Source organism: Collinsella sp. UBA1693, from assembly GCF_002320115.1.
Lineage (GTDB): Bacteria > Actinomycetota > Coriobacteriia > Coriobacteriales > Coriobacteriaceae > Collinsella > Collinsella tanakaei.
On sequence record NZ_DCJT01000010.1, the window covers coordinates 461,973 to 519,395 of the forward strand.

Here is a 57,423-nt window from a genome sequence, read left to right on the forward strand (position 1 = left end):
CGGTGAGTCTCCTTTGTGTCCCCTGTCATAGAGATGAAATTCCCGCTCACGATATCGCCGCGGCGTTGGCGACCCGTTTTAGGGTTCCCTGCGCTGCGAGCGTGGGGCTGCATGTTGAGCGCGCAACGGAAAAAGACCTGCGTTTCATGATGGGGTCTGTGCGAACTCTTATTGACCGCTTGGTTGACTGTGGGGAGCGGGCGTTTAGGGAGATGGGGCAGCGGTGACGGAGCGTGCGCACCTTCTGCCTTATTTGGAAAAACTACCTTGACTGTATAGTCGCTACACGGTCCAAGCTTGGGATAACGAGCTGCCAGATCCTTGCGTAGGTGATGCGCAACGTATTGCAGGGTTTGTCTGCATGGTCGGGTAGCATGAGGCCGAGTTGGAGGAACAATGGCGAATAAGGTCAACGATCTGCGTAGCGCTCTTGAGCTGCTCAAGGGCATTGACGGTCAGCTTATCGAAACCGATGTTGAAGTGGATCCTATGGCGGAGCTTTCCGGTGTATACCGCCATATCGGCGCCGGTGGTACGGTATCTCGTCCCACTAAAGAGGGGCCCGCGATGGTATTCAACAACGTGAAGGGCCATCCAGGCGCACGCGTGGCGATCGGCTTGCTCGCCAGTCGTCGCCGCGTGGGTTACCTGCTCGATTGCGACCCTAAGCGATTGGGCTTCATGCTCAATGACTCCGTTGCGAACCCCATCGCTCCGCAGGTTATCGCTGAGGGAGAGGTGGCGGCCTGCCAGGAAGTTGTATACATGGCGGACGATCCGGGCTTCGACGTGCGCAAGCTGGTGCCCGCTCCCACCAATACCGAGGAGGACGCCGGCCCCTACATCACGATGGGCATGTGCTACGCCCATGACGTCGAGACCGGTGAACACGACGTAACTATTCACCGCCTGTGCCTGCAAGGCCCGGATACCATCTCCATGTTCTTCACCCCGGGCGCCCGTCACCTGGGTGCCTTCCGCGAGAAGGCCGAGGCGCTGGGCAAGCCGCTCCCCATCTCGATTTCTATTGGCGTGGACCCGGCTATCGAGATCGGTGCATGTTTTGAGCCGCCCACCACGCCTATTGGCTACGATGAGCTCTCCGTTGCGGGCGCAATCCGTAAGGAGCCGGTCAAGCTGGCCCGATGCAAGACAATCGACGAGTATTGCATCGCCAACGCCGAGTACGTTATCGAGGGCGAGCTGTTGCCCAACACCTATGTTGAGGAGGATCAAAACTCCGGTACCGGCAAGGCAATGCCCGAGTTCCCTGGCTATACCGGCGTTGCGCCCAAGCAGGTTCCGGTCATAAAGGTTAAGTGCGTCACAACCCGCACCAATCCCATCATGCAGACGGTAATCGGTCCATCCGAGGAACACGTGTCCATGGCGGGTATTCCCACCGAGGCGTCGATTCTATCCATGGTTGACCGCGCCATGCCTGGTCGCGTGCAAAACGTTTACGCGGCTACCCCTGGTGGCGGCAAGTTCATGGCGGTTATTCAGTTCAAGAAGACGGTTCCCTCCGATGAGGGCCGTCAGCGTCAGGCGGCGCTCCTTGCGTTCTCGGCATTCCCTGAGCTCAAGCACGTGTTCTTGGTTGATGAGGACGTTGATCCCTTTGATATGAACGATGTCATCTGGGCAATGAACACCCGTTTTCAGGGCGATGTGGACTGCATCACCATTCCTGGGGTGCGCTGCCATCCGCTTGACCCGTCAAATGATCCCACGTGCGACCCGTCAATTCGTGACCACGGCATTGCGTGCAAGACCATTTTTGACTGTACCGTACCCTACGATCAAAAGCACCGCTTCCAGCGTTCTAAGTTCAAAGACGTTGACCCCTCCCATTGGGTGCCCGGGTTTATCGACTAGCAGTATTACGTTGTAAGGGCGTGGGCGCGCAATCGCAGTACCTTGCATCCGCGGTGCCCACGCCTTTTTATTCTCGAACAGAATGGAATTGCTATGCCAGCTTACTTCCCTTCGGGCATTATCATCAACGTTTCCGCCGTTATTCTCGGCGGCATCGCGGGCGCCTTGCTTGGGCCCAAGCTGCCCAAGGATCTGCGCACCACCCTTAATCTCATCTTCGGTGCCTGCTCCATGACCATGGGCATTTCTTATATCGTTAAGCTGCAGACGCTGCCGGCGCTCATGCTCGCGATTATCGTGGGGACCGCCGTGGGCCATCTGGTCCACCTCGAAAGCGGCATCTCGGGCGTTGCCGCCAAGCTGCAGGGCCCTGTGTCCGCTTTGGTTAGAAGCGAGCCCTCGGGTGACATGAGCGAGGACGAGTGGATGAGCCGCTACATCGCCGCGGTGGTTTTGTTCTGCGCTTCGGGTACCGGCATCTTTGGCGCGCTGCAGTCCGGCCTTAACGGGGACCAGTCGATTCTTATTTCCAAGGCGATCCTTGACTTCTTCACCGCCGCCATCTTCGCTGCGGATCTGGGCTTCATGACCCCGCTGATCGGTATTCCCCAGGCGGTTATCATGGCGGTGCTATTTGTGCTTGCCGGCGTCATCATGCCGCTCACCAATGAGGTCATGATGGGGGACTTCCGCGCGTGCGGCGGTGTTCTCATGCTTTGCACCGGCTTTAGAATTTGCGGGATCAAGTGTTTTCCCATTGCGAACATGCTGCCCGCCATGGTGCTTATCATGCCCTTTAGCTGGATGTTTGCAGATCTTATTTTGCCGCTGATCGGATAAGGGGCAACTTTGGACGCGGGGTGTACTCGGGAGTATTGGGTAAGGTCCCGCTCGGTGTCACGCCTTGCTAATTGTCCCAGCTTGTTTTGCGAAGGGCATGGTTGCCAATCTGATTTGGCGCGATGGCTTAGAGGCGGGAGGCATAGATGGATAATTCAGGGTCGAGGCGCATCGTCGTTGGCGTCTCTGGGGCAAGCGGTGCGGCATTGGGCCTTGCGGTTCTTGATGGATTGCGGGCGGCGGGGGTTGAGAGCCATCTAGTGCTCACCCGCGGCGCGGAGCTGACCATCGAGCAAGAGCTGTCTATTGGCGTCGATGGGTTTTGCTCGCATGCGGACGTGGTTTACAACAACCGTAACATCGGAGCCGCGATTGCAAGCGGAACCTTCAAAACCGCTGGCATGATTGTTTCTCCGTGCTCCATGAAAACGCTGGCGGGAGTTGCAAGCGGGTATTCGGAAAACCTGCTGCTTCGTGCGGCAGATGTAACCATGAAAGAGCGCCGTCCGTTGGTGCTTATGGTGCGCGAAACGCCGTTCAATTCCATCCACGTCGATAATATGCAGCGCCTTGTCCGCATTCCCGGGGTGGTGCTTTTACCGCCGTTGCTCACGTTCTACAACGGCGCGCAGACTGTGGACCAGATGGTGCATCATGTCGCGTGCAAGGCATTGGACGCTTTCGGTATTGAGCCCGAGGGTTTTCAGCGTTGGAGTTAACGGTGGCCGGTACCGGTATTCGCTGGAAGAGGCAGATGTTTGGCGCTGCCGGGTATCGGGGTCGATGCCGCGTGTCATGTCGGCAGCCCATATAGCCTTTTGCACGTGGCTGAGCATGCTGCAAAACGCGTTTGCCGCGTCTCCACGTCCTTGTCTACAATAGAGTCCCTGGTGTACGCCGGGGGCTCTGCGCGGTTTTAAGGGGTGACCACGTGAAGGGAAATGCGTATTCCATAAGCGAGATGGCGGCGATGTTCGGTCTTACTCGTCAAACGCTTATCTATTATGACCGCATTGGCCTATTTGCCCCGGCACATGTAAATGAAGAGGGATATCGTCTGTACGAGCCGACGCAGATTCCGTTTTTGCGCCTCATATGCCTTATGAGAGATTTGGGCCTAGAGCTCAAGGAGATTAAAGAGGTACTAAGGCGACCGGACCCGGGTAGCCTGGTAAGCTGCCTCGCCCATCAAGTCGAACGCCTTGATGGGGAAATCGATCGTCTCCGGGCAAAGCGCGACGGCGCGCACGAGCGGCTGTGTTTCTACGAAGAGGTGCTCTATTGGAAAGAGCGCTTGGGCGTGCCGCATCTTCGTCATTATCCCGACCGTTATGTTGTGTTTGAGCAGTTTGACGATGGCGCCATCGATAGACGCGTGCTCCATACCACGCTTATGAGGCTGCTTGCGCGCATGCGCGACGAGGGCGGCGCGTCTCCGTTTAGGGGATGGGGGCCATGCTGCGTTACGATGAGCTTGAAGGCGATGACCCCCTTGCGGGGGCGGGGACCGTCGCCATTCTTCCCGCTGGCGTTGATCCATAGGCGTTTAGCGGTGTTCGTCTGCTGCCAGAAGGGATTTATCTATGCTGCAGCAGGTGGGGTATGCCCTATGATCCGCAAGGCGCCAGGGAGTTTATTGGGCACGCCAAGAGCCATGGGCTTCGCGTGCTGGACGACGTATGCGACCTTTGCCTCATGGATACCGTCAGTTATAACGAGGAGCATCGCGTGGATTTCTGCTGCTTGCAGGCCCCCGTGGCGTTGTAGAGCGCTGAAGGTAATGTCACATCCCTGTTAAGAGCGGGTGGATGCGCCGGTTCTTTTGGCCGCCGCGCCGCACATCCGTTATCCTATTGACCTGCCGCACGCGACCGGTCGGTCCGAGTCGTTTGCGAGCAGCCTCGTTGCGCGGTCTACGCAGGCGGGGCCATCTGTACAGCAAGCCGCCCGTAACGACACGGGGTGGCACGGATGAGGAGGTTCTTATGACCCAAATCCATTCTATGCACACGCATACGTGCAACGAGCTTCGTCTCGAGCACATTGGCCAGGAGGTGACCCTCACCGGTTGGGTGTGGCGTCGCCGCGACCACGGCGGCCTGATCTTCGTCGACCTGCGCGACCGCGAGGGCGTTACGCAGATCTCCTTCGACCCCGAGCATTCCGGCGGCACCGCGTTCCACGCCGCTGAGACCATCCGTTCCGAGTGGCCCATCAAGGTTACCGGCGTGGTGCGCGAGCGCCCCGAGGGCCAGTCCAACGCTAAGCTCGCTACGGGCGAGATCGAGGTGCTGGTCTCTCATATCGAGGTGCTCAACACTTCCAAGACCCCGCCCTTCCAGATCGAGGATCACATCGAGGCTGGTGAGGACATCCGCCTGCGCTATCGCTACCTGGATATCCGTCGCCCCAAGATGATGGCCAACCTCCAGATGCGCTCCGACTTCACCTTCGCCATCCGCGAGGCCCTGCACAAGCGCGCCTTCATGGAGGTCGAGACCCCGTCGCTGTTCAAGTCCACGCCCGAGGGCGCTCGCGACTTCCTGGTCCCCAGCCGCATCCAGCCCGGCCACTTCTACGCGCTGCCCCAGAGCCCGCAGCTGCTCAAGCAGCTTCTTATGATCGGCGGCGTGGAGCGCTACTACCAGGTTGCCAAGTGCTTCCGTGACGAGGATCTGCGCGCCGACCGCCAGCCCGAGTTCACCCAGGTGGACATCGAGATGAGCTTTGTCGAGCAGGACGATGTCATGAGCGCTCTAGAGGATGTGCTCCGCGACGCCTTCGCCAAGATGGGCGTCGAGCTGCCCTGCCCGCTGCGTCGCATGCAGTACTGGGACGCCATGGACACCTATGGCACCGACAAACCCGATACCCGCTACGGCATGGAACTCCATGACGTGACGGACATCTTTACCAATTCTTCCTTCAAGCTCTTCGCCGGCGCTGCCAATACCGATGGCCAGTACGTCAAGGCGCTCAACGCCAAGGGTGCCGGCACCTGGCCGCGCGCCAAGATCGACAAGCTCGCCGGCGTCGCCGCCGAGTTTGGCGCCAAGGGCCTGGCTTGGATCGCCTTCCGCGAGGACGGCTCCATCAACAGCCCCATCGTGAAGTTCTTTACGGACGAGGAGATGGCCGCCCTGCGCGCCGAGATGGACGCTCAGCCCGGCGACCTGGTCATGTTCGCCGTCGCCGATCGCCTTGGCGCCGACGAGATCCTGGGCGGCATGCGCTGCCACATGGCCGACGCCCTGGATGTTCCCCGCGAGGGCCACGACTTTTTGTGGGTGGTCAACTTCCCACTGTTCCATTGGGACGAGGACCGCAAGGCGTACGCCGCCGAGCATCAGCCCTTCACCCTGCCTGATACGGATGACCTCGAGGCCATCAAGGCGAACCCGCTGGCCGCGGGCTCTTGCACCTACGACTTTGTCATGGACGGCTACGAGGCCGGTGGCGGCGGCATGCGTATCCACAACGCGCAGATGCAGCTCGCTATGCTCGAGATGCTTGGCTTCACCGAGGAGGGCGCTCGCGAGCAGTTTGGCTTCCTGATGGACGCCCTCGAGTTCGGTGCGCCCCCCATGGGCGGTTTCGCGCTCGGCCTCGACCGCGTTTGCATGCTGCTTGCCGGCTGCGACTCCATCCGCGAGGTCATGGCGTTCCCCAAGACCAGCTCCGGCTCCGACCTCATGTCCGACGCTCCCAGCGCCGTCTCCGCGCGCCAGCTGAAGGAAGTCGGCCTCCGCATGGAGTAGTCAGCTTCGCGAGGTGCCCGACCTTGCCGCTCAAGTCTGCGGGCATGGCCCTAAGGCCTATGCCCTGCCTTTCGTGGCAATCTCGGGTACCTCGCAAAGCCTTGTCTCGCTTTCTCAGGCATCCCGCGTTCCTTGCCTTGAGCTTGGAATCGACGAGACCTAACAAAAGGCCCAGAATGGTTTGCAAGATGGCAGCCGTTCTGGGCCTTTTTGCTGCTTTCATCGAATGAAGGGCGGGCGCCCGTTGGCGTCTTAGGGGATGCGGTGGAAATCCTGGTGTTCGGAGCTGAGGGGCGACCGGGACCGGGAGGCGAGTGCCAAACCTTCGCACTAACGTGTTTTTTGACACCTATTTTTTCTCAATCGCTGACGGATTTACACGAATAGGGCCGACGGTTTTGCACAAAGAAGACTGACGGAATTGCATGATAATAACTGATGGATTTGCAATGTGTGCGTTGACGGATTTGCATACCCCGCCGTGTCTCTACACGCCTTGGCGTACCGCGGTGCTGCGGAAGCAGAAGTGGTCCAGGCGATGGCGCGACTGCGTGTACTCGATCATGGTTCCCTGTGCGTCAAAGGTCTGGCTTTTGACCACGGCGAGGTAGTCGACATCGTCCAGATCAAGGAGCTCGCGGTCTCGATCGGTCGCGCGTTCACCGGTGATTTCGCGCTTGCTCATGGCGATGGTGATGCCCAGCGTGTTTTCTAGATAGTTGTAGATAGAGGCTTCCGCTATTTGCGGCGTGAGGCCCTCCGCCGCGCTGGCAAGGAAGAAGTTGCGGTCCAAAATGAGCGCCTCGCCATCGATGATGCGGACGCGTTCGATGGCGAAGAGTTCGTCGCCGGGGGCGAAGCCTGTTTGGTCCGCGATGGCTTGGGTTGCTTGCATGTGCTCGAAAGCCACCACGCGCGTGGTGCTCGAAAAGCCGCTGCGACGACGGGCCTCGTCAAAAGACTCGATGCCGCCCACGGAGAATGATTCGCGCTCCGGCTCGCGATAGGTTACGCGCACGCCCTTGCCGTGGACCGGCTGGACGTAGCCGTTGTCGCGCAGCACGGCGATAGCGCGGCGCACGGTGGAGTGGGAGCAGGCGTACATGCCGGTGAGGATCGCTTCGGAGGGGAGGAAGGACTGGTAGACGTAGGTCCCCGCCTCTATGTTGCGTCGTATGTCATGGTAAATCTCGTCATAGCGCGCTTTCACGATGCCTCCGCCTTTGGTCGCTGGTCGTTTTATCCATCTTATACGAATAAGATTTGTGCGCACTACCGTTTGCGTGCGATTTCCTACCGTATACCGTCTTATCTAACTCATTCGCATGAGTTGTGCAAAACTACAATCAACTTATTCGAATAAGATAGCGCTTCGAGAGAATAAGGGGAGGACGACGGTATGGGCAAGTACATGCAAGATGCTCAGGCGCTGCTGCCGCTGGTGGCGTTTCCAAGGAGGCGGCTAAGCAGGCGGCGGGTAGCAACCAGAATCCGCTGCAGCGCGCCATGGGCGTCCTGGGCGAGATCTTCGCCCCGCTTATCCCCGCGCTGATTTCCGGCGGTCTTATCCTGGGTTTCCGCAACATCATTGGTGAGGTCAACTTCTTTGATGCGACGGGTGCCTTCAACCTTGAGGGCGGCGTGATGTCCATCGCGGATATCTCGACGTTCTGGATGGGCGTCTACAATTTCTTGTGGCTCATCGGCGAGGCGGTGTTCCACATGCTGCCGGTGGGCATCTGCTGGTCGGTGACCAAGAAGATGGGAACCACGCAGATCCTGGGCATCGTTCTTGGACTTACGCTGGTATCCGGCCAGCTTCTCAACGGCTTTGCGGTAGCGGGCACGCCCGCGGCGGATATTCCCGTGTGGGACTTCGGGTTCGCCCAGGTTCAGATGATTGGCTACCAGGGTCAGGTCATCGCTGCGTTGCTGGCAGCTTTTGTGTTGGTGGGGCTTGAGAAGTTCTTCACCAAGGTCACGCCCGAGGTTGTAAGCATGATCGTGGTGCCGTTCTGCTCGCTGGTGCCCTCGGTCATCATCGCCCACACGCTGGTGGGACCCATTGGCTGGACCATTGGCAACGCCATCGCCGAGGCCGTGAACTGGGGTCTTACCTCTGAAGTCCGCATCCTGTTCGCCGCGGTCTTTGGCGCCCTGTATGCACCCGTTGTCATGACCGGCCTGCATCACATGACCAACGCCATCGACACCCAGATGGTGAACGTGATGGGTTATACCATCTTGTGGCCCATGATCGCCTTGTCAAACATCGCCCAGGGCTCCGCCGTGCTCGCCATGTCCGTGCTGCAGAAGAAAAACGAACGCGCCCAGCAGGTCAACGTGCCCGCATGCATCTCCTGCTATCTGGGCGTTACCGAACCCGCGCTCTTTGGCGTCAACCTTAAGTACCGCTTCCCGCTGGTTTGCGGCATGATCGGTTCCGCGTGCGCCGCCATGCTCTGCACCGGTCTGGGCGTCCAGGCGCTGTCCATTGGCGTTGGCGGTCTGCCCGGTATCCTGTCCATCAAGTTCGAGTGCCGGATCGCGTTCGCGCTCTGCATGGTCGTCGCCATCGTGGTGCCCTTTGCCTTGACCTTTGTTGCGGGTAAAAAGAAGCTCACCAAGGTCGAGTTGGTTGGCCGCGACGCTGCTGCCGCCGCACCCGCCGACGCTGCACCCGTTGCCGCTGCCGCCGACGCTTTCTCCTCGTCCGCATCACCTGTACCCGCTGCCCACCCCAACGCCGCCGTCGCCACCGAGGCGTACGACTTGCTCGCCCCGCTCTCCGGCACGGTCAAACCCATCGAACAGATGCCCGACCCCGTCTTCTCTAGCAAATGTATGGGCGACGGCGTCATGATCGAGCCCACCGGCACCTGCGTGGTGGCTCCTGCGGACGCTACCGTAAGCGTCACCATGCCCGCATCCAACCATGCCGTGGGGCTGACGCTCGCAAACGGCATGGAGCTGCTCATCCATGTGGGCGTCGACACAGTCGATATGAAGGGCGATGGCTTTACCTGCCACGTCTCCCAGGGCGATCATGTCAAGGTGGGCGATGTTCTGCTCGCCTTCGACCCCGAAAAGATCGCCGCCGCGGGTCATCCCGCTGCGACCGCGGTGGTGGTGAGCGCCATGGGCAGCGCGAAGGACCTGCGACTCATGACCGGCCAGGACGCAGTGGCGGGCGAGACCGCGATCGCGCGCTGCGAGTAGCCGAGCCGCTATGCCGGATCTGCTTGCTTCACCTTGCTGCTCATAAGGACAAAGACATGGACGAGAAAGTGAATACGATGACCGCTCAGTCGAATAATAAGAATAGCGTTGTGTACGAGATCTACGTGAAGAGCTTCTGCGATAGCGATGGCGATGGCCTGGGCGATCTGCCCGGCATCACCTCCAAGCTCGACTATCTGGCAAACCTTGGCGTCGACTATTTGTGGCTCACGCCGTTCTACCCCTCGCCACAGCGCGACAACGGCTATGACGTGTCGGACTATTGCTCCGTCGATTCACGGTACGGAACCATGGAGGATTTTGACGAGCTTGTTGCTGCTGCCCGCGAGCGCGGCATGGGCATCATGCTTGATATGGTGTTGTGCCACACCTCCAATCAACATGAATGGTTCCAGCGTGCGCTGGCGGGGGAAGAGCGCTATCAGCGCTACTACATACTGCGCGATGGAAAGGGCTCCATGGGGCCGGGGGACCCCGGCGAGCCGCCCACCAACTGGCAGTGCGTCTTTGGAGGCAGCGCTTGGGAGTGGGAGCCGCGCCTGGGCAAGTGGTATCTGCATATGCATGACTCTTCTCAGCCCGATGTTGACTGGACCAACCCCGACGTTCGCGACGAGATGGCGGGCGTGGTGCGCTTCTGGAAGGAGCGCGGCGTAACCGGTTTTCGCTTCGATGTGATCAACCTAATTTCAAAGCCCGAGGTTATCGAGGACGTCCCCGGTGATGGTAGCGCCTGCCGCGCCTTGGTGGCGGATGGCCCGCATGTGCACGAGTACCTTAAAGAGCTGGTTGAGCGCTCCGGGATCGATGGTATGGTCACCGTGGGCGAGATGGCTTCGACCGGTCTTGAAAACTGCATCCGCTATACCAACCCGGATGAGCACGAGCTGGGCATGTCCTTCAGTTTCCATCATCTTAAGGTGGACTATAAGGATGGTAGTAAATGGAAGCTCATGGACCCCGACATCGTCCAGCTACGCCGCGTGCTGAGCGAGTGGCAGGAGGGCATGCAGGCAGGCGGCGGCTGCAACGCCTTGTTCTGGTGCAACCACGACCAGCCGCGCGCCATCACCCGCTTTGGCGGCACCGGCCTTGAGGGGGAGCGCGGGGGATCGTGGGAGCACGTGGGCAAGATGCTCGCCATTTGCTCGTTCGCCATGCGGGGTGCGCCCTATATTTTCCAAGGCGAAGAGCTGGGCATGACTAATGCGGATTACACCTCGATCGAGCAATTCGATGACGTGGAGAGCCACAACAACTACCGTATTTTGCTGGAGGGCGGATCGTCCCAAGAGGAGGCGCTGCGTGCGATCCAGGTGCGCTCGCGCGATAACGGCCGCACGCCCATGCAATGGACCGCAGGTGAGAACGCGGGCTTCACCTGCGGGACCCCGTGGCTGGCCGTGCCCGCGAACCATGTGCGCATCAATGCTGAGGACGAGGTGGGCGCCAAGGGCTCTATGTACGAGTTCTATCGCGAGCTTATCGCCCTGCGCAAGGGTTCGCGGGTTCTCGCGGACGGCACGGTGCACTTTTTGGACACCGGCTCCGAGGCGCCTAAGGTTATCGCGTTCGAGCGCGTGCTTGGTAGCGAGCGCGTGGTGGCGATTTGCTCGTTTGATAGCGAAGGTTGCACGGTCGATGCGGACAGTTTGGGTATCGCCGCATGCGGCGACGTCCTGCTGAGTACGCATGGCGGCGTAGGCAAGCTGGCGGACGGCGCGCTTGCTCTTCGTCCCTATGAGGCGTTACTTATCGCGTGCTAGCGAGGCGGCATCTGCGGACTTGGCGTTTGGCGCTTGCCGATGTTGCTTGAAGCGCTTGATATGGGGAAGCTTTGAAAAAGCGGGCCTCGCTTTGCGCGGGGTCCGCTTTGCTGGTTTTAGTTGACGCGGTACCGAGTGGCTTGGCACTCGCCGAATGCGCGGCGATTTGCTACAAGAGGGACCCCAGGGTATCGATGTCTTGCTGCGGCAGCTCAAAGTCGAGCGTGAGATCCATGGCGGGGATATGCATAGTGATGTAGTCGGTATCGCCGTATAGCGTGATGTCGAGCGATTCGGTGTCTTGGCTGGTGCTGGATCCAAGCAAGGTCTCGGTGGGATTGGTGTAGAAGCGCAGCGAGCGGTCCGCCACGCAGTCATCTGGCACCGACGAGATGAGCTTCCAGGACGCAACATCCAGTCCGGCGAGGGAGTCGCCAAGCTTCGCGAGTTCGGTGGCGCTGTCGATGGACGAGACGACCTCTTGGGTCTGGGTATCGACAAGCTCCAGACGAGAAGAGCTGTTCATGAGCTCGTGATCGTTGAAGAGCGATGAGAGAAGCCCGGGTACGTCGGATATGTTGCGTAGCGTGTCGGCGAGTTCCCCTAGGCTTTCGTCCAAATCGCCCGCGGCGGCCAAGAGCGCTTGGTTTGCCTGATCAAGGGCGGAGCTGGCGGAATCCAGGGCGTCTTGCACGGAGTTGCCGGCGAGACCGCTTATGGTGGGACTGATGTCGGAGAGGCCGCAGCCGGAAAGCGCGAGGGCTGCGACAAGGCCGGCGGTTGCAGTGAGTGCGGCACGCGTGCGTTTCATGGGGCTCCTCCTTCTTTAGCGGGGTTCGCCCTCATTGTATGTGGGGAATCGCGTGCATGCGCTACCTTTAAGCGAACATTAAGAGGGGCAAGATCAAGATGGCGATGCCCTCTTTTGCGGCTATTGGTCGGGTGCCGCGAGGAAGGGCGCATGAAGATTGTCGCCGGGCGGTACATGTCTGGGGCCTCTGTGGCGTGCGCTGGTGCAAGCGCTGATGCATCGCTTACTTTTGCCTGATAATCGAGTGCCATTCTAAAGATGGTGGCAAAGCTCGGTGGGTGCCGGGCCCGTAGACGGGAGGTTGCGATGACTACTGCGATTACGCTCTACCTGCTTCTTCTCTGCGTTCTCACGGCGGTTGCTCTTGGCGTGGGAACGGCCATTCATCGCGGGTTGATTCGCTGGTTTTAACCGTGACCGATTGGGATGGCAATTGAAACGTTTCAGGCGGGATTTTTTCTCTATGCATAGCGGTTGAGCAGGGTTTGCGTCGATGCGCGGCCTGCGTGCCTGATTCTTACGCTTCTGCGAATGGTGACAGAATCAATAGAACCGTTTGATAAGTTACATCTATTGAGCGGTTCTTTTATCCGGTAGCGCTCTGTCACAGCTTTGCGGAGGGTCCGCTTGTGCGTATCGAGCTTTTTTAGGCGAGCCCGTACCCGCCTCGTGGCACTCAGTGACCATACCGATTCGAGACGACTTGGCTGGTTTGCATTGATTGCATAAAACGTGAATAGAGTAATAAGAAATCCTGCGAAAACTTTACGCCTCATGCACGCACTAAGATGCTTGGCCTTGTGCCGCTTCATGCCATCTTCCTGAGGCGCGGTGTCGACGTTGCTTCTACGACCTTTCGCGCAATACGAGCGGCGGTGCGAGTGCTATACTCGACCGCGTACATGGGGAGCTGGGACGATGGCCCGGCTGAGAGGAGCATGCCCGCGATGCTCGACCCGCAACCTGATCCGGATAATGCCGGCGTAGGGAACCAACAGCCTTGCTTTTGCAACTGCAAGGCCCCTACGGAAAACGAGGGGCCTTTTTCTTGGCCCGGAAGGGAGGAGCAGTGGAGGCAAGCGTTGCCATTCAGGTACTGCCCCAATTCGTGGAGAGCACCGAAGAGGTCGTCCGCATCGTCGATGAAGCGATCGCCTACATCCAGTCGGAGTTCCCAGATGCCTACGTGGGTCCGTTCGAGACCACTATCCAGGGCGAGTACGACCATTGCATGAAGGTGGTAGCCGGGGTCAATCGCATTGTGGTCGCAGCCGGCGCGCCCGAAGTAGCGACCTATGTCAAGATCTTCTTTGCCCCCGAGAAGGGCGTCCTCACCACTGAGGAGAAGATTACCAAGTATCATTTGGACGAGAACTAGCATGTCATGCTCGTCCAAGACGGCCGAATCAGCTCGCAGGAACCCTGCTTCGCGTAGCCGCTGGCTATCTGCCGCTGCACCCGTGACGCTGGTCGCTTTGTTGGCCGCCTGGCAGGCGGTGTGCTCGGCCGGTATCATGCCTCCCTATCTGCTGCCCAGCCCCGTTGCCGTGCTGCGCGCACTGGTGGGGGATTGGCCCTTACTGGCGGGCCATGCCGTGACCACGTTGGCGGAGGCGGGTATCGGTCTTGCCGCGGGTATTGCGCTGGGCGCTGCGGCGGCGGTCGCCATGGACCGTTTCGAGGTGCTCTACCGTGCGTTCTACCCGTTGGTGGTGCTTACGCAGACCATTCCTACGGTCGCCATCGCTCCGCTGCTGGTGCTTTGGTTTGGCTATGGCATGCTGCCCAAGGTGGTGCTCATTGTGGTGGCCACCTTCTTTCCCATCACGGTGGGGCTTCTGGGCGGATTCAAATCGGTTGATCCGGACGAGATAGACCTTATGCGCTCCATGGGGGCGTCGCGCTGGCAGATCATGCGCCATGTAAAGATTCCGGCTGCCCTGCCGCAGTTCTTCAGTGGTCTCAAGATCTCCGCCGCCTATGCCATCGTGGGCGCGGTCATTGCCGAATGGCTGGGAGGTTTTTCCGGCTTGGGCGTGTACATGACCCGCGTCCGCAAGGCGTATTCGTTCGACAAGATGTTCGCGGTGATCTTCCTCATCTCGGCCTTGAGCTTGGTGCTCATGTGGGCCGTCGAGGTCGTCCGCCGCATCGCAATGCCCTGGGAGCGCGTCAAGGATAACCAGGGAGAATAGGATTCATCATGCGTTCCAACAACATGTTCAATATGCAGACCGCCATCAGCCGTCGCGGCCTTGTGCGCACGGGCCTGGCGGGGCTGGGCCTCGCCGGCGCTGCGGCCCTGACGGGTTGCGCGGGTGGCAACGCTAGCGCTCCGGAGGGTTCCGCGGGCTCTGGCAAAACCCAAGGCGGCCTCACCAAGGTGACCTTTGCGTTGGACTGGACGCCCAATACCAATCATACCGGCCTGTACGTCGCTCAAGAGAAGGGCTACTACAAGGATGCCGGGCTTGAGGTCGAGATCCTTCAGGCGCCGGAAAACGGTGCGGATCCGCTGGTGGCGGCCGGCGACGCGCAGTTTGGCGTGAGCTTCCAGGACACCATGGCCTCCTACGTGTCCGGCGACGCCGCCATGCCGGTCACCGCGATCGCCGCTATCATCCAACACAACACCTCGGGCATCATCAGCATGAAGGACAAGGGCATCACCAGCCCTGCCAAGATGATGGACCATACCTACGCTACCTGGGAGATGCCTATCGAGCAGGGCGTCATCCAGCGTTGCGTCGAGGCGGACGGAGGCGACTATAGCCGCGTGCAGATGGTCCCCTCGACCGTGACCGACGAGGTGACCGCGCTTTCCACCAACCAGGTCGACAGCATCTGGATCTACTGGGCGTGGGCGGGCGAGAAGTGCAAGCTCGCGGGTTTGGACACCAATTACTTCGCGTTCGCAGACATCGACCCCGTCTTCGATTTCTACACGCCGGTCATCATCGCCAACAACGATCTCATAAAGAGCGACCCCGACACGGTTAAGGCGTTTATGGATGCCACGCGCGCCGGCTACGAGGACTGCATCAAGGACCCCGACGGCGCCGCCGAGATCCTGCTCAAGGCTGCTCCCGAGCTTGAGAGCGAGCTGGTCCACGCATCGCAGAATTACCTGGCGGATCAGTATCAAGCAGACGCTTCCATGTGGGGCCAGATGGACCAGCAGCGCTGGGACGATTTCTTCTCCTGGGTCTCTGACCAGGGTTTTGCGTCCGCAATCGAGCCGGGCGCTGGCATGACCACGGACTTTATCAGCGCTTAGCGCCTATTGCGGCTCGTCCGCGGTGACTGGCGCCCGCGACAAGCGGGGCGTGCGGCACGCGATGCCTGCGGCACGCGGTGCGTCGTCGGCAGTCCGTGGCTGGCGGTTATCGGGTGCCGTCGTTTTTCTCAGACGGCACCTATTATTTTGGACGAGAAGGGGCGGGGGAGTAACGCATGGCGAGTCTGGATATCGAGGACGTTTCCCAGGGCTTTGGTGACATCAAGGTTTTGGACGCCATCAACTTGCATGTGGAATCCGGCCAGGTTGCCTGCCTGCTGGGGCCGTCCGGTTGCGGCAAGACCACGCTGTTCCATGTAATCGCTGGTCTCTCCCGCCCCTGGGCCGGTCGCGTGCTTCTGGACGGGCATGACATCACTGGGCAGTCCGGGCGTCTTGCTTACATGCTGCAAAAAGATCTGTTGCTGCCCCATAAAACGATTCTGGACAACGTCTCGCTTCCCCTGGTGCTCAAAGGCGAGCCGCGTGATTCCGCCCGCGATAAAGCGCGCGAGCTGCTTGGTCTATTTGGCCTGGAGGGCACCCAGGATCGCTGGCCCGCCGAGCTTTCCGGCGGCATGCGCCAGCGCGCCGCGCTGCTTCGCAGCTACCTGTTCTCGCGCGAATTCATGCTCCTGGACGAGCCCTTCTCCGCGCTCGATGCGTTCACCAAGGCGGACATGCACGAGTGGTTCCTCGACGTGGCCGATACCTGCGGCACCACGGCGCTGGTGGTGACCCATGACATAGACGAGGCAGTCAAGCTCGCCGACGTCATCTACGTCATGCGCGGCGCCCCGCAACGCGGCGAGCCCGCCCGTATCGCAGGCTGCGAGCCCATCGCGTGCGAGCGTTCGCAGCGCGCCTCGTTCTTGCTCACGCCCGCCTTCCTCGACCACAAGCGCCGCGTCCTCGACCTGCTGGGGTAATAGAAGCCTCGCCTTGATTTTATCTGCTATGCGTGCTATACACTAATAATAGCAAGCTAGCTATGAAGTGAGGAGGATTGCAATGGCGACGGCCAAGGCGACGGCATCTTCGCAGCTTAATGTAAGGATTGATTCTGATTTAAAGCGAGCGGGTGATGCTGTATTCACTAGCATAGGGTTGTCACCTTCGCAGGCGGTTAGGGCTTTGTGGGAACTTGCGGCAAATCATAAGGACGAGCCCGAGCGGCTGCGCGCTGCTTTGTTCCCTCACGAGGAGGAAGTCTCCGTAGCTGCTCATGATAAAGAAAAGGCAAGGAAGCTGAAGCTGGCGGCGCAAGGTCCTCATATCATGGAGGATGTTATACGCGCCTCCGGGTTGAATCCCATCGACTCTTCTGTTCCAGAGCTGTCATTTGATGATCTCAAAGAGCTAGCTTATCAAGAGAAGTACGGTGACGGGGCTATGTTCTTTAAAGCGATGGTGTAACCATGTCTCATCAGATTTCTCTTCTAATAGATACTAATGTCTGGATGGATTATTATGACGCGAGCCGAACCGGCTCAAAGGCGGCGTTCGAGCTGATTAATAATGCTCTTGAGCATGGAGCTGAGCTGGTGTATACCGTACCTAGCAGCAAGGATGTGTTTTATCTTATTGGAAGGGCGTACAAGGGGGTGCTCCGCACTGTTAATCAAGAACGCTCATCCGAGGATTTGGCAGCCGTAGCTCGCGAGATGGCATGGGGCTGTGTTCGCAACATGTCGGAGATTGCGACTGCGGTTGGATGCGATGGAAGAGATGTCTGGATTGCCGAGAAACAGAAGCGTCTGCATCCAGATTACGAGGACAATTTGATTATTGCTGCATCTATTCGGCTGGGAGCGACGTTGCTTGTAACAAATGATGAGGGCTTGCTTCGTCATGCCCCCGTAAGCGCGCTTTCCGTAGAAGACGCATTGAAGTATCTCGATACGCTGGAATAGGGTTGCTCGCTAGCGGGGCGTCCACGTTCCGACTTGTCTTCGTTCGCCGATAGCGAAGGCTTTCTTTTTGCCTTCCTCGTTATACTGTGGGGCGAAAGTGACAGATGCACCTCGGGCCTCGCTGCGCCCGGGAGCGCGAGATGTGCGGGGCTAAGGATATGTGGCAGTCAACTTCGGATAACGGACGCCGCGTGACGATCGATGAACGTCGCGCGATGATTGTGGAGGAAGTGAATAGGCGCTCTTCCATCCAGGTGGCGGACATCTGCGAGCGATTCGGGGTATCCGAGGTTACGGCCCGCAACGACTTGGACAAATTAGAGAAGGGCGGAAAGCTCAGGCGCACCCATGGCGGGGCGGTCTCTATTTCGCGCACCATCACCGTCTCCTATCCCGACCAGCGCATGAACGTCAACGTGGAGGCGAAGCGAATCGTTGCCGAGAAGGCGGCGGAGTTTGTATCCAACGGCGACTCCCTTCTCATCGATACGGGGACAACGACCTTCGAATTTGTCAACGCGTTGTACGAGAAACGAAACATCACGATCGTAACCAGCGACCTATCCATCGCGACGTTCGCCGATTCGAACCTGCCCCATGCAGACGTGTTGCTGTTGGGGGGCGCGCTGCGTAAAAACCATCGCTATATGACCGGTTCCATTACCAATGAGATTCTCGGGCGCCTGCACCTGGATAAGGCGTTTGTCGCGACCGATTCATTTCATGAAGAGTACGGCTTTACCACGGAGTTCACGGGCAACGCAGACGTCAAGCGTCTGATAATTCGCCGTGCGAAAGAGCGATTCATGATCATGGATGCATCGAAGGTGCGGCCGCCCAGCTTTATCCAGTTCGCGACGGTCAACGATTTCGATACCATCATCACGGATTACGATCCCGATGGGGTGCTGGCGAGGGCGATAGCCGATAACGGCGCGCATGCCCGCCTTATCGAGGCAAAGCCGGAGAGGTCCGCCCGCGAGTCCGTAAGGACGGATTCGAGCGAATCGTTTGCCATAGGGCGACAGGTCGACGGGCATGTCGGCAGGGTCATGTAGCCCCTTTGGCGAGTGGACGATATAAAGCGCCATTCCCGGAAGCGATAGGGGCGACGTCGCGCTTTGGGTGGGTGGCGTGGTAGTTTTAGCGGAGCCAAAATAAAAGGGCGCATCGGTGCGCGGGATTGCTCACCGATGCGCCCTGTTTGTTGGGTTGTGGGCCTATTTGGGCTGGCGTCCCAGGTAGGCGACGATGCCGCCGTCGACGTAGAGGATGTGGCCGTTCACAAAGTCGGACGCGGAGCTGGCGAGGAAGAGGGTGGGTCCCATGAGATCCTCGGGAGTGCCCCAGCGGTCTGCTGGCGTCTTGGACATGATGAACTGGTCAAAGGGGTTCCTGGAGCCGTCCGGAAGGCGCTCGATGAGCGGGGCGGTTTGGGCGGTTGCGATATAGCCCGGCCCGATGCCGTTGCACTGGATGTTGTACTGGCCGTATTCGGATGCAATGTTGCGCGTCAGCATCTTGATGCCGCCCTTTGCGGAGGCGTATGCGGACACGGTCTCGCGACCGAACTCGCTCATCATGGAGCAAAGGTTGATGATCTTGCCGGAACGTTGCTCCATCATGTGGGGGAGCACCGCCTTGGAGACGATGAACGCCGACGTGAGGTCCGTATCGATGATCTTGCGGAAATCGGCCGCGTCCATCTCGTGCATGGGAACGCGCTTGATGACGGCGGCGTTGTTGACCAGGATGTCGACGCCTCCAAGGTCGTTCTCGATGGCAGAGATCATGGTGGAGACCTGGTCCTCATCGGTTACATCGCATACGTAGCCTTTTACATCGAGGCCGCACTCTTTATATTGGGCGACCGCGGCGTCGCGCCTTTCTTCCGTTCTGCAGCAGAAGGCGACGCTTGCGCCGGCTTCGCCCAGGGCCCTTGCCATGGCAAAGCCGATGCCATGGGAAGCGCCGGTGACAAGGGCGACTTTGCCTTCGAGATCATACTGAACCATCATGAAAACCTCTCTCTTTCTGTCCCACATTCCTATCCGTAAGAAATCGAAAACAAAATATGTAGTAATAATCGAATCTTGCGGAAACTTCACTAATAACGAAAGAAATCAGAAGAGCTAATTACCTTCGCTATAGTGGCACAAACGACATAAAATATGCCATCTACCTGCAAAAACAATAGTACACGCTTACTTGGTCAAGGTCGATAGATTGCTCCAAATTGACAACTGAATACCGTTTACGTACGAAACCGATACGTTCGCCGAGGGTGAACGTTTTTTGCGATATCCCTGTTGTACAAATAGGGCTGTCAAGACGAACAAGGGGCCTTGCAACCCCAATCCAGAAGAGGAGCGTTCAATGGATTTGCGCGAGATTCTGAGTGAGGACATCATCGACCTCGACCTCAAAGGCACCACCAAGGACGAGATTCTTCACGAGCTCTCTCAGCATCTGTTCGACGCGGGCTACATCACCGATATCGATCAGTTCGTGAAGGATATCTATGTCCGTGAGGCTGCTGGCATTACCGGAGCGGGCAACCACATCGCTATTCCCCATGGCAAGAGCAGCGCGGTCAAGAAGATCACCATCGCCGTCGGTCGTTCCGAGCACTACGTGGAGTGGGAGAGCTACGACGAGCAGCCGGTGAACCTGTTCTTCCTGTTCTGCGTGTCCGATGACGAGGGCTTTGCCCAGAACCACATGCGCCTGCTGGCTGAGCTTGCCGGCAAGATCGGCAAGGACAGCCTTGTCGAGGCCCTGCAGGCAGCAAAGACCCCTGCTGAGGTTATCGAGATTCTTACGGCGTAAAGAGGCGCCGAGGAATGCGCAGAGATGCGCGTTGGAAATCGGGGGGACGCGTCGCGTCCATAAGGAGAGCAACTAGAAGGAGGAAGTAATGAAGATCGTTGGAGTTACCGCTTGCACTGCAGGAATCGCGCACACCTACATCGTAGCCCAGAAGATTCAGGACGCCGCTGAGGCCGCTGGTCACGAGTGCAAAATCGAGACCCAGGGCACCATCGGTGCGGACAATATCCTCACCGATGAGGAGATTGCAGCTGCCGACGTCGTGATCATCGCCCACGACATCGCCGTTGACCAGGCTCGTTTCAAGGACAAGAAGGTTGTTGATATCCCCATCAGCACCGCTATGAAGAATCCCAAGAGCCTGATCGCCACCATCGAGAAGAAGCTCGGCAAGTAAACGGCTCTCTCAGGTATTCCGTGTTGAATTGCCATATGGCTAAGTAAGAAAGGAGGGAGTTCCATGTCTCAGATCAAGAAGGTCGGCGTGATGAAGACCATCATGACGGGTATCTCCTACATGATCCCCATGGTCGTTGCCGGCGGTATCCTCGGAGCTCTCGCAAAGGGTTTTGGCGGCTGGGAGATCGGCAACTATTATGCCGAGGTTGCCGGTAGCTGGCCCACGCCCTTTACCGGTATGGAGCCCTTCACCTGGGGCGGCTTCTGGTGGGGCGTCAACATGCTCAGCTCCTACGCGATGAACTTCGCGGTTGCGATCCTGTGCGCCTTCATGGCCTACTCCATCGCCGAGCGCCCCGGCATCGTTCCCGGCTTCATCGTCGGCTACGTCTGCACCATGTCCAAGGCCGGCTTCCTGGGCGGCCTGCTCATGGGCTTCGTCATCGGCTACTTCATTCTCTGGATGAAGACCTGGAAGCTTCCCAAGTGGGGCGCTGGTCTGATGCCCGTATTGATCATCCCGGTCCTCGCTACCTTTGTTTGCGGCATGCTCTTCCTGTGCGTGTTCGCTCAGCCCCTCGCTTGGATCATGGACGTGTTCCAGCAGTGGATCGCATCCCTCAACGGCGGTTCCAAGGCCGTCATCGGCGCCGTCATCGGTGCCTGCATGGGCTTCGATATGGGCGGCCCGGTCAACAAGACCGCTTCCATGGCTGCTAACGGCCTCGGTGCCGACGGTATCTACGGTCCTATGTCCGCTAAGATCATCGGCGGCATGACCCCTCCCATCGGTGCTTTCGTTGCCTCCCTTATCGCTCGCGATAAGTTCACCCAGACCGAGCGCGACACCGCTATCACCGCGTTCCCGATGGGCCTGTGCTTCATCACCGAAGGCGTTCTGCCCTTCGCAGCTGGCGACCCCGTTCGCTTCATTCCCGCTTCCATGCTCGGCTCCGCCGTCGCCGGCGCCATCGCAGTCGGCATGGGCGTCGAGTCCATGGCTGGCCACGGCGGCATCTTCGTCTTCCCGGCTATGGTCAATCCCATGTGGGCGGTTGTTGCCCTCGTCGCTGGCTCCCTGGTGACCGGTGTTATCTACGCCGTCATCAAGAAGAAGCCCGAAGAGGCCGAAGAGGTCGAAGAGGAGATCGTCGAGCTCGACATCGACCTCTAAGCAAGATTCCCTCAGGAGCCGGCGACCGACATCGTCGGCTCCATTACTGAACATCAAGAAATCGAGGTAGAAACAATGCTCGTTTCCATGAAGGCCATCCTCGATGACGCTAATGAGAATTACTACGGCGTCATGGCGATGAACTCGATCAACATCGAGATGGTTCGCGCCGGTATCGAGGCGGCAACCGAAGAGTGCTCTCCCATCATCATCCAGATGGGCCCCGGTCAGATCGCGAAGCACGCGCATCTGGACGAGATGCTCCCCGTCGTCAAGGAGCTCGCCGAGAAAGCTCCCGTGCCCGTCGCCCTCAACCTCGACCACGGATCGAAGCTTGAGGACGAGGTCCGCGCCATTCAGGCCGGCTTCACCAACGTCATGATCGACGCCTCCGCCCTTCCCTATGAGGAGAACATCCAGAAGACCAAGACCATCGTCTCGCTGGCTCATCCCATGGGCGTTTCCGTCGAGGCCGAGCTCGGCCACGTTGGCCAGGCAGCCGACGGCGACGGTCGCACGGACGACATGTACACCAACGTCGAGCAGGCCAAGGACTTTGTCGAGCGCACCGGCTGCGATGCGCTGGCGGTCGCTATCGGCACCGCTCACGGCAAGTATCCCGAGGGTTATGTTCCGCAGCTCGACTTCGATCGCCTGAAGGAGCTCAAGGACGCTCTTAAGATGCCCCTGGTCCTGCATGGCGGTTCCGGCTCCGGCGAGGAGAACCTCAAGAAAGCCGTTGCCGGCGGTATCAACAAGATCAACGTCTGCACCGACGCGTTCCAGGCAGGCAAGGAGGGCATGCTCGCCCTTTTGGAGGAGAATCCCAAGGCGGATTTCCTCGCCCTGCAGATGGCAGCCGAGGCTTCCATCAAGAAGTTCGTTAAGGATTACATGCACATCATCGGCTCGAACGGTCGCTATACCTACGCCGAGTACGAGTCCGGTTCCAAGGAGTAGAGAATAATGAAGATCGCACTCATCCAGGAGTTCTCCCAGGCTTCCAAGAACGATGTCATCCTGGGCCAGCTGAAGAAGGTTGTCGAGCCCATGGGCCACACCGTCTTCAACACCGGTATGCAGCAGGTCGAGAACCCCAATGACCGCCCCGAGGACTACACCGAGGAGAACCCTCGCCTCACCTACCTGCACATCGGCATCCAGGCAGCCCTGCTGCTCAACTCCGGCGCCGTCGACTTCGTCGTCACCGGCTGCGGCACCGGCCAGGGCGCCCTCATGAGCTGCAACATGTATCCCGGCGTGGTCTGCGGCTACTGCATCGAGCCCACCGACGCTTACCTCTTCCTGCAGATCAACGATGGTAACGCCCTCTCCCTGCCGTACGCCAAGGGCTTTGGCTGGGGCGCCGAGCTCAACCTCGAGACCATCTTCACCCGCGCCTTCGGCTCTCCCAAGGGCCAGGGTTACCCGGCGGACCGCAAGGAGTCCCAGAACAAGAACGTCCGTCTGCTGGACGATGTCAAGAAGCGCGTCGCCAAGCCGCTTCCCGAGATCCTTCGCGCCCTTGATCCCGAGATGGTCAAGACCGCGCTGACCAAGGCATTCCTGGATTGCTTCTACGCCAATTGCCAGGATGCCGAGCTCGAGGCCCTCGTTCGCGAGCTGGCAGAGTAGCCTTTCGCAACCATGGTTCGCGAGTAACTAGGTTTCCCCTTTTTCTCACGCGGGAGGGGGCGTTCTAACCCCCTTGGACGCCTCCTCCCGCCTTTTATTATTTTGAGGAGCTGAGGCATATGTCCAACTGCACTACCCAATATCTGCCGAGCTACACGGTCGGCGTCGATGCGTACCGCGCGGTTCCGCAGGTAGTGGGTGCTGCGCGCGTTGCTGTGATCGGAGGCCGTAAGGCGCTTGCCGCCGCGAGCGACCGTCTTACCGCCGCTCTCGAGGGAAGTGATGTCAGCGTCACCGGAACGTTTTGGTACGGAGGCAAGGCAGCATATTCTTGCGTGGAGGAGCTCTGTTCGCGTCCCGAGGTTGCAGAGGCGGATGCCATCTTTGTAGTGGGAGGCGGCAAAGCGGTCGACACCTGTAAGATCGTCGCCCATAGGCTGGCAAAGCCCCTCTATACGTTCCCGACTATCGCGTCCAACTGCTCGCCCGTCTCCTGCATATCCATCATGTATAACGAAGATGGAAGCTTTAAAGAGATCGTCCAGCTGCACGAGCCGCCGGCGCATTGTTTCATCGACACCCAGGTTATCGCCGAGGCTCCCGAGATGTATTTGTGGGCGGGCATAGGAGATACCATCGCCAAGTATTACGAAGTGGTCTTCTCCATGCGCGGTGATTCCCCCTCGTACGGTCCCGTGCTGGGGCAGGCGATTTCATGCATGTGCAACCGCCCCCTCATCGGCTGCGCTCTTGAGGCGTATGAGGACTGCAAGAACAATCGCGTTTCGGACGCCCTTACGCACGCCGCACTCAACATCGTGGTAAGTACGGGTCTGGTTTCCGGTCTCGTCGGGGTTGATTACAATTCGGCGCTCGCCCATGCGTTGTTCTACGGCCTCACCACCATTCCCTCCATCGAGCGCGACCATTGCCATGGCGAGGTAGTTTCCTATGGCGTCCTGGTCCAGCTCGTGATGGATAAGGATTCCGAGCAGCTTGATTTCCTCATGCCGCTCTATCGCAAGCTCGGCCTTCCCACCTGCCTGGCTGATTTGGGCCTTACGGTCGAGGACGATTTCGACGAGGCGCTCGCCGCCACCGAGGTCAACCAGGAGCTCCGCCATGTGCCCTATCCAGTCACCAGAGATCTTATCTGGCAGGCGATCCTTGGTCTGGAAGACGCTTCGAAAGCATGCGACGTCCCCGCATCTCCCGCTCCCGTTCTTCCGGAGGAATAGCCATGCAGCTGTCCGAGTATATCCAGATTGCATGCGCCATCGTGGGGCTGGCCGGCATAACCCTCGCCCGTGTCAGGTTCACGCGTCGCCAGCAGGCGAACCCCGGCGTAACGGCGTATTCCGACGGGGAGCGCAAGATTTACTACGCGTCTTGGGCGGTCATCGCTGCCGCGCTCGTCCTCGTCTTCATTCCCTTCTAATCGTGAGCGCGGCGGCTTATTGAATCGCCCTGCTCAGGAGAACCCATTCACTCGATAGCACAGGAGTTATCCCATCATGGTATACATCGACCTTGACCAGACCCGTCCCCTCGACATCGTCCTGCTCGGTCGCATCGCAATCGACTTCAACCCCGCCTACTCGGAAGACGTGAAGGAGGACTTCAAGCCGTTGAAGGACGTGCACTACTTCGAGAAATACGTTGGGGGTTCCCCGGCGAACATCGCCGTGGGCGTGACGCACCACGGCCTCAAGGCGGGGTTCATCGGGCGTGTCTCCGACGATCAGTTTGGCGATTTTGTTATCGAGTACTTTGATAAAGAGGGTATCGATACCAGCCATGTTACCCGCTGCACCGGCGGCGAGAAGCTGGGCCTGACGTTTACCGAGATGCTGAGCCCTTCGGAGAGCTCGATTTTGATGTACCGCAACTGCATCGCCGACCTGCAGCTTTCCGTGGACGATATCGATCCTGAGTACATCGCCAGCGCCAAGGTCCTTTTGATTTCCGGCACCGCGCTGGCAGAGAGCCCCAGTCGCGAGGCTGCCCTGAAGGCGGCCATGGTCGCCCGCCGGGTGGGGACGCCCGTCATCTTCGACATCGACTACCGGGCCTATAACTGGAGGAACGCCGACGAGATTTCCATCTACTGCTCGGCGGTCGCTTGCCAGGCAGATGTCATCATGGGCTCTCGCGAGGAATTCGACCTGACCGAGGCGCTGATTGCACCCGGCATGACGGATGTGGAGAGCGCCGAGTACTGGCACGGCCAGGCGGCCAAGATCGTTGTGATCAAGCACGGCATGGAGGGTTCCACGGCCTACCTCCAAAGCGGCGAGCGCTTCTCCATCAAGCCGTTCCCCGTTATCGCGCGCAAGGGTTTCGGCGGGGGAGACGGCTACGGCTCTGGCTTTATCTACGGTCTGTTCCAGGGATGGGATATGCAGCGTTGCCTGGAGTTTGGCTCCGCCGAAGCCTCGATGATGGTTCGCGCCAACAACTGCTCCGATGCCCTGCCCTCTCCGGACGAGGTTCAGGCCTTCATAGACGAGGAGAAGGCGATGTACGGGGAGATGGTGGCGCAGGCATGAGGCCGCTACTTGTCCTGGACGGATCGAGGGTAGATTGGCGCAGGACCTCGCTGCGCATGGCGATGTATTTCTTTGGCGTGGTGGTGCTGGCGCTTGGAATCGTCATCCAGACCGAATCCGGCTTGGGGGTGGCATCGCTGACGTGCTTTGCTGACGCTCTCTCACGGATATCGGGGGTTGCGTTGGGGACGATGGTCTCGGCGACCTATATAGCCTACGTGTTCGTCCAGCTGGTTCTGCTGGGGCGCGAGTTTCAGCCGCGCATTCTTCTCGAAATCGGCTTCTCGGTCATGATTGGCATGTTCACCGACGTCTTCTCCGCCGTGATTCCCATTCATCCGGCTGCTCTCCCCGAACGGGTCGCCACCATGCTGCTCTCGTTGTGCCTTACCTCGTTTGGAGTGAGCTTGGTGGTGAACATGGGCGTCGTGCCAAATGCTCCCGACGGTCTGGTGCAGGTTATCGCAGAGAAGATGCGAAAGCGTTTTGGAGACGTCAAGGTTGTGTTCGATTCGATTCATGTTGCCGTCGCGCTGGCGCTGACGCTTGCGGTTCTTGGCACCGTTGGGGGCTTTGGACCCACGACCGTGATATCCGCATTGTTCTTGGGCCGCATGATCAACGTGATGAACCGCCTGTTCGCGGCTAGGTTCACAAGGGCGGCGTTTGGAGACGTGCTCCCGCTGGCAAGCGGTGTGGCGAAAGCAGAGGGGGAATAGCTATGGGAGAGCTGGTAGCGGCGATCTGCGTGGTGTTCATAGGAATCATGGGCTTTAAGGCGTACCAGGCCTACCCCTCGTATAAGGGAAGCCTGTACCAGGAGCTGTTTGGCAGCTACGCCGAGTACTTCTGGCGCTTCACCATGAAGCAGGACCTTTCAGAATCTAGTTACCTCAACGAGAAGATCGGCCCCCATCGCCTGGGATACAACGCGTATTTCGACGCTATGGGCAAGCAGGCCGCGGCGTTCGTCACCGTATTCTCGACGCGCGGGGTGACAAGCGTCTGCATGATGGGCGGCGCGGGGGCGTTTCGCGGAGGCGACACCGGTTCCTGGTCCGTAGAGCGCGACGGCAAGGTGGTCGCCTGTGCCTCTCCCGTCGTCTACCTCCGCCGTCAAAAGAAACTTCTCGACGGCATCGTCAAGGGCGAGCGCGTGCGCTACATAGCCGCGTTTGCCGACGCCGCCGATATAACCGGAGTTCGCTCGGCGTATCCCATGATGCGCGCAGCAGAAGTGCTTTCTTATTTGGAGGGGCAGGATGCCGTCATCGACGAGGCATCGATGCTCGAGTCATTCGAAACGTTTAAGGGGATGGCAAGGAATGGATAATAACGCATCCGTCCACGGCGTGGCGTCGCCACAGGCAAGGTTCCTGCCGGCGGTTTGCCTCGCAGGTAAGAACGACCGCTACATCTTGTCCAACGGCGTCGAGATACCGTGCCTTGGATACGGTACCTACATGGTCCCTAATAACAAGGTGGGCGAGGACGCTCTTCACGGCGCCATCCAGATGGGCTTTCGCCATATCGATACCGCCACCAGCTACCACAACGAGGATATGGTGGGCAGGGCGATCGCGGAGTCCGGCATACCCCGTGGCGAGTTCTTCATCACCAGCAAGCTCAACAACCCCGACCAGGGATATGAGAGCACGCTCGAGGCCTTCGAGCGTTCCTTGGCATGGCTTGGAACCGACTACCTCGATCTCTACCTCATCCACTGGCCGCGCGTCGCGGGAACGGAGGATATATGGGAGGAGCGCGTCGCGGAAACCTGGCGCGCGTTCGAGGAGCTGTACCGCGCGGGAAGGATTCGTGCGATTGGCGTGTCCAACTTCCTCGTCCATCACCTCGAGGGCCTTGCCCGCCACGCGAGCATAGCGCCCATGGTCAACCAAATTGAGCACAACCCCACCTACCAGCAACGCGAAACGGTTGCGTATTGCGAGGAGCATGGAATCCAGCTGGAGGCATGGGCACCCCTTGGCAGGGGGCACCTGTTCGATAATCCGGACGTGGTCGCCTTAGCGGAACGCAAGGGTAAGGATGTTGGACAGATTTGCGTGCGCTACGCGCTGCAGAAGGGCTTTGTCACCATGCCCAAATCCAATAGGCCGGAGCGCATCCGCTCGAACAGCGAGGTCTTTGATTTCGCGTTGGACAAGGATGACATGGCCCTTCTTGATTCGCTTAATACCGACGATTGCTACACCTTCCATCCCGACCGTCTGGACGAGTGGGCCGAGCGCGTTGCTCGTGCCCATGCGGAGTCAGGGGTCGCATGAGCCATGGGCCCATTGATGTCCGTCCGTTGCCGCGGACGGCTGGGCATGAGGAGAGGAACGCTTCATGGAAAAGAGATTCGATGAATCCGTGCCGTCGCTAAGGCTTGCGGGCGGGGTCGATATTCCTCAAATAGGATTCGGCACGTTCAAGATCCCCGCTTGCGATACGCAGCGCGCGGTAGAGGAGGCTTTGGCTCTTGGATACCGCCATGTCGATACCGCGGCCGCCTATAACAACGAGGAGGGCGTTGGTGCCGCGCTAAAGGCACTTGGCAAGGAGGACGAGGTATTCGTTACCACCAAACTGCGAAACGCGGATCAAGGCTACGAATCCGCGATGCGTGCCTTCGAGGAGTCTCGAGCCAAGTTGGGTGTCGATATCGTGGACCTCTATCTCATTCACTGGCCGGCGCCTTCGCAAGATCGCTATGTCGATGCCTGGCGCGCGCTCATCGAGCTTCGTGATCAAGGTGCGGTTCGGGCGATCGGTGTGAGCAACTTTATGCGAGAGCATCTTGAACGAATCGAGCTCGAGTCCGGTCAGTTGCCCTGCATCAACCAGATCGAATCGCATCCCGGTTACTGGCAACCTGACCTAGAGGAATATTGCGTTTCGAAGGGCATTGCGATCGAAGCGTACTCACCGCTGGGCCACGGCGGGGATATGGCCTCGGCTCCGGCGGTTCACGCTGCCGAGCGGCTTGGCGTGACCCCTGCACAGGTCGTTCTGAGATGGCACCTCCAAAAAGGCCATGTCTTTATTCCCAAGTCTACCCACGTCGACCGCATGCGGGCGAACCTGGATGTGTTGGGTTTCGAGCTCGGTGTTGATGACATCGCCGCACTGGACGGACTTGACGCGGATGAGAACAGGTGCGGTAACGACCCGTATACCTTCGACCGGCCTCAAACGCTCGAGGACATGCTCTCGAGAGGGAACTTGTAGCTGTTGGGACTGCGAGCGCAACCGGTCGCTCGCGAAGCATTGCTGATGAGATTGGCTAAAAGGCCAAGACAAGGAGAGATTGATATGGCTTCTATCGAGGCTCGCTCTTTTTTGATGCCGGGCAAGATTGTCTACGGAGAGGGGGCGCTTGCTCAGGCTGCCCCGTCTATGGCGCAGATGGGAGAGAAGGCCCTGATCGTGACCGACGCGATGATGGTGAAGCTGGGAAACCTGGCTCGCGTCACGCAGGCGCTTGAGGGCGAGGGCATCGGGTTCAGCGTGTACGATGGCATCAACTCCGAACCCGTCGACAAGATGGTCGAGGAGGGCGTACGCCGATTCAAAGAGGATGGTTGCGACTTTATGGTGGCCCTGGGAGGAGGTAGTCCCATCGACACCATGAAGGCAATCGCCATGTGCGCCGCAAGCGGGGAAAGAGTCGCCGCCTTCATGGGCGGGCCTTACTGCGGTCCTGTCTGCCCCATGGTCGCCATTCCCACAACTGCGGGAACGGGGTCCGAGGCTACGCAGTTCACCATTATCACCGATACCGAAAACGACGTTAAGATGCTCATCTCCGGGGCTCCGCTGATTCCCGCGCTGGCTATCGTCGATCCGGTATTTACGGTGACGGCGCCTGCCAGCGTGACCGCCGCGACCGGCGTGGATGCTCTTTGCCATGCTATTGAGGCGTACACCTCTCGTAAGGCGCAGCCTCTGTCGCAGGTTTTCGCCCTTTCGGCCGCTAAGAGGATTTTCACCAGCCTCGTCGCTTGCGTGGAGGAACCCGACAACATCGAGGCCAGGACCCAGATGTCGCTCGCTGCCACTGAAGCGGGCATTGCGTTTAATAACGCCAGCGTCACGCTCATTCATGGTATGAGCCGCCCCATCGGAGCTCTGTTCCATGTTCCCCACGGTCTTTCGAACGCCATGCTGATGAAGGCCTGCTTCGACTTTGCCCTGGACGGCGCTTACGACCGCTTTGCGGAGGTCGCCAGGGCCTGCGGGCTGTCCGCTTCCGATGATGACGCTGCTGCCGCGCGTGACCTTATGGAGGGGATTGATGATCTTCTGGCCAGGATCAAGATTCCAACGCTTGCCGAGTTTGGTGTCGATGCCGATGCTTTTACCGGGGCTATCGATAAGATGGCGGCGGATGCGGAGGCCAGCGGAAGCCCGGCAAATACCATCAAATCGGTATCCCAGGAGGATATGCGCGCGATTTACCGGAGCCTTATCTAGGTGTCGCATGGCTTGAGACGGCTTGCTCGGGAAGGGCGGACGCGATGGGGTATCGCGTCCGCCCTTTTTCACGCATTCGCCCTCGTGTTCTCGCTTGATGAATCAATATGGCAATGAACGAACAATTTAATTTTTCAGGTAAATCGTCTTTCTGGGTTTTCAATTCAATTCAGTGGTGGTAGTTTACCAAGGTGAACATAGCCAAGGCTAACTTCCCTTGAGCAGGGCACCATTGCTGCCGTAGCGAAAGGGAAGTTTTCCTGCATTTGCACCGTATTCGCACCGTGCTCGTCGTCACGGCGCGCAAGAGTGCGAAGCGGTGTGAAAGCGAAAGCGCGGTAAAGCGGCTATGCGATGTGTTGGGACGAGGAGAGACGGTGGTTGAGGATGCCTCAGGGTCCGCAGATGCCGGCGATGCCGCTTTCGATGGCACATGCTGGTGACACGGTGACGGTTTCGCGCGTGAAGGGCGCGGCTGACGTCAAGCGACACCTGGAGACGCTCGGGTTTGTCGAGGGCTCGCAGGTGCATGTGGTCACGTCTGGCGGCGGCAACATCATCGTTCTCGTCAAGGGCGCTCGCTTTGGCCTTGATGCCAAGGTAGCCAAGAACGTAATGGTCGCTTAAGGGCGGTTGCTGACCGCGCTGGGCGATGCAGGCCAAACCGAGAGGGGGAAGCATGAAGACATTGGGAGATGTGGCGGTGGGGGATAGCTCCGTTATCGTCAAGCTGCACGGAACGGGTGCGCTGCGCCGTCACCTTATGGACATGGGGCTTATCAAGGGCACCGCGTTTAAGGTGGTGAAGGTGGCTCCGCTGGGCGATCCCGTGCAGATTACCGTGCGCGGCTACGAGCTGTCTATCCGCAAGGAAGAAGCGGCGATCGTAGAGGTCGAGTAGGCCTGAAGCGTTTCTTTTTACAGGTAGAGTTAGCCTATTCTAACAACAATGGCCAACTCAGGAATTGCTTGAATCTCAAAGCCTTAATGTGAAAGAAGGAATGATGGCTGAATCCCAGATTCATATCGCGTTGGCGGGTAATCCCAACTGCGGTAAAACCACGCTGTTCAATTTGATTACGGGCCAAAACGGCTACGTGGGCAACTGGCCGGGCGTTACGGTCGAGAAAAAGCAGGCGCCCCTGTCGGCTGATAAAAGCGTTATCATCACGGACCTCCCGGGCATCTATTCGCTGTCTCCGTATAGCCCGGAAGAGCAGGTGTCGCGCGACTACCTCATGAGCGGCGAGGCGGATGTTGTGGTGCAGGTAGTTGACGCCACCAATCTGGAGCGCAACCTGTACCTGGCGCTTCAAGTGATCGAGACGGGTCTGCCCGTGGTGGTCGCCCTCAACATGGCAGACCTGGTGAAAAAGAACGGCGACACCATCGACGTCGCCCGCCTGGAGAAGGCGTTGGGCTGCCCGGTCGTCATGGTCTCCGCTTTGAAGAACAATGGCGTCGACGCCCTTATCGATAAGGCAAAAACCACCGCCGCTACCAAGGGCTCTGGCCAACGCCATGCGTTTGATTCCGCGATCGAGGACGTGCTGCAGCACATCGAATCGCACCTGCCCGCATCCGTCGCTGCAAATCGCCGTCGTTACTATGCCGTCAAGATGTTCGAGCGCGACTCGGATGCTGCATCAGCAATCAAGTTGACGGACACTGCCGCGCAGAAGATCGAAGCCCTCATCGCCCAGTGCGAAGCCGACTGCGACGATGACGCGGAATCCATCATTACCGGTGAGCGCTATGCCGTCATCGCCCATATCATCGATGAGTGCCTGCATCGCGCACCCGCCAAGATGAGCACCTCGGAGAAGATAGACCGCATCGTCACAAATCGCTGGCTGGGTCTGCCCATCTTCGCCGCCATCATGTTCGGCGTGTACTACCTGGCCATCTCCACGTTCGGCACCTCCATGACCGATTGGGTGGACGACAACCTCTTCGGCGACGGCTGGGACTTCTTTGGTGCCGCCATGCCCAGCGTCCCCGCGCTGTTCGAGGGCTGGCTTTCCACTGCGGGCGCCAGCGATATGGTGATCTCCCTGGTCTGCGACGGCATCGTTGCCGGCGTGGGTGCCGTTCTGGGCTTCATCCCGCAGATGTTCGTCCTCTTTGTCCTGCTCTCCTTCCTTGAGGATTGCGGCTACATGGCGCGCGTCGCTTTTGTTATGGACCGAATCTTCCGCCGCTTTGGCCTGTCCGGTAAGTCCTTCATCCCCATGCTGGTGTCCACCGGCTGCGGCGTGCCGGGCGTGCTTGCCACCAAGACCATCGAGAACGAGAAGGACCGCCGCATGACGGTCATGACCACCACGTTCATCCCCTGCGGCGCCAAGCTGCCCGTCATCGCGCTTGTCATGGGCGCGCTCATCGGCGACGCAGAGTCCACGTGGATCGCGCCGCTCTTCTACTTCCTGGGCGTCATCGCCGTCATCGTCAGCGGCATCATGCTCAAAAAGACCAAGCTCTTCGCGGGTCGTCCCACGCCCTTTGTCATGGAGCTTCCCAGCTATCACATGCCGAGTGCTCGCAGCTGGGCGCTGCATGTGTGGGAGCGTGTGAGCGCCTACGTCAAGAAGGCCTTCACCATCATCTTCGCCTCCACCATCGTGGTGTGGTTCTTGTCTAACTTCGGCCTGTTCAACGGTGCCTTTGGCTACCTGCCCGCCATGGAGGGCATCCCGGAGGAGTTCACCGACTACTCTCTACTGGCGTCTCTCGCCGGCCTGCTCGCGTGGATCTTCGCACCGCTTGGCTTCGATTCTTGGCAGGCAACGGCCATGTCCATCACGGGCCTGGTTGCCAAGGAGAACGTCATGGCCACCGCGGCGTCGCTTTTGCACCTGGCAGATGCTACCGAGACCGACCCCAGCCTGTGGGCCGCGTTCGCCGCGCTTTTCCCCAGCGCCGGCGCCATCGCCGCCTTCGGCGCCTTCAACCTGTTGTGCGCCCCGTGCTTCGCTGCCATGGGCACCATTCGCGCCCAGATGAACTCTGCCAAGTGGACCGCCGTCGCGCTGGGCTACGAGTGCGGTTTCGCCTGGGTCGTAGGCCTTATGATCAACCAGTTCTACCTCGCTGCCCAGGGGGTCTTCAGCATCTGGACCGTAGTCGCCGTGCTCTTCGCGCTGGCCATCTTGTTCCAGCTCTTCCGCCCCATGCCTCGCGGTGCGTGGGACGATGATACGGCGGAGCGCCTTACCCCGGCGGGCGCCTCTGCATAGCGCTGTGCCGCTCTAGGCTTGCCCCAAGCCCCTGTTGCCGTTTTTAACGCCGTGTCCCCCTGTGCTATGTGGGGCGCGGCGTTTTTTGTGTTGCGTGGACGAGGGAGGGCCGCGTTGCCCTGCATATGCGCTAAAGTTAGTCATTGTAAACAAAGGAGGAACCATGAGTCCCATCGATATCGTTTTGCTGGTTTTGATCGGCGCGGCATTTGTCGCCGTGTTGGTGCGCGTCAAGCGCAGGGGCACGTGTGGAGACTGCTCGTCCTCCGGCTCGTGCTCGGGGCACTGCAGCTCTAGGCAGAAAAGCTGTTGTCCCGCTGTAAAGGGCGTGGATGCCGTGGAGAAGGAGCTCTCGCGCGGCGTGAAGTAGCTCTTATGATTCATGGGCCCTCGCGAGTCGACCAAGCTTGCGAGGGCCTTTTTAGGTGGCAAAGGCGGGGTGCAGTCAGAGTGCCCTGGCGCGCGTCATTGTTTACATCAAGCTGTTACCGAATGACGGAGCGGTTGTAAACCAGGTGCAGATACATCGCATCGCCGGCGGCAACGGGATCATGCTCAGCAATGGCGTTCGCCACATTGCGGTGCGTGCGCAGGGTCTCTTCCACTAAAATCTTTTTGGTGGCAGTGATAAAGAGCGGAACGGATTCGTTGAGAATGGGCAACAGTCTGGGCACCACAAGATTGTCGCTGCTTTTTGCGATAGCGGTGTGCATTTTTGCGTCCGCTGCGGCATAGTCCTCGCCAGCGAGAATAAGCCGCTCGCATTCATCGCACCAATACATGATCTCATCGATTTGCTTGTCCGTGGCGTGCTCCGCCGCCATGCGGGCGATATGGGGTTCAATCATAAAGCGAACTTCTAGCAGGTCATGTACCAGGCGTTTCTTATCCTCAATGAAGGTAAAGCCAAGAGGATCATCCACAACGCCAGGGTTGCTGGAGACGTATGTGCCCGACCCCTGTTTGATTTGGACGATGTTGCGCGACGCAAGTAGTTTCATGGCCTCGCGAACCGAGCTCCTGCCCGCTCCCAAGCACCGCACCAGTTCCGCTTCGTTGGGAAGACGGTCGCCTTGCTCTAGTTTCTCGTCCAATATAAGCTGGACGATGCGCTTGGAAAGCTGTTCCGGTAATCCGCGATCGGCTTCTGCCATATTGTCCCCTCTTGAGCAAACGTATGCGATAAATCATCAGATGCATTGTACTAATGTGGCTCGCGCTCTTACGAATACGACACAAGTAGATACCGTTTACCCAGTTATATCGACCGTTTACATGAAACATCAGATGATTTAGCTGATAATAAGCAAATTCTCTGTCTGATGACTAACAAAACCATTATAGTCATCAGATGTATAGAAAAGGTCTGATGTTTGGAGGAGATATGTCGGACCCAACGTTCTTGGCTGACCCTACAAGACTTATTGTGGCGGCGGTACTGGGAATTGCATTGTTGCTTTTGCTTATTATTAAGTGCAAGCTGCATCCTGTGATTTCAATGATGATTTCCGCTGTATTTATAGGTATTGGTGCGGGGATGCCGCTCAACCTTATTGCAGACACCGTTGAGAAAGGCGTGGGGAACACCCTGAAAAACATCGCATTGCTCATAGGTTTGGGTTCGATGTTTGGTCAGATTCTCGAGGAGAGCGGCGGCGCTCGTCAAATTGCTCAGACCTTTATCAACAAGTTCGGACAAGGTCATTCGAGTTGGGCGCTGGGCATCACCGGCTTGGTGATTGGAACCACGGTGTTCTTTGAGGCAGGCGTGGTCGTGCTGATACCTCTGGCGTTTAGCGTTGCAAGCCAGACCAAGAAGTCTGCGCTTTATTACGGTATCGCACTGCTTGCCGGTCTTGCATCCGGATACGCGTTTGTTCCTCCCTCGGCGGGATCTGTGCTGGTCGCGGGAACGCTTGGCGTTGATCTCGGTACCATGATTGCCGTGGGAATCCCCGTTGCGTTTATCGCCATGGCCGTCGCAGGTGTGTACTGGGGCCGCTTTATTGGCGGAAAGATCGATACCCCTGTTCCTGCCCACATTATGGAAGCGGAGGCTTCTGGGGACGATAGCGACTTGCCTTCCTTTGGCATGGTTATGGCTATTGTGCTCACGCCCTTGGTCCTCATTTTGCTGGGCACTCTTTCTCAGTATCTGCCCATTCCCGAGCAAGTGGCCGCTGCGTTTGCATTTTTGGGCAAGCCGTTTGTGGCGCTGACCATTTCTACGCTGGTGGCAATGTATCTGCTGGGTACCCGCAGGGGATATACCGGAGCTCAGCTCAAGGCTCTGCTCGACCGCTCCCTTAAGCCCGTTGGCATGATATTGCTGGTAATTGCCTGCGGCGGCGTTATCCGTTGGATGCTTCAGGACTGTGGACTTGGTCAGATCATTGGGCCCCTGCTTGAGCAAAGCCACATGCCCATGGTGCTTGTTGGCTTTTTGATCGCGCTTTTGGTCCGTGCATCTGTAGGCAGCTCGATTGTTGCCATGACCATGGCGTCGGGCATTATGGCGACCATGCCCGCGGTGATGGGTGCTTCCATGCTGGGGCGCGCTGCGGTCTGCATCGCTATCTGCGGTGGCGCCACGGCGCTCTCGCATGTGAACGACGCCGGCTTTTGGATGTGCTCATCCTTCTTGGAGATTGATGAGAAGACCACGCTTAAGTCTTGGACGGTTATGGAGACTTTGATTGGCCTTTCTGGCTTAGTGTGCGCGCTGATCATCTCTTTCATCGCTTAGTACGTAGGCAGCCAAGATGGCTATTTGGGTTTTACCGTTCACCTACTTTTTCTGCTAGTAGCCAGATACTTTTTGGATTCGGTACGTCTGCCCTGCAAAAGGGGCGCGTAAAGAGAGGGGATTAACCATGTCTAACCAGAGCAACAGCCAAAGCAATGCCAAACAGCTTACCGCTACGGAGAAGGCGCAGATTGCAGATCAGGCGGCGAGCCTTGCATCGAGTTTGCAGCCACGCTCCGGCAAGTTCCGCACCATCAGCCCGGAAATGGATCCGCTGCGCTTGGGGTCGGGCTGGAGCATTGAAGACCTCGACAAGCCTCAGGTCATTATCGAGTCCACGTTTGGCGATTCGCATCCTGGTAGCGCCGGCCTGTTTGACCTGGTCGAGGAAGTGCGCCAGGGCGTTGCCGAGGCCGGTGGTCACGGTGCGCGCTATTTCTGCACGGATATCTGCGATGGCGAAGCCCAGGGACACGATGGCATCAACTACTCGTTGCCCAGCCGTGACATGATTGCCAATATGATTGAGATTCACGCCAAGGCAACGCCGTTTGACGCGGGCGTATTTGTGGCGAGCTGCGACAAGGGCCTGCCCGCGAACCTTATGGCGCTGGGCCGTATCAACATTCCCTCTATTGTGGTGACCGGCGGCGTGATGGACGCGGGTCCGGATCTGCTGACCCTGGAGCAGCTGGGTGCCATCAGTGCTCGCTATGAGCGTGGCGAAATCTCCAAGGAAGAACTCGATTTCGCTAAGCACAACGCTTGCCCCAGCTGTGGTGCCTGCTCCTTTATGGGTACGGCTTCGACTATGCAGGTAACGGCAGAGGCCCTGGGTCTTATGCTTCCCGGCACGGCGCTGCTCCCCGCCACCAGCACCGACCTGCGTGAGTTTGCGCGCCAGGCGGGCCGTCAGGCGGTGTGGCTCTCCGAGCACAACCTTACCCCGCGCCAGATTGTGACCAAGGAGTCCTTCGAGAACCTTATCATGGTTCATGGCGCCATCTCCGGCTCTACCAATTCGCTGCTGCACATCCCCGCGATCGCGCGCGAGTTTGGCATCGAGATTTCTGCAGACGATTTCGATCGCCTGCACCGTGGCGCCCACTACCTGCTTAACATTAGGCCCGCGGGTGAGTGGCCCGCGCAGTTCTTCTACTATGCTGGCGGCGTACCGCGCATCATGGAGGAGATCCGCTCCATGCTGCATCTGGACGTTATGACCGTTACGGGCAAGACGCTTGGCGAGAACCTGGACGAGTTGAAGGCCAGCGGGTATTACGAGAAGTGCCAGAGCTATCTCAACAAGTGGAACCTCAAACGCGAAGACGTCATCCGACCCTTTGACGACCCCTTTGGCACGGACGGCTCCATCGCGATTCTTCATGGCAACCTTGCTCCCCAGGGCGCTGTGGTCAAGCACACCGTTGTTCCCAAGGAGATGTTTAACGCAACCCTTCGCGCTCGTCCGTTCAACTGCGAGGAGGACGCGATCCATGCGGTTCTGACGCATCAGGTCAAGCCGGGTGACGCCGTCATCATTCGCTATGAAGGCCCCAAGGGCTCCGGCATGCCGGAGATGTTCTATACCACAGAGGCTATCGCGTCCGATGCCGAGTTGGGTTCCACCATTGCGCTGATTACCGATGGACGCTTCTCCGGCGCTTCTAAGGGCCCGGCTATCGGTCATGTTTCCCCTGAGGCAGCAGACGGCGGCCCCATTGCGTTGGTCGAGGAGGGCGACCTCATCCGTATCGATATTCCCGGTCGCGGGCTTGAGATTGTGGGCATCAACGGTGTCGAGATGACTCCTCAGCAGGTTGACGAGGTGCTCGCCAAGCGTCGCGAGGCATGGGTTGCTCCACAGAGCAAGTACGACTCCGGCACACTTAAGTTCTTTACCCAGCATGCAGTATCGGCAATTAAGGGCGGCTATATGGAGTAAGCGAAGCCAGCGCAGACCCCTCGTCCGTGGTAAGGTAGGTTAGTGAAGTGAACGTTCCCTAGAAGGTACGAGGCATAAGGCTGGTGGATCATGGCGCGAGTGACCATGAAGGATATTGCGGCGCGCATGGACGTGTCGGTCAACACGGTGCATAAGGCGCTGACTGGCAAGCCCGGTGTTTCGGACGAGGTCCGCGCACGCATTGCGAGCCTGGCGGACGAGATGGGGTACCGTCGCAACGCCAACGCATCCAGCTTGCGCCGCAAGGACGCCAAGATTGTTGTCTGTCTGCCAAGCCCGGCGAAAAGCGGACGTTACTATTATGCCTACCTGTGGGAGGGCTGCCGTTCCTATATTGAGGACGCGCCGGACGTGGGTGCTGTGTTCGAGAATATCGAGTATGCGTTTGGACAGTACGCCATTGCCCTTGCGGGCATTCTCGACCGTATAAACGAAGGAGAGCATATTGACGGCCTACTGACGCTCGCCCCCATTCGTCCTGAAGGGACGGCGCTGTTGAAGGAGATTGCGGAGACGGGCACCGCGGTGGTGCTGCTGGATGGCGATAAGCCGCAGACCAAGCGCATCGCCGCCGTGGTGTCCGACTACGCTATGGCCGGCAGTCTTATGGCCGAGCAGGCGATCAACCTGCTTCGAGGCAAGCAGGACGCCCGCATCCTCCTCTTGGCGGGCGACCCCCAGTCCGAGTCCCATGCGCTGGTGGCTCGTGCGTTCCATGAATACCTGCGCGTCCAGCGCGCCCAGGTGAGGGTGGATGACCTGTGCGGAGCCCACCAGCAGGAGGACCGTCTCCATGAGGAACTCTCTCGTGTATTGAATACCGCGAGACCGGACATGGTCTGCAGCGTGTTTGCCGTGGGATCGGAAGTGCTTGCGGACACGCTGGTGGAGCTTGGCATGGTGGGCGAAGTCCTGGCGATTGGCAACGATTTGTTCCCCGAGAGCGTTTTGGCGCTGCGTCGCGGCATTGTGAACAACTTGGTCTACAAGGATCCCTTTGGCATGGCGCAGGCCGCCCTCAAGAGGCTGCTTGATTTTGTGCTGCTGGGCGAGCGCCCGCAAAGCGACGTGGAGCGCGGTATGGTGGAGCTGGTGTTTAGGAGCAATCTCGACCGCTACGCAACTGCGGCGCACGTTCAGGTTACGGGGTAGGGAAGCATCGAAGATTCGGTTTGTGGCTCATGGCCTATCGATGTCGGGGGCGTCGCTATTTAGTGGCGCCCTTTCTATTACCGCACATCACGAGCGGCGGTGACATGCCTGTAGGCTGGACACTCCGGGCAGCAAAATACACGCGATGCTGAAAACGGCCTCCAGTTGGACTTGGGGCTCTGCTGAAATCAGCCTCCGTGTTACCTCCGTTGCTAAAAATGCGGTTCAGTTGGACTTGCGAAATCGAGTCTTCGATTCTGCTGGTCTATCTACCATGGGTTTCTCCAATTAGGTCTTCATCGGGTTCTATGCCAAGTCCAACTGAAGGCTGATTTCAGCAGAGGTTACTCCAACTGAAGCCTAAAAATAGCAAGAGGTTGTAAACGAAGGCCGTTTTCAGCAGGGCCCCAAGTCCAACTGAAGCTGAAAAACAGCGGTGCAGCCAGGCGGGAGTTCGGCGCACCGCCAGATGAGCATGACTTTTGATGAACCGCGACGGGCGCGTTTGGCGGTGGTTCCAGCAACGTGCTCCCTGGTTTAATCCCATCGGACCCCATCGAGCGAAGAGCCGTTTACCGATGAAAAAGTGCCGTTCGTCCGTATAGGTAAAGTGAACGTTCACCTAACCTAGTGCAATTTCTCTTGGATTAGGGTAACGTTCACCTTGTACAAAGGCGAGCGACAGCTTTTCTCGCCCGGGGGTCGCAGACATCGAGTATGTTTGCGAAGTCGAGAGGATACACATGAAGGCTTTTATGGACGATCAGGATTTTCTTCTGAGCACGCAGACGGGTGAGGAGCTATTCCACACCTATGCGGAGCACATGCCCATTGTTGACTATCACTGCCATATTTCCCCCAAGGAGATTTTCGAGGACAAGCGTTTTGAATCCATCACCGAGGTCTGGCTGGGCGGCGACCACTACAAATGGCGCCTTATGCGTGCCAACGGCGTGGACGAGCGCTTTATCACCGGTGACGCCCCGGCTCGCGAGAAGTTCCAGAAGTGGGCGGAGACCCTGGAGCGTTGCGTTGGCAACCCCGTTTTTGAGTGGAGCCACCTGGAGCTCAAGCGTTTCTTTGGCTATGAGGGCGTGCTCAACTCCCAGACCGCTCAGGAGGTATGGGATTTGGCCAATGCCAAGCTTGCACAGGACGATTTCTCCTGCCGCGAGCTGGTTCGCCGCTCTAATGTCCGCATGATCTGCACCACCGATGACCCGGCAGATAGCTTTGAGTGGCACAAGAAGATCGCTGCCGACCCCACCTTCGACGTGCAGGTTGTTCCCGCTATGCGTCCGGATGCAGCACTTCGCATCGAACGCGGCCGTGAGTTCGTGAGCTACCTGGGCCGTCTGGCAGACGTGGCCCACGTCTCCATCTCCTCGTTTGCAGACCTCAAGCGCGCCATCTCCCTTCGCTATGACGTCGCCCATGAGCTTGGTTGCCGCGCCTCTGATCACGCGCTGGACTACGTGATGTACGTGCCGGCGTCTGAGGATGAGATTGAGCACATCTTCGCCAAGGCGCTTGCCGGCGATACCCTTGATGAGCACGAGGTCCTGGCATACAAGACCGCCTTTATGCAGTTCGCCGCCAGCGAGTACGTGCGTCTGGGCTGGGCCATGCAGCTGCACTTTGGCTGCAAACGCGACAACAACCGCGCCATGTTCGCCAAGCTTGGCCCGGATACCGGCTACGACTGCATCTCCAACTACACCCCTGCCGATCAGCTGGCAGATTTCCTCAACTCCATCCAGGAGAACAGCGGCCTGCCCAAGACCATCTTGTACAGCTTGAACCCGGTCGACAACACCATGATCGACACCGTGATGGCGTGCTTCCAAGAGGCTCCCGTCGCCGGCAAGCTCCAAAACGGCTCCGCCTGGTGGTTCAACGATAACGAAGTGGGCATGCGCGAGCAGATGACCGTCCTTGCCAACGAGGGCGTGTTCGGCAACTTTATCGGCATGCTGACCGATTCCCGCAGCTTCCTGTCCTACCCGCGCCACGAGTACTTCCGTCGCGTGATGTGCGGCCTGCTTGGCGAGTGGGTCGAGGCCGGCAAGTTCCCGCGCGATATGGAGCTGCTTGGCAGCCTGGTCCGCGATATTTCCTACAACAACGCTGTTCGTTATTTTGGCTTTGATCTTGCAGAGGAGAAGTAAATGAAGACTTTGAATCGTACGACGCTGGCGGAGATCGGTAATACCAGCTACGTGGTACCCGCCGACGCCCCCGAGAAGGTTCTCCAATTTGGCGAGGGCAACTTCCTCCGCGCCTTCGTCGACCGCTTCTTCGACTTGGCAAATGAGGCGACCGGGTGGAACGGCCGCATCTGCATGGTGCAGCCCATCAACGGAGCGTTTGGCTTCGCGGATGGCATCAACGCTCAAGATGGCCTGTACACCGTGCTCATGCGCGGCCGCGAGAACGGTCAGCAGGTGGACGAGGCTCGCCTGATCTCAAGCTGCAGCCGCTGCCTCAACCCGTATCGCGCGGAGGACTTCCAGGCGATCATGGACGTCGCCGTCTCCGACGACCTGGAGATCATCGTCTCCAACACCACCGAGGCCGGCATCGCTTACGACGCTTCTTGCAAGCTGGATGATGAACCCCCGGCGAGCTTCCCGGCCAAGCTGACGCAGGTGCTCTACAAGCGCTACCAGGCGAACAAGCCCGGCGTGATCGTCCTTTCCTGCGAGCTTATCGACCATAACGGCGCCGAGCTGCTGCGTATTGTCCACCAGCATGTCTCCGACTGGGGCCTGGAGGATGCGTTCAACGCCTGGCTCGATACCGAGTGCACCTTCTGCACCACCCTTGTTGACACCATCGTCCCCGGCCGTATCCGTGAGGCCTCCGAGGCGGCTGCCGTTGCAGAGCGCCTGGGTTACGAGGATCCCTTCCTCACGGTTCGCGAGCCCTTCCAGATGTGGGGTATCCAGGGCGACGAGGCGCTGGCCGCCAAGCTGCCGTTCATCCAGGCGGAGCTGCCGGGCGTCTTTGTCACCCCGGATGTGACCCCGTACAAGAAGCGCAAGGTCCGCATCTTGAACGGCGCCCACACCTGCTTTGTTCCGGGTGCTTGGCTTGCCGGCTTCGACATTGTTCGCGACTGCATGCATGACGAGGTTGTGCGCGGTTTCATGAACAAGATGCTCGACCGTGAGGTTATCCCCACCCTGTCCGGTGAGCTGGACGAGGAAGACCTGCGCGCGTTCGCCGCGGCGGTCGAGAACCGCTTCGATAACCCGTTTATCGACCACCAGCTGCTCTCCATCTGCCTTAACTCGACCGCCAAGTGGCGCGCCCGCGACCTGCCCACGCTGCTGGACTACGTTGAGCAGAAGGGCGAGCTGCCCGCGTGCCTGGCTACCAGCCTGGCGACCCTGATCGCGTTTTACTCCACCGGCCTGGAGGGTCGCGAGGACGACGGCCTGCACCTGCGTCGCGCCGACGGCACGGCTTACGTTGCGCAGGATGACGCCTTTGTTCTCGATTTCTACGCCGCCCATGCGGATGACGCCGACGCCGACCTGGTTGCCGCCGTGCTCTCCAACGAGCAGATGTGGGGCCAGGACCTCACGCAGGTCCCCGGTCTTCTCGACTTTGTAACCAGCGCGCTGGCGATTGTTCGCACCCAGGGTGCCGCCGCCGCGTACGCTGCAGCTCTGTAAACCTTGTATGCCGCGGGCGGGGCAATGCTCGTCCGCGGTTTTTTCTCATGATTGGAGGAGCCATACGTGAAGACCATCCAGATCAATCCGGCCGATAACGTGATCGTGGCGCTCGAGCCCCTTGCCGCCGGCACCGCGGTCGCGGTTCCGGGTGTGGGCGATGTCGCGGCGGCAGAGGACATTCCGCAGGGCCACAAGATGGCCGTCCGCGCAATCGCCGCCGGCGACAACGTAATCAAGTACGGTTTGCCCATCGGCCATGTGACCTGCGATGTCCAGGCGGGTAGCTGGCTGCATACGCATAATGTCAAGACCAATCTCTCCGGCGAAGTCGATTACGAGTACCATCCGTCGCGCCCGGTGCTCCGGGCTATCGAGCCCAAGACCTTCCAGGGCTTTCGCCGCGCCGACGGTCGCGCCGCCACGCGCAACGAGCTGTGGATCATCCCTACGGTTGGCTGTGTGAACGAGGTCGCCCGCGCCATGTGCGAACAGGCTCAGGATTTGGTGGGGGACAGCCTTGAGGGCGTGTACTACTTCCCGCATCCCTTTGGCTGCTCGCAGACGGGTGCGGACCATGCGCAGACCCGCAAGCTGCTGGTAGCGCTTTCGCGCCACGCGAACGCCGCCGGCGTGCTCTTCCTTTCGCTGGGGTGCGAAAACTGCACGCATGCCCAGGTGCTTGAGGAGCTGGGTGACTACGACGCGCAGCGCGTGCGCTTCCTTACCTGCCAGGATGTTGAGGACGAGTTGGTAGAGGGCCATAAGATCCTCTCCGAGCTCGCCACTCACGCCAAGACGTTCAAGCGCGAGGCCATCTCTGCCTCCGAACTGGTCATCGGTCTCAAGTGCGGCGGATCTGACGGCCTGTCCGGCATCACCGCTAATCCCGTGATCGGTCGCGTTTCCGATATCGCGGTCGCCGGCGGCGGCACCTCTGTGCTTACCGAGGTTCCCGAGATGTTCGGCGCCGAGTCGATTCTGCTGGATCGCTGCGAGGATCAAAGTGTGTTCGATGCGGCCGCCGGCATGCTCAACGGCTTCAAGGATTACTTCATCAGCCACGGCGAGGTTGTGTACGAGAACCCCAGCCCCGGCAACAAGGACGGCGGCATCACCACGCTTGAGGACAAGAGCTGCGGTTGCGTCCAGAAGGGCGGCAGCGCGCCCATCGTTGACGTGCTGGGCTACGGCGATACGGTGCGCAAGCCCGGCCTGCAGATGCTCTGCGGCCCCGGCAACGACATGGTCTCCACTACCGCGCTCACCGCGGCAGGTTGCCATGTGATTCTGTTCTCCACCGGTCGCGGCACGCCGTTTGGCGCCCCGGCGCCCACGCTCAAGGTCTTCACCAACGAGCGCCTGTGCCAGCATAAGGCCAACTGGATGGACTTCAACGCCGGCGTGGTCGCCACGGGCGAGCGCACCATCGACGAGGCCGCCGAGGACCTGTGGGACCTGGTGCTCGAGACGGCGAGCGGCAAGCAGACCAGCGCCGAGCGCCGCGGGTGCCATGAGATCTCGATCTGGAAAGACGGCGTCACGCTGTAAGGCGTCTCGATATACGACTTGTTTATGCCCGCGGCATCGAATCGTTTGATGTCGCGGGCATAGTTGAAAGGAGCGAATTGGTATGGGGATTCACATTGTAGAGGAGTCCAAGCGCTGCCTTATGTGCAAGCGCGCGATGTGCCAGCTTAAGGGTTGTCCGGTGCAGACGCCCATTCCGCAGGTCATCGAGCTGTTCCGCGAGCGCAAGATCGATGAGGCGGGCGAGGTGCTGTTTGCCAACAACCCCATGAGCGCGGTCTGCTCGGCCGTGTGCAACCATATGGGCCAGTGCGAGGGCGCGTGCATCCAGGGCAAGAAGGGCACCCCCATTCACTTCTCTAGCATCGAGCACTATATCTCGACAACCTACCTGGAACGCCATGAGTTTGCGCCGGCTCCTAGCTGCGGCAAGCGCGTGGCGGTCATTGGTTCCGGCCCCGCTGGCATCACGGTTGCCATCAAGCTTGCCCAGGCGGGCTGCGCCGTTACCGTGTTTGAGCAGCGTGCAGAGATCGGCGGCGTGCTGGAGTACGGCATTCCAGACTTTCGCCTGCCGCGCACGCTGGTGCAGCGCTACCGCAAGGTGATGTGCGACCTGGGTGTGCGCGTGCGCCCCTCTACCACCATCGGCGGCGCCCTGCGCATCGACGACCTGCTGCGTGACGGCTACGACGCCGTGTTTGTGGGCACGGGCACCTGGCGCGCGCAAACTGGGCATTCCGGGCGAGACCCGCGGTAACGTGTTCTTTGGCATCGACTACCTGGTGGATCCGTCAAGTGTGGCGATTGGGCAGAGCGTCGCGGTCATTGGCGCCGGCAACGTTGCCATGGACGTGGCGCGCACCGCGCTTCGCCAGGGCGCCCGTAACGTCACCATCTACGCGCGCTCCAAGCACGTCTCCGCCAGTTCGGATGAGGTCGAGTTCGCCCAGCTGGACGGTGCGGAGCTGGTGTACGGCAAGGCGATCCAAGAGATTGACGGCAACGGCCCGGTGTTCCGAACCGCCATCTTCGATGAGGGGGACGCCGTTGTTGGCTATGAGGATGAGCTCGACCACGTAAGCTGCGATACCGTGGTGATCGCCGCCTCCCAGCAGGCAAAGGACAAGCTGGTCCTCACCACCGACGCCCTGGTCGCCAATGATCGTGGTCTGCTTGAGGTGGACGAGAACGGCATGACCATGATGCCCGGCGTCTTCGCGGCGGGCGATGTGGTGAGCGGCCCCTCGACGGTGGTTCATGCTGTGGCCGGCGCTAACCGCGCCGTCGCCGGCATTATGTCCTACCTGGGAATCTAGCGTGCAACCTTATTTGCAGATAGGAGCCTGAGTTGGGAGCGGAATAAAACGCCCCGCCCTGTAGCGACGCAATTTCAGAGATAACGGCTCCGGCCTCCATTTAATTGGTGGTCGGGGCCGACTGCTTAGGGGGAGCATCAATGTTGGGGGCGCCGCAACCACAGGTAACTCAGTGGAAACATAGCTATGCAAATATAAAAAGCTATATGTTGGGATTTAAGCGTGAAAGGGCTTCCCATGGACCTGCAGCAGAACATCGACTTCGTGCTCCGCACAGTCGAGGAACGCGATATTCGCTTCGTTCGCCTTTGGTTTACCGATGTTCTCGGTAGGCTTAAGAGCTTCGCAATCGCGCCAGAGGACCTCGAGGTCGCATTCGAAGAGGGCATCGGTTTCGACGGCTCGGCCATCGAGGGCTTTACCACGCCCGACGAGTCCGATATGCTCGCGTTCCCCGATCCCTCCACGTTCCAGGTCCTGCCCTGGCGCCCCAGCCATGACGGGGTCGCCTGCATCTTCTGCGACGTGTGCACGCCGGACCGCAAGCCTTTTGCCGGCGATCCGCGCGAGTGTCTGCGCCGTATGTTCAAGAAGGCCGAGAAAGACGGCTACATCATGAACGTGGGCACCGAGCTCGAGTTCTACTACTTCCCGGACGAGTCCACGCCCGAGCCTTTGGACGATGTTCGCTACTTCGACCTCACTCCGTCCGATTCCGCGCGCGACCTGCGTCGCTCCACCGTTCTCATGCTCGAGAAGATGAGCGTGCCGGTGGAGTACACCTTCCATTCTTCCGGTCGTTCGCAGCACGGTATCTCGCTTCGCCATGCAGAGGCGCTTTCCATGTCCGATGCCATCATGACCGCCAAGCACGTTATTCGCCTGGAAGCCTTCGAGGCGGGCATCCATGCCTCCTTCATGCCCAAGCCCATCGCCAAGGAGCCTTCCAGCGCCATGTTCCTGCACCAGTCGCTGTTCGATAAGAGCGGCAACAACGTGTTTTGGGGCGAGGACGACCCCGAGTATCACCTGTCGCCCATCGCCAAGAGCTACATGGCCGGTATCTTGGCCCACGCCAACGAGATCTCCGCGATCACCAACCCCACGGTGAACTCTTACAAGCGCCTGGTCACCGGTGGCGGCTCTGTTCCCACCTGCGCAAGCTGGGGTCTGCGCAACCGCTCCGCGATGATCCGTATCCCCATCTATAAGCCGGGCAAGCACCAGTCAAGCCGTATCGAGCTGCGTACGCCCGACCCTATGGCCAATCCCTATCTCACCAACGCGGTGACGCTGGCGGCGGGCCTCGACGGCATCAAGCGCGGACTCACCCTGCCGGAGGAGGCGACCAGCGCGCTCACCAGCCTGAGCGACACCGAGCTGCGCCGCCATGGCATCCAGCCGCTGCCCCGCAGCCTTGCCGAGGCACTCGACTACTTCGAGAACTCCGACTTCATGCGCGAGACGCTTGGCGAGCACATCCACGGGTTCTTCCTTAAGAAGAAGCGCGGCGAATGGGAGAAGTACTCGTCCACCATCACCGAGTGGGAGATCAAGCACTACCTGGCTAACTCGTAGCCGCTTCTTCATAGAAGAAAGAAAGCGCCATGGGCCGCGTCGCTTCGATGCGGTGCGGCCCCTTTTATTCGAAACGGCGACCTGTCCGTGCCACGAGTGAAAGTTTTTTACATAAAAATAAAATTGACTGCTGATAGCGCATATATCTACCAGCGGTTCTTGTTATCATGTCACTAAAAAGGGAGGTGCGAATGTCCGAGAAGAACGTACTCTTTATGGCGCGTACTACGCGTTTCCATGACTTTGCCCGGACCCTGACCTCTACCATGGGTGTAGAGGTGTACGCGGCAACGCCGGATTCGCCCAACGCCACCCATGATTTCGATCTGTTGATCCTCGATGTGGACGGCCTGCGCAACGATCGCCTGGACCAAATCGCCAAGTGGTTGGACGGGCGCGGCAGCATTCCCATGCTGCTGATCGCGGACGAGGATGCGCTGGCGAGCCTGCGCATTCCCTCCCACGCACGCGTCGACTTCATCTGCTCTGGCGCTACGGAGCTTGAGCTCGAGATCCGCGCCCGCCGCCTTATGGGCGAGGAGGACCCGTTTGCGGGCGATGATATCCTCACCGTTGACGGCATGACCATCAACCTTGCTACGTATCAGGTGTATCTGGACGATGAGCCGGTCGACCTCACGCTGATGGAGTACTCATTGCTTTCTTTCTTGGCTACGCACCCCAACCGTGCTTATAGCCGCGAGGTGCTGCTGCATCGCGTATGGGGTTTTGAGTATTGCGGCGGTACGCGCACGGTTGACGTGCACATTCGTCGCATTCGCTCCAAGATCGGCCCGCAGATCGCCGCGCATATCACCACGGTTCGCGGCGTGGGCTACCTGTTCAAAGAGTAGCGTTTTGACGGGTGCCGACCTGTTGCTCCCGTGCTCTGCATAGCGCCGTGTCGAGGAGGGTCTTTTTGGCCCTCCTTTTCTTTTCCCTTGTCCACTTTTCTTAATGGTGGACAACCATTTACTTAAGGGATTACTTAAGCCTGCTTGCGAAACGTTTAATGTGCTCCGTTCTGCCACGCATGGGGAACTGCATTGGGGTAAAACACTTCTTGACCCAAAGGTTTGAAGATAGGAAGCAACCATGAGTGATGACAAGATCCCACAGCGCCCCGAAGGCGTTAGCGACTCCTTTTTCCACGGCTCCGCCCCGCGTGTCGAGGTTGAGCCCACGCCTGCCCAGCCAACCACCCATATGGCCTCTCCGCAGCAGGACCCCACTATGCCTGGCGCGGTCCCTCCGACGACCGAGACCGTAAAGCACACCGTGGTGAAGACCAAGACCAAGAAGGCTCCGGTCTTTTTGGCGTCGTTTGGCGGCTTGGTTGTGGGCGCGGTGCTGGTGATCGCGCTCGTCATGTCCGGCGCTTTTAAGATCACCGACTCGGATGTTCAGGCGACGGGCAACACTTCTAAGCAAAACATCGAGATCGACGCGGAGGACACCACGCTGGCGGAGGTTGTCGCCGCCAAAGCGCAGCCCTCTGTGGTCTCCATCAGCACCACTACCAGCGAAGGCTCCGGTGTGGGTTCGGGCGTGGTGCTGGATACGGATGGCAACGTCCTCACCAACTACCACGTGATCGAGGGTGCGACGGAGCTGGTTGTCTCCATGGGCGGCGAGAGCTACGAGGCGGAGCTGGTGGGCGAGGACTCTTCGAGCGACCTGGCCGTTATCCGTCTTAAGGACGTCGACTCCAGCAAGTTGACCCCTATCGAGATCGGCGACTCCGATGACCTGTCCGTGGGCGAATGGGTTATGGCTATCGGCAGCCCCTTTGGTAACGAGCAGTCCGTTTCCACCGGCATCGTGAGCGCCCTGTACCGCTCCACTGCGCTGCCCTCTACCAGCGGTACCTCCATCTACGCCAACATGATCCAGACGGATGCCGCCATCAATCCCGGCAACTCCGGCGGCGCGCTGGTGAATGATAACGGCGAGCTTATCGGCATCAACTCCATCATCGAGTCCTATTCTGGTTCCAGCTCGGGCGTTGGCTTTGCAATTCCGGTCAACTACGCCATCAACATCGCCAGCCAGATCATCGACGGCAAGACCCCCGTGCATCCGTACCTTGGCGTCAGCCTTACCTCGGTGAATGCGCTGAGTGCTCGCGCCAATAACCTGGGTGCCACCGAGGGCGCTCTGGTGGTTGCGGTAAGCGACGGCGGTCCTGCGGCAGATGCCGGCATTCAGGAGAACGACATCATCACTAAGATCGATGGCGAACAGGTGACCTCTGCAGACGGTTTGATCATTGCCCTGCGCGAACATGAGGTGGGTGACAAGGTGACCCTCACCGTGGTTCGCGACTCCAAGGAGCAGGAGGTTGAGGTCACGCTTGGTTCCGATGAGGCCCTGCAGACCGACCAGCAGGACAACTCGCAGGGCGACGCCTCCGGCAACTCCATGACCGAGGAGGAATTCCTCCAGTATCTGGAAGAGCTTATGGGCCGCGGTTCTAGCAACGGTATGGGAATGGGTGGCAACCTGGGCTAATCCTCGCCCGCAAACAGTAAGCGCAAGGCTGCGCATCAAGAAAGATGATCGCCAAAGAACTCGCTTGGTACGGCTGTATCGAGCGAGTTCTTTTTCTTTTAAGGCATTATTCTAATTCTCGAATAATGGTACGTGTTTAAATGATGAAGAAAAGCATCTAGAATGGAACGTTGGACATTGCTGTTCTGCAACAGCTCGCTGCGGTGGAACAGAAGAGGAAGAGGAGCGAAAGGGGAGTAATGTTCTCTCTTCATAAGACGCTGGGCGGCGTCCATCCGCCCCAGTGCAAGGACACGCGGGATTGTCCCTGCACGTGGATCGAACCCCCAAGTAAGGTTCGCATCCCGCTGAACATGCACATCGGTGCCCCGTGCACCCCGTGCGTCGAGGTAGGAGACCACGTCTACATCGGTACGCTGATCGGAACGGGCGAGGGTCTCTACGCCCCCATCCATGCGAGCGTTTCCGGTACGGTCACCTCCGTTGCCACCGAGAAGCTTCCCACCGGCGCCACCGCGCCCGTAGTCGAGATCACCTCGGACGGCAAGATGGAAAACGACCCCGCGCTCGAGGTCCCCACCTACACCACCAAGGACGAGTTCATCGCCTGCGTCCGCAATTCCGGAGTGGTTGGTCTGGGCGGCGCCTCGTTCCCCACGTGGTTCAAGATGCAGGCGCCCGCTGGCAAGAAGTTCGAGTTTGTGGTCGTTAACGCCATGGAGTGCGAGCCCTACATCACCAGCGACTACCGTCAGATGATCGAGCACGCCGAGCGCGTGATCGACGGCGTGGTCCGCATCTCGCGCGCGCTCGAGATTCCCGCCGTGGTCATCGGCGTCGAGGACAACAAGCCCGAGGCTGTCGAGTCCCTCAACAAGGCGATTGCCGAGAAGGGTGTTTCCGACCTGGTCGAGGTCCTCATGGTCCCCACCAAGTACCCCGCTGGCGGCGAGAAGGTTCTGATCGAAGCCACGACCGGCCGTGCCGTCCCCGCCGGCGGCCTGCCCATCGATGCTGGTTGCCTGGTGCTCAACGTCACCACGGTTTCCCGCGTCGAGGAGTATTTCCGCTACGGCGTGCCCCTGGTTCGCCGCACCATCACCCTTGCGGGCGATTGCGTCGCCAACCCCGGCAATTACCGCGTGCCCCTGGGCATGAGCGTTCGCGACGTTATCGAGGCCACGGGCGGCCTGGTGAAGGATCCCAAGAAGATCATCATGGGCGGACCTATGATGGGCCGCACCATCACCAACATCGACTGCCCCATCCTGAAGGCGAACAACGCGATCCTATGCCTCGACAAGGAGGCGGAGCTGCCCGAGGAATCCCCGTGCATCCGTTGCGGCCGCTGCGTGCGTGTGTGCCCGCTGGGCCTCATGCCCTACGCGCTCGACGCCGCCAGCCGTCGTCATGATGCGGTGGAGCTGGACGAGCTCGCCGTCATGAACTGCATGGAGTGCGGCTCCTGCGCGTTCACCTGCCCTGCCCACAGGCGTATCACCGCCTCGATCCGCGAGGGCAAGGCAGTCTATCGCGGCGAGGTCGCGCGCCTCACCCAACCTGCGAAGGAGGCGTAACGTATGAATCTCATCTTTGAGGATTCCCCGCATTTCCATGGCAGCGCATCCACGTTCAAGATCATGGGCGCCGTCTGCCTGGCGCTGGTACCCACGCTGATCGCCGCCACCTGGCTCTACGGCCTGGGCGCCCCGTTGCTGGTGCTGGTGTGCATCGCAACCGCCCTGGTGAGCGAGCACCTGTGCTGCGCCATCATGCATCGCGAGTCCACGGCGGGCGATATGTCCTGCGTGGTCACCGCTATGCTGTTCGCCTTCACCCTGCCCGCGACCTGCCCGTTTTGGGTTGCCGTCCTGGGCACCGCGTTCGCGATCGTCGTCGTCAAGATGATGTTCGGCGGCATCGGCAACAACTTTGCCAACCCCGCGGTCGCCGCGCGCATCTTCGTGATGGTCGCGCTGCCCAGCGCCCTGTCCTCCTACCCGGACGTCGCCGGCAAGCCGCTTGACGCCATCACCGGCGCCACTCCGCTGGCGATGGAGTCCAACCCCTACAGCATCATGGACATGCTGCTGGGCAACCATGCCGGCGCTTTGGGCGAGACCTGCATCATCACCCTGCTCGCCGGTTATCTGTTCCTGCTGGCCATCAAGGTGGTCGACGCATGGGCGACCCTGCCCTTCATCGGCACCGTTGCCGTCATCATGGGCCTTGCTGGCGAGGACGTGGTCTTCCAGCTGCTCTCCGGTGGTTTGGCCCTTGGCGCCTTCTTTATGGCGACCGACTACACCACCACCCCGATGACGCCCAAGGGCAAGATCATCTTCGGTATCGGTTGCGGCCTCATCACCTCCTTGGTGCGCTTGTTCGCCGCCGCTCCCGAAGGCGTTGCCTTCTCGATCCTGTTCATGAACATGTTCGTGCCGCTGATCGATCGCTATACCCGTCCCCGTCCGGTGGGAGGTGTGAAGAATGCCCTCGTCTAACTCCTGGCTTTCGCGCCATCGCAACGGCGCCTTCTACACGCTCGCGCTCATTTTGGTCGCCACGCTGGTGTGCGGCGGCGTGACCGCTGCGGTTCACTGGGGCATGACCGATGCCTTCGCCGAGGCCGACGCCAAGCTCGATGAATCCAAGGGCGGCGCCCAGCGCGCGCTGCTGTTCCCGGATGCCACCTTTGAGAAGGTATCCGCCCCCGCCGTCGAGGGTCTTGTCTCTGTGTATAAGACCGATTCCGGCGATTACGTTTTCGATGTCGCCTCCAAGGGCTACCACGGCGACGTCGAGGTTATGGTCGGCATCACGTTTGCCGGCAAGGTCGCCGGTATCCAGGTTGTCGCCGAGGACGAGACCGATGGTATCGGTACCAACGCTCTGACCGAGGACTATTTCGGCACCTTTACCGACCTGGACGCCTCCGGCGTGTTTACGGTCGAGGAGCCCGCCAGCGGCGAGACCAAGGTCGACGGCGTCTCCGGCGCGACCTTTACCGCTAAGGCTATCGTCGCCGACCTCAACATCGCCTTCGAGGCGTATGCGCAGATGGGAGGCAAGTAAGATGGCTTTGAACCAGAACGTTATCCGCGAGCAGGACGAGCGCATCGCCGACTTTGTCCGCACGCCCACCTTTGTGGTCACCGCCGCAGCCCTGCCGGGCCTCTTTGTGGCTACCTCCGTTGTCAACGGTGCCGCCATCGGCATCGCGACCGCCGTCGCCATCCTCGCTATGGCGCTGATCGCTCCTGTGACCCGTCGCTTTACCGGCGCGTTCTCCTATCTGCCCGTGACGCTGCTTGCTGGTGCCATGGTTTCTGTGCTGGTGAGCTTCGCCGTGCGCGTGGTCGAGCCCGCCGTGCACGAGGCCTTGGGCATCTATCTGCCGCTTACCTGCGTAAACGCCATGGCAGTGGCCTTTGTCGCTCGTGAGGGCTTCTCCGCACAGCCGGCTTCCAAGTCTTCGCTTGGCACCGCCGCCTTCGCCGCCGTGTGCGCTTTCGCGACTCTTGTCTTTGTGGGCTTCATCAACGGCATGCTCAGCACGGGCGAGGTCTTTGGCCTTACCATGCCCGAGCTCGCCGCTTCTCCCTTGTCCATCTTCGGTAAGCCCGCCGGCTCGCTGCTGGTCTTGGCCCTGGTTGCCACCTTTGTTCAGTCCATCTGCGACGTGCGCGCCAAGTCCGCAGCTGCTAAGGAGGGTGAGCGCTAATGGAATTCCTCAACGCTCTGTTCACCGCTGCGTTCGATAACAACATCGTCTTCGCGCAGCTGATCGCCATGGTTTCCGTGATTCTGGTCGCCCAGCGCCCGCAGGATGCCATTCGCATGGGCGGTCTTCTGGGTATCTCCGTAGCGGTTGCCGGCGTTATCTGCTGGCCGCTTTACGCGGGTTTCCTGCTGCCTTGGGGCGTGTCCTATCTTGCTCCCCTTGGCTGCGTGCTCGCCAGCACCGGCGCCATCTTTGTGGGCGGCACCATCATGGGCGCGGGCAAGTCTTCCGAGGAGCGTACCCGCATTCTGCGCGCCTGCACCATTTTGGCTTGCAACGCGGCCGTTTTGGCCGTGCCGCTTTCCCAGGGCGGCATGGCGGATGCCATGACCTTCTCGTCCGCCCTCGGCGCTTCCGTCGGTGCGGGCTTTGGTCTGTTCTTGGCCGTCGTCCTGTTCGCCTTTGTCCGTAACGGCATCGACGAGCGCTTGGTTCCCCATGCGCTTCGCGGCCTGCCCATCACGCTGATCACAGCTTCGCTGATGGCGCTTGCCTTCACGGGCGTCGCGGGCATCGCCGGCGGATTGTTTGTGTAAGGGGGGATTGAAGATGACCGATCCTTTCATCATGGTTGGCGTCCCGCCCATCCTGCTCGCCATCATCGGCGGCGGCGCGGCTCTCGCCCTGTGCATCTGCGCGGGCGTGAACAACTTCGCTGATCGCCGCGAGGCGCGCGCCGAGGCGGAGGCCGAAGAGGCCGCTGGTGCTGCTGCGGAGGCCGATTCCGAGACCGCGGCAGAAGGCGCATAGAGAAGCAATACTTTTCGTGCTCCTCGCATATCGCATGTAGAAAACGTCTCCGGAGAGATCCGGGGACGTTTTTTAGTGGCGGCTTTGTTCAAAGGGAGGCGTCGAGCAGCGTGATATGCAAGTCGGCCAGATGAGATACGGGGTGCAAAACACCTTTGACATACGTGATGCGCGATTCCGCTCGTGCGCGGGGGATAATCGTCCTGACGTTGCCCGTGCCGAGTACGGGGAGGCGCTCATGGACGTTGCAAAGAGGATTGGCGTTCGGATTCGTGCATGCCGCGAGCGAGCGGGTATGACGCAAGGCGAGTTGGCTGCCGCCGCGTTTGTCACGCGCCAGTCGGTGGGCAACTGGGAGCGCGGGGCAACCTTGCCGGATATTCAGAGCCTGCAGCTTCTGGCGGGCGTCTTTGGCGTGACGGTGGATGAGCTGCTTGGTGGCGACGCCGACGAGTTGGCGCGCGAGGCGGCGAACGACAGGCGCGTGTTGATGCGCTCGTTCATCATGGAGTGGGTCAACATTCTGGTTATCATCTGCGTTGGACTTGCGCGCTCCGCGCTGCGGGAACTTGGGATGAGTTGGTCAGCGTATCAAGGCTACAGCATGGTGCTTGGCGTTATTCAGTGGACGGTCATGCTGTATATGCTATTCGCCGTGGCGGGGCGAGATAGGGTGAGGCGAGCGCGGGATTTAGTGAACGCGACCGATATCGTTGCGTTTTTGGAGGGCCGTGCGTCCGCGGACGAGCTGCCGCGCGATTGGTTCTACCGCTGGGTGCTCACCAAGGTGAATTGGTGGCGCTGGGGGATCGTCGCGGTTTTGCTGGTCTGCTTTGTGGCGATGGGGATGGGGATGGGCGCGACACGCTCTATTGCGTGAGTTTACTCGATCCCTAGAAGGTCCATTCCTTTCTCGGTCAGTTTATAGCGGGGCGGGCGCGGCGAAGTCCTCGATAGGATGCCGATGGTTTCAAGGCTTTGAATTGCGCGACGCGCGGTCGGCTTGGAGATGCTCAGGTCGCGCGCAAGCGTATCCAGGCTAGTTTCTTGGAGCACGTTATAGAGATGCATTTGGGCTGCATAGAATAGGACCTGACATCCTCTTCTGCCGTATTCGGATTCTAAGGTGCCGATTCTGCCTGCAAGGACGTCGAGCATGTCTTGCTTTGCTGAAAGGTCCAATATAAGCGACTCCTGAGCCTGAGTAATGAGTTCAAGCATCATAAGGACAAAGGAGGTCCCTTCAGCGTGATTAAGGGGCCGTTCTACGGTATCGAACGCTTTGTAATACATCGCTTTGTTTTCAGCAATGGTTCTTGAGAGGGACAAGACGGTGGGTTGGGATAGGGGATTGCTAAGGTGTAGCGCGAGAAGGTAGCGACCGGTTCTGCCGTTTCCATCATAAAAAGGGTGTATATAGCCAAAGAGGAAATGGCATAAGATGGCAGAATACAGCTCTGGGATATTGTCGCTTCTTGATAAATCAATCCATTGAAGCATCATTGATTCAATTGCGGATTCCGGCGTGACACCTTTGTGTATAGTCCTTCCGTGCTGATTGATTATTTCAACAGGGCCGGAACGAAACAGAGTGTCTCCTGGTAGGTCTTTTTGAGATATGGCGTCAGCAACTACCGAGTCATAGATGCTGCGAATATCTTCAAGTGAAGCTGGCGGTGTGGCGCCGTCGGTTAGCTGAAGATAAAGCTTGGCAAATTCTATAAAGGGCGCGTGGTCGTCATTTTGATTGTAGGATTCAAGAGCGGCCTCAATTTGCTTGCGCGTGCTGTGAACTCCTTCGATTTGATTGCTGTAGACGACCTCGTCCATGATGAGCGAGCGAATATAGGCTCCAAGCGCGATGGGGGGCAGGGCGCGCCAGAGGGCGGAAACCCTCCGCTCGCGACGCAATACGTGTTCGGTTGCAATGGACAGCTCGCGGGGAACTGCTAGGAATAGCTCGCCGGTGCTTAGCGCAATGCCAGTTTTGAATGTTGAGTCACTATCGAAGCGCTTGCTAAGAAGGGCATCATGGGCGGTGTAGCGATCAGAAGAGCTGTTGGCGTAGAATTCCTTTTCAAGCGTTCTATACGACACGATATCCTCCATAAGCCGAGAAATGATATCTAATCGAATAGATTATAGCTTATAAAAGAAAAAAATGGCCATTTTGATCATTTAATCGAAGAATAGAGCTAATAAAAGTAAATCTGTTCTCAAATGACTTATAAGAGGTGGAATCGTAGGAAGAAAAACGCAAGATTAGAATAGTTGAATCGATAGATGGTGAAAGCGAGTCCCTCTTTTTTGAAGGACCCGCTTTTGAAATGAGTGAGATATGAGCCGATGAGACGGACGGGTGCGCGAAGAGCTCCCGCGGTCCTGTTACGGCATGATGCTGTTGGCGCCGTCGACGATGACACTCTGTCCGGAGAAGTAGCAGGAGTCCGGACCGGCGAGGAAGGCGACGACGGGGGCGATGTCTGCCTCGGGATCGCCAAAACGCTTCATGGGGTTAAGGTTGACCTGCTTAGCGTATTCCTCTGGGAATTTCTCGGCCCAAGCCTTAGCTGCGGGCGATTCGGCGCCGGGCAGCACGATGTTCACGCAAATGCCGTACTGG

At 59.3% G+C, this 57,423-nt stretch carries 57 protein-coding genes and 1 pseudogene (2 of these 58 running past the window's edge); 51 read left to right on the forward strand and 7 right to left on the reverse strand.

Annotated features, from left to right (window positions below; genetic code table 11):
• The 5 genes and pseudogenes from B3H65_RS10490 to B3H65_RS10495 all read left to right on the forward strand — a co-directional run.
• Positions 1-227 carry the 3' portion of a hypothetical protein gene (locus tag B3H65_RS10490; protein ID WP_414630711.1) on the forward strand. 166 nt of this gene lie to the left of the window's left edge, so only the last 227 of its 393 coding nucleotides appear in the window; the start codon falls outside the window, past its left edge; the stop codon is at positions 225-227.
• 169 nt (positions 228-396) lie between these two features.
• Positions 397-1,878, forward strand: coding sequence for a UbiD family decarboxylase (locus tag B3H65_RS06480; RefSeq protein ID WP_286684601.1), 1,482 nt, complete (start codon positions 397-399; stop codon positions 1,876-1,878).
• A 93-nt stretch (positions 1,879-1,971) separates the two neighbouring features.
• The gene (locus B3H65_RS06485; protein ID WP_009140751.1) at positions 1,972-2,718 is read left to right on the forward strand and encodes a DUF554 domain-containing protein; all 747 of its coding nucleotides are present in this window, start codon (positions 1,972-1,974) and stop codon (positions 2,716-2,718) included.
• 146 nt (positions 2,719-2,864) lie between these two features.
• Positions 2,865-3,437, forward strand: a complete 573-nt coding sequence (locus B3H65_RS06490; RefSeq protein WP_009140750.1) for a UbiX family flavin prenyltransferase — start codon at positions 2,865-2,867, stop codon at positions 3,435-3,437.
• A 242-nt stretch (positions 3,438-3,679) separates the two neighbouring features.
• Positions 3,680-3,808: pseudogene (locus B3H65_RS10495) on the forward strand (MerR family DNA-binding transcriptional regulator); the annotation flags it as partial.
• Between the two features lie 54 nt (positions 3,809-3,862).
• Here B3H65_RS10495 and B3H65_RS06495 read toward each other — a convergent pair.
• Positions 3,863-4,102, reverse strand: coding sequence for a hypothetical protein (locus B3H65_RS06495; RefSeq protein ID WP_286684602.1), 240 nt, complete (start codon positions 4,100-4,102; stop codon positions 3,863-3,865).
• Positions 4,103-4,320: 218 nt separating this feature from the next.
• On the opposite strand from B3H65_RS06495, the gene B3H65_RS06500 reads away from it, so the two are divergent.
• Positions 4,321-4,485, forward strand: a complete 165-nt coding sequence (locus tag B3H65_RS06500; RefSeq protein ID WP_286684603.1) for a hypothetical protein — start codon at positions 4,321-4,323, stop codon at positions 4,483-4,485.
• Between the two features lie 218 nt (positions 4,486-4,703).
• On the forward strand, positions 4,704-6,476 hold the full coding sequence (aspS, locus tag B3H65_RS06505; RefSeq protein WP_009140748.1) for an aspartate--tRNA ligase: 1,773 nt from the start codon (positions 4,704-4,706) through the stop codon (positions 6,474-6,476).
• A gap of 487 nt (positions 6,477-6,963) precedes the next feature.
• On the opposite strand, the gene treR is transcribed toward aspS, so the two are convergent.
• A complete protein-coding gene (gene treR, locus B3H65_RS06510; protein WP_286684604.1) occupies positions 6,964-7,686 on the reverse strand; it encodes a trehalose operon repressor in 723 nt (240 codons plus the stop codon).
• Positions 7,687-7,856: 170 nt separating this feature from the next.
• Between treR and treB the strand changes: the two genes are divergently transcribed.
• Positions 7,857-9,695, forward strand: coding sequence for a PTS trehalose transporter subunit IIBC (treB, locus tag B3H65_RS06515; RefSeq protein WP_286684753.1), 1,839 nt, complete (start codon positions 7,857-7,859; stop codon positions 9,693-9,695).
• 56 nt (positions 9,696-9,751) lie between these two features.
• On the forward strand, positions 9,752-11,482 hold the full coding sequence (locus B3H65_RS06520) for an alpha,alpha-phosphotrehalase (protein WP_286684605.1): 1,731 nt from the start codon (positions 9,752-9,754) through the stop codon (positions 11,480-11,482).
• Positions 11,483-11,651: 169 nt separating this feature from the next.
• On the opposite strand, the gene B3H65_RS06525 is transcribed toward B3H65_RS06520, so the two are convergent.
• Positions 11,652-12,293 carry a hypothetical protein gene (locus B3H65_RS06525; RefSeq protein WP_286684606.1) on the reverse strand — a complete coding sequence of 214 codons (642 nt, stop codon included), beginning with the start codon at positions 12,291-12,293 and terminating at the stop codon, positions 11,652-11,654.
• Between the two features lie 1,069 nt (positions 12,294-13,362).
• On the opposite strand from B3H65_RS06525, the gene B3H65_RS06530 reads away from it, so the two are divergent.
• From B3H65_RS06530 to B3H65_RS06560, 7 genes are all read left to right on the forward strand, one after another.
• Positions 13,363-13,671, forward strand: coding sequence for a thiamine-binding protein (locus tag B3H65_RS06530; RefSeq protein WP_117679466.1), 309 nt, complete (start codon positions 13,363-13,365; stop codon positions 13,669-13,671).
• Between the two features lies 1 nt (position 13,672).
• Positions 13,673-14,488: an ABC transporter permease gene (locus tag B3H65_RS06535; RefSeq protein ID WP_286684607.1), complete on the forward strand. Its 816-nt coding sequence runs from the start codon at positions 13,673-13,675 to the stop codon at positions 14,486-14,488.
• Positions 14,489-14,496: 8 nt separating this feature from the next.
• Entirely contained in the window at positions 14,497-15,570 is a 1,074-nt protein-coding gene (locus tag B3H65_RS06540; protein WP_286684608.1) for an ABC transporter substrate-binding protein, read from the forward strand.
• Between the two features lie 176 nt (positions 15,571-15,746).
• Positions 15,747-16,499: an ABC transporter ATP-binding protein gene (locus B3H65_RS06545; protein ID WP_286684609.1), complete on the forward strand. Its 753-nt coding sequence runs from the start codon at positions 15,747-15,749 to the stop codon at positions 16,497-16,499.
• Between the two features lie 82 nt (positions 16,500-16,581).
• Complete coding sequence (locus tag B3H65_RS06550) at positions 16,582-16,986, forward strand: type II toxin-antitoxin system RelB/DinJ family antitoxin (RefSeq protein ID WP_286684610.1); 405 nt, start codon at positions 16,582-16,584, stop codon at positions 16,984-16,986.
• A gap of 2 nt (positions 16,987-16,988) precedes the next feature.
• Positions 16,989-17,483: a type II toxin-antitoxin system VapC family toxin gene (locus tag B3H65_RS06555; RefSeq protein ID WP_278561784.1), complete on the forward strand. Its 495-nt coding sequence runs from the start codon at positions 16,989-16,991 to the stop codon at positions 17,481-17,483.
• 191 nt (positions 17,484-17,674) lie between these two features.
• On the forward strand, positions 17,675-18,541 hold the full coding sequence (locus B3H65_RS06560; RefSeq protein WP_286684611.1) for a DeoR/GlpR family DNA-binding transcription regulator: 867 nt from the start codon (positions 17,675-17,677) through the stop codon (positions 18,539-18,541).
• 162 nt (positions 18,542-18,703) lie between these two features.
• Here B3H65_RS06560 and B3H65_RS06565 read toward each other — a convergent pair whose 3' ends face one another.
• Entirely contained in the window at positions 18,704-19,498 is a 795-nt protein-coding gene (locus tag B3H65_RS06565; protein WP_270479920.1) for a gluconate 5-dehydrogenase, read from the reverse strand.
• Positions 19,499-19,859: 361 nt separating this feature from the next.
• Here B3H65_RS06565 and B3H65_RS06570 point away from each other — a divergent pair, with 361 nt between their 5' ends.
• The 17 genes from B3H65_RS06570 to B3H65_RS06650 all read left to right on the forward strand — a co-directional run bounded on the left by B3H65_RS06570 (position 19,860) and on the right by B3H65_RS06650 (position 34,154).
• On the forward strand, positions 19,860-20,312 hold the full coding sequence (locus B3H65_RS06570) for a PTS sugar transporter subunit IIA (protein WP_270479918.1): 453 nt from the start codon (positions 19,860-19,862) through the stop codon (positions 20,310-20,312).
• 88 nt (positions 20,313-20,400) lie between these two features.
• Entirely contained in the window at positions 20,401-20,709 is a 309-nt protein-coding gene (locus B3H65_RS06575; RefSeq protein WP_009140736.1) for a PTS fructose transporter subunit IIB, read from the forward strand.
• A gap of 63 nt (positions 20,710-20,772) precedes the next feature.
• The gene (locus tag B3H65_RS06580) at positions 20,773-21,885 is read left to right on the forward strand and encodes a PTS fructose transporter subunit IIC (protein ID WP_117679457.1); all 1,113 of its coding nucleotides are present in this window, start codon (positions 20,773-20,775) and stop codon (positions 21,883-21,885) included.
• Positions 21,886-21,960: 75 nt separating this feature from the next.
• On the forward strand, positions 21,961-22,845 hold the full coding sequence (locus B3H65_RS06585; protein WP_117679456.1) for a class II fructose-bisphosphate aldolase: 885 nt from the start codon (positions 21,961-21,963) through the stop codon (positions 22,843-22,845).
• A gap of 6 nt (positions 22,846-22,851) precedes the next feature.
• Positions 22,852-23,520 (forward strand): RpiB/LacA/LacB family sugar-phosphate isomerase, encoded by a 669-nt coding sequence (locus B3H65_RS06590; protein WP_117679455.1) that lies wholly within the window; start codon positions 22,852-22,854, stop codon positions 23,518-23,520.
• 119 nt (positions 23,521-23,639) lie between these two features.
• Positions 23,640-24,758 carry an iron-containing alcohol dehydrogenase family protein gene (locus B3H65_RS06595; RefSeq protein WP_286684612.1) on the forward strand — a complete coding sequence of 373 codons (1,119 nt, stop codon included), beginning with the start codon at positions 23,640-23,642 and terminating at the stop codon, positions 24,756-24,758.
• A 2-nt stretch (positions 24,759-24,760) separates the two neighbouring features.
• Positions 24,761-24,958 carry a hypothetical protein gene (locus tag B3H65_RS06600; protein ID WP_278561782.1) on the forward strand — a complete coding sequence of 66 codons (198 nt, stop codon included), beginning with the start codon at positions 24,761-24,763 and terminating at the stop codon, positions 24,956-24,958.
• A gap of 76 nt (positions 24,959-25,034) precedes the next feature.
• Positions 25,035-26,069, forward strand: a complete 1,035-nt coding sequence (gene iolC, locus B3H65_RS06605; protein ID WP_286684613.1) for a 5-dehydro-2-deoxygluconokinase — start codon at positions 25,035-25,037, stop codon at positions 26,067-26,069.
• Positions 26,066-26,788: a YczE/YyaS/YitT family protein gene (locus B3H65_RS06610; protein ID WP_286684614.1), complete on the forward strand. Its 723-nt coding sequence runs from the start codon at positions 26,066-26,068 to the stop codon at positions 26,786-26,788. Before iolC ends, B3H65_RS06610 begins: the two co-directional genes overlap by 4 nt.
• A 2-nt stretch (positions 26,789-26,790) precedes the next feature.
• Positions 26,791-27,402, forward strand: a complete 612-nt coding sequence (locus B3H65_RS06615) for a hypothetical protein (RefSeq protein ID WP_286684615.1) — start codon at positions 26,791-26,793, stop codon at positions 27,400-27,402.
• Positions 27,395-28,357 (forward strand): aldo/keto reductase, encoded by a 963-nt coding sequence (locus tag B3H65_RS06620; RefSeq protein ID WP_286684616.1) that lies wholly within the window; start codon positions 27,395-27,397, stop codon positions 28,355-28,357. Before B3H65_RS06615 ends, B3H65_RS06620 begins: the two co-directional genes overlap by 8 nt.
• A 64-nt stretch (positions 28,358-28,421) precedes the next feature.
• The gene (locus tag B3H65_RS06625; protein ID WP_117679448.1) at positions 28,422-29,303 is read left to right on the forward strand and encodes an aldo/keto reductase; all 882 of its coding nucleotides are present in this window, start codon (positions 28,422-28,424) and stop codon (positions 29,301-29,303) included.
• Positions 29,304-29,387: 84 nt separating this feature from the next.
• Positions 29,388-30,548: an iron-containing alcohol dehydrogenase gene (locus B3H65_RS06630; protein WP_286684617.1), complete on the forward strand. Its 1,161-nt coding sequence runs from the start codon at positions 29,388-29,390 to the stop codon at positions 30,546-30,548.
• Between the two features lie 387 nt (positions 30,549-30,935).
• Entirely contained in the window at positions 30,936-31,175 is a 240-nt protein-coding gene (locus tag B3H65_RS06635; protein WP_117679446.1) for a FeoA family protein, read from the forward strand.
• A 52-nt stretch (positions 31,176-31,227) separates the two neighbouring features.
• A complete protein-coding gene (locus B3H65_RS06640; protein WP_009140723.1) occupies positions 31,228-31,449 on the forward strand; it encodes a FeoA family protein in 222 nt (73 codons plus the stop codon).
• Positions 31,450-31,552: 103 nt separating this feature from the next.
• Positions 31,553-33,784 (forward strand): ferrous iron transport protein B, encoded by a 2,232-nt coding sequence (feoB, locus tag B3H65_RS06645; protein WP_286684618.1) that lies wholly within the window; start codon positions 31,553-31,555, stop codon positions 33,782-33,784.
• A 163-nt stretch (positions 33,785-33,947) separates the two neighbouring features.
• The gene (locus B3H65_RS06650) at positions 33,948-34,154 is read left to right on the forward strand and encodes a hypothetical protein (protein WP_286684619.1); all 207 of its coding nucleotides are present in this window, start codon (positions 33,948-33,950) and stop codon (positions 34,152-34,154) included.
• A gap of 115 nt (positions 34,155-34,269) precedes the next feature.
• Here the strand turns inward: B3H65_RS06650 and B3H65_RS06655 are convergent, their stop codons facing one another.
• Positions 34,270-34,938, reverse strand: coding sequence for a FadR/GntR family transcriptional regulator (locus B3H65_RS06655; protein WP_286684620.1), 669 nt, complete (start codon positions 34,936-34,938; stop codon positions 34,270-34,272).
• A 230-nt stretch (positions 34,939-35,168) separates the two neighbouring features.
• On the opposite strand from B3H65_RS06655, the gene B3H65_RS06660 reads away from it, so the two are divergent.
• The 18 genes from B3H65_RS06660 (at position 35,169) to B3H65_RS06745 (ending at position 55,680) form a co-directional block, all read left to right on the forward strand.
• Positions 35,169-36,530, forward strand: a complete 1,362-nt coding sequence (locus B3H65_RS06660; protein ID WP_286684621.1) for a GntP family permease — start codon at positions 35,169-35,171, stop codon at positions 36,528-36,530.
• Between the two features lie 127 nt (positions 36,531-36,657).
• On the forward strand, positions 36,658-38,475 hold the full coding sequence (gene ilvD / locus B3H65_RS06665) for a dihydroxy-acid dehydratase (protein WP_286684622.1): 1,818 nt from the start codon (positions 36,658-36,660) through the stop codon (positions 38,473-38,475).
• 105 nt (positions 38,476-38,580) lie between these two features.
• Positions 38,581-39,648 (forward strand): substrate-binding domain-containing protein, encoded by a 1,068-nt coding sequence (locus B3H65_RS06670; RefSeq protein WP_286684623.1) that lies wholly within the window; start codon positions 38,581-38,583, stop codon positions 39,646-39,648.
• 743 nt (positions 39,649-40,391) lie between these two features.
• Complete coding sequence (gene uxaC, locus B3H65_RS06675) at positions 40,392-41,816, forward strand: glucuronate isomerase (protein ID WP_286684624.1); 1,425 nt, start codon at positions 40,392-40,394, stop codon at positions 41,814-41,816.
• Positions 41,817-43,328, forward strand: coding sequence for a tagaturonate reductase (locus B3H65_RS06680; RefSeq protein WP_286684625.1), 1,512 nt, complete (start codon positions 41,817-41,819; stop codon positions 43,326-43,328).
• 66 nt (positions 43,329-43,394) lie between these two features.
• Positions 43,395-44,879 (forward strand): UxaA family hydrolase, encoded by a 1,485-nt coding sequence (locus tag B3H65_RS06685; protein ID WP_117679440.1) that lies wholly within the window; start codon positions 43,395-43,397, stop codon positions 44,877-44,879.
• An 82-nt stretch (positions 44,880-44,961) separates the two neighbouring features.
• Positions 44,962-45,618 (forward strand): NAD(P)-binding protein, encoded by a 657-nt coding sequence (locus tag B3H65_RS06690; RefSeq protein ID WP_286684626.1) that lies wholly within the window; start codon positions 44,962-44,964, stop codon positions 45,616-45,618.
• A 1-nt stretch (position 45,619) separates the two neighbouring features.
• Entirely contained in the window at positions 45,620-46,177 is a 558-nt protein-coding gene (locus B3H65_RS06695) for an FAD-dependent oxidoreductase (RefSeq protein ID WP_286684627.1), read from the forward strand.
• Between the two features lie 237 nt (positions 46,178-46,414).
• Entirely contained in the window at positions 46,415-47,755 is a 1,341-nt protein-coding gene (locus tag B3H65_RS06700; RefSeq protein WP_117679438.1) for a glutamine synthetase family protein, read from the forward strand.
• 191 nt (positions 47,756-47,946) lie between these two features.
• Positions 47,947-48,609: a response regulator transcription factor gene (locus B3H65_RS06705; RefSeq protein ID WP_270479890.1), complete on the forward strand. Its 663-nt coding sequence runs from the start codon at positions 47,947-47,949 to the stop codon at positions 48,607-48,609.
• A 241-nt stretch (positions 48,610-48,850) separates the two neighbouring features.
• A complete protein-coding gene (locus B3H65_RS06710) occupies positions 48,851-50,266 on the forward strand; it encodes a S1C family serine protease (RefSeq protein WP_286684628.1) in 1,416 nt (471 codons plus the stop codon).
• 239 nt (positions 50,267-50,505) lie between these two features.
• Positions 50,506-51,843 carry an electron transport complex subunit RsxC gene (gene rsxC / locus B3H65_RS06715; protein WP_117679436.1) on the forward strand — a complete coding sequence of 446 codons (1,338 nt, stop codon included), beginning with the start codon at positions 50,506-50,508 and terminating at the stop codon, positions 51,841-51,843.
• A gap of 3 nt (positions 51,844-51,846) precedes the next feature.
• The gene (locus tag B3H65_RS06720; protein WP_286684629.1) at positions 51,847-52,770 is read left to right on the forward strand and encodes an RnfABCDGE type electron transport complex subunit D; all 924 of its coding nucleotides are present in this window, start codon (positions 51,847-51,849) and stop codon (positions 52,768-52,770) included.
• Positions 52,757-53,341, forward strand: coding sequence for an FMN-binding protein (locus tag B3H65_RS06725; RefSeq protein WP_286684630.1), 585 nt, complete (start codon positions 52,757-52,759; stop codon positions 53,339-53,341). Before B3H65_RS06720 ends, B3H65_RS06725 begins: the two co-directional genes overlap by 14 nt.
• Position 53,342: 1 nt before the next feature.
• Entirely contained in the window at positions 53,343-53,990 is a 648-nt protein-coding gene (locus tag B3H65_RS06730) for an Rnf-Nqr domain containing protein (protein WP_270479887.1), read from the forward strand.
• Positions 53,990-54,586, forward strand: coding sequence for an Rnf-Nqr domain containing protein (locus tag B3H65_RS06735; RefSeq protein ID WP_286684631.1), 597 nt, complete (start codon positions 53,990-53,992; stop codon positions 54,584-54,586). Before B3H65_RS06730 ends, B3H65_RS06735 begins: the two co-directional genes overlap by 1 nt.
• A gap of 13 nt (positions 54,587-54,599) precedes the next feature.
• On the forward strand, positions 54,600-54,800 hold the full coding sequence (locus tag B3H65_RS06740) for a hypothetical protein (RefSeq protein ID WP_117679431.1): 201 nt from the start codon (positions 54,600-54,602) through the stop codon (positions 54,798-54,800).
• Between the two features lie 238 nt (positions 54,801-55,038).
• Positions 55,039-55,680, forward strand: coding sequence for a helix-turn-helix domain-containing protein (locus B3H65_RS06745; RefSeq protein ID WP_286684632.1), 642 nt, complete (start codon positions 55,039-55,041; stop codon positions 55,678-55,680).
• A 2-nt stretch (positions 55,681-55,682) separates the two neighbouring features.
• Here the strand turns inward: B3H65_RS06745 and B3H65_RS06750 are convergent, their stop codons facing one another.
• Together B3H65_RS06750 and B3H65_RS06755 are read right to left on the reverse strand one after the other, a co-directional pair.
• Positions 55,683-56,897, reverse strand: a complete 1,215-nt coding sequence (locus B3H65_RS06750) for a Fic family protein (protein ID WP_286684633.1) — start codon at positions 56,895-56,897, stop codon at positions 55,683-55,685.
• 288 nt (positions 56,898-57,185) lie between these two features.
• A protein-coding gene (locus tag B3H65_RS06755) for an SDR family NAD(P)-dependent oxidoreductase (RefSeq protein ID WP_286684634.1) crosses the window boundary here: on the reverse strand, positions 57,186-57,423 show its 3' portion. Its footprint extends 524 nt past the window's final position; 238 of the gene's 762 nt are visible here — the last part of the coding sequence; its start codon lies beyond the right edge, outside the window; the stop codon is at positions 57,186-57,188.

Coding starts and splice junctions, on each gene's coding strand:
- B3H65_RS06480 (WP_286684601.1), top strand. CDS start 397: ATGGCGAATAAGGTCAACGATCTGCGTAGCGCTCTTGAGCTGCTCAAG.
- B3H65_RS06485 (WP_009140751.1), top strand. CDS start 1,972: ATGCCAGCTTACTTCCCTTCGGGCATTATCATCAACGTTTCCGCCGTT.
- B3H65_RS06490 (WP_009140750.1), top strand. CDS start 2,865: ATGGATAATTCAGGGTCGAGGCGCATCGTCGTTGGCGTCTCTGGGGCA.
- B3H65_RS06495 (WP_286684602.1), bottom strand. CDS start 4,102: ATGGAGCACGCGTCTATCGATGGCGCCATCGTCAAACTGCTCAAACAC.
- B3H65_RS06500 (WP_286684603.1), top strand. CDS start 4,321: ATGCCCTATGATCCGCAAGGCGCCAGGGAGTTTATTGGGCACGCCAAG.
- aspS (WP_009140748.1), top strand. CDS start 4,704: ATGACCCAAATCCATTCTATGCACACGCATACGTGCAACGAGCTTCGT.
- B3H65_RS06520 (WP_286684605.1), top strand. CDS start 9,752: ATGGACGAGAAAGTGAATACGATGACCGCTCAGTCGAATAATAAGAAT.
- B3H65_RS06525 (WP_286684606.1), bottom strand. CDS start 12,293: ATGAAACGCACGCGTGCCGCACTCACTGCAACCGCCGGCCTTGTCGCA.
- B3H65_RS06535 (WP_286684607.1), top strand. CDS start 13,673: ATGTCATGCTCGTCCAAGACGGCCGAATCAGCTCGCAGGAACCCTGCT.
- B3H65_RS06540 (WP_286684608.1), top strand. CDS start 14,497: ATGCGTTCCAACAACATGTTCAATATGCAGACCGCCATCAGCCGTCGC.
- B3H65_RS06545 (WP_286684609.1), top strand. CDS start 15,747: ATGGCGAGTCTGGATATCGAGGACGTTTCCCAGGGCTTTGGTGACATC.
- B3H65_RS06550 (WP_286684610.1), top strand. CDS start 16,582: ATGGCGACGGCCAAGGCGACGGCATCTTCGCAGCTTAATGTAAGGATT.
- B3H65_RS06555 (WP_278561784.1), top strand. CDS start 16,989: ATGTCTCATCAGATTTCTCTTCTAATAGATACTAATGTCTGGATGGAT.
- B3H65_RS06565 (WP_270479920.1), bottom strand. CDS start 19,498: ATGGTTCAGTATGATCTCGAAGGCAAAGTCGCCCTTGTCACCGGCGCT.
- B3H65_RS06570 (WP_270479918.1), top strand. CDS start 19,860: ATGGATTTGCGCGAGATTCTGAGTGAGGACATCATCGACCTCGACCTC.
- B3H65_RS06575 (WP_009140736.1), top strand. CDS start 20,401: ATGAAGATCGTTGGAGTTACCGCTTGCACTGCAGGAATCGCGCACACC.
- B3H65_RS06580 (WP_117679457.1), top strand. CDS start 20,773: ATGTCTCAGATCAAGAAGGTCGGCGTGATGAAGACCATCATGACGGGT.
- B3H65_RS06585 (WP_117679456.1), top strand. CDS start 21,961: ATGCTCGTTTCCATGAAGGCCATCCTCGATGACGCTAATGAGAATTAC.
- B3H65_RS06590 (WP_117679455.1), top strand. CDS start 22,852: ATGAAGATCGCACTCATCCAGGAGTTCTCCCAGGCTTCCAAGAACGAT.
- B3H65_RS06595 (WP_286684612.1), top strand. CDS start 23,640: ATGTCCAACTGCACTACCCAATATCTGCCGAGCTACACGGTCGGCGTC.
- B3H65_RS06600 (WP_278561782.1), top strand. CDS start 24,761: ATGCAGCTGTCCGAGTATATCCAGATTGCATGCGCCATCGTGGGGCTG.
- iolC (WP_286684613.1), top strand. CDS start 25,035: ATGGTATACATCGACCTTGACCAGACCCGTCCCCTCGACATCGTCCTG.
- B3H65_RS06610 (WP_286684614.1), top strand. CDS start 26,066: ATGAGGCCGCTACTTGTCCTGGACGGATCGAGGGTAGATTGGCGCAGG.
- B3H65_RS06615 (WP_286684615.1), top strand. CDS start 26,791: ATGGGAGAGCTGGTAGCGGCGATCTGCGTGGTGTTCATAGGAATCATG.
- B3H65_RS06620 (WP_286684616.1), top strand. CDS start 27,395: ATGGATAATAACGCATCCGTCCACGGCGTGGCGTCGCCACAGGCAAGG.
- B3H65_RS06625 (WP_117679448.1), top strand. CDS start 28,422: ATGGAAAAGAGATTCGATGAATCCGTGCCGTCGCTAAGGCTTGCGGGC.
- B3H65_RS06630 (WP_286684617.1), top strand. CDS start 29,388: ATGGCTTCTATCGAGGCTCGCTCTTTTTTGATGCCGGGCAAGATTGTC.
- B3H65_RS06635 (WP_117679446.1), top strand. CDS start 30,936: ATGCCTCAGGGTCCGCAGATGCCGGCGATGCCGCTTTCGATGGCACAT.
- B3H65_RS06640 (WP_009140723.1), top strand. CDS start 31,228: ATGAAGACATTGGGAGATGTGGCGGTGGGGGATAGCTCCGTTATCGTC.
- feoB (WP_286684618.1), top strand. CDS start 31,553: ATGGCTGAATCCCAGATTCATATCGCGTTGGCGGGTAATCCCAACTGC.
- B3H65_RS06650 (WP_286684619.1), top strand. CDS start 33,948: ATGAGTCCCATCGATATCGTTTTGCTGGTTTTGATCGGCGCGGCATTT.
- B3H65_RS06655 (WP_286684620.1), bottom strand. CDS start 34,938: ATGGCAGAAGCCGATCGCGGATTACCGGAACAGCTTTCCAAGCGCATC.
- B3H65_RS06660 (WP_286684621.1), top strand. CDS start 35,169: ATGTCGGACCCAACGTTCTTGGCTGACCCTACAAGACTTATTGTGGCG.
- ilvD (WP_286684622.1), top strand. CDS start 36,658: ATGTCTAACCAGAGCAACAGCCAAAGCAATGCCAAACAGCTTACCGCT.
- B3H65_RS06670 (WP_286684623.1), top strand. CDS start 38,581: ATGAAGGATATTGCGGCGCGCATGGACGTGTCGGTCAACACGGTGCAT.
- uxaC (WP_286684624.1), top strand. CDS start 40,392: ATGAAGGCTTTTATGGACGATCAGGATTTTCTTCTGAGCACGCAGACG.
- B3H65_RS06680 (WP_286684625.1), top strand. CDS start 41,817: ATGAAGACTTTGAATCGTACGACGCTGGCGGAGATCGGTAATACCAGC.
- B3H65_RS06690 (WP_286684626.1), top strand. CDS start 44,962: ATGGGGATTCACATTGTAGAGGAGTCCAAGCGCTGCCTTATGTGCAAG.
- B3H65_RS06700 (WP_117679438.1), top strand. CDS start 46,415: ATGGACCTGCAGCAGAACATCGACTTCGTGCTCCGCACAGTCGAGGAA.
- B3H65_RS06705 (WP_270479890.1), top strand. CDS start 47,947: ATGTCCGAGAAGAACGTACTCTTTATGGCGCGTACTACGCGTTTCCAT.
- B3H65_RS06710 (WP_286684628.1), top strand. CDS start 48,851: ATGAGTGATGACAAGATCCCACAGCGCCCCGAAGGCGTTAGCGACTCC.
- rsxC (WP_117679436.1), top strand. CDS start 50,506: ATGTTCTCTCTTCATAAGACGCTGGGCGGCGTCCATCCGCCCCAGTGC.
- B3H65_RS06720 (WP_286684629.1), top strand. CDS start 51,847: ATGAATCTCATCTTTGAGGATTCCCCGCATTTCCATGGCAGCGCATCC.
- B3H65_RS06725 (WP_286684630.1), top strand. CDS start 52,757: ATGCCCTCGTCTAACTCCTGGCTTTCGCGCCATCGCAACGGCGCCTTC.
- B3H65_RS06730 (WP_270479887.1), top strand. CDS start 53,343: ATGGCTTTGAACCAGAACGTTATCCGCGAGCAGGACGAGCGCATCGCC.
- B3H65_RS06735 (WP_286684631.1), top strand. CDS start 53,990: ATGGAATTCCTCAACGCTCTGTTCACCGCTGCGTTCGATAACAACATC.
- B3H65_RS06740 (WP_117679431.1), top strand. CDS start 54,600: ATGACCGATCCTTTCATCATGGTTGGCGTCCCGCCCATCCTGCTCGCC.
- B3H65_RS06745 (WP_286684632.1), top strand. CDS start 55,039: ATGGACGTTGCAAAGAGGATTGGCGTTCGGATTCGTGCATGCCGCGAG.